The organism is Flavobacterium panacis (assembly GCF_024649945.1).
GTDB lineage: Bacteria > Bacteroidota > Bacteroidia > Flavobacteriales > Flavobacteriaceae > Flavobacterium > Flavobacterium panacis.
On the sequence record NZ_JANKMS010000005.1, the window covers coordinates 345505 to 403175 of the forward strand.

Below are 57671 nucleotides of genomic sequence, written 5' to 3' on the forward strand. Positions count from 1 at the left end.
CTGGAATTCTCTGTTCAATTTTCACGAAGTTTCCAGTTGCATTATCTGGAGGAAGCAACGAAAATCTCGCACCGCTCGCAGGCGATAACGAAGCAATTGTCCCCACAAAAGTTTTATTATCTATAGCATCAGCTTTAATTTCTACTTCTTGCCCAACGGTTAAATATTGTAATTGCGTTTCTTTAAAATTGGCTGTAATCCATTTTTCTTTACTTACAATAGAAAGCAAAGACTGTCCTTCTTTTACCATTTGTCCTGGTTGTAAAGTTCGTTTTCCAACCCAGCCGTCATAAGGCGCTGTAATTACCGTGTACGAAAGAAACAATGCCGCATTGTCTGCAACAGCTTGTTTTGAAGCAATATTGGTCTGTGTTGTCGGAACATTCGCTTCAGCAACAGAAGTACTTAAAGAAGCCGAATGAATTCTGTTTTTCATTTCTGAAAAATGCGCTTGTGCCGATTCGTAGTCTGCTTTTACTTTTTCTAATTGTTGAGAAGTCGCTGCTTCTTCACTAACCAAAGCTTTATATCTTTCGTATTCTAATTTGGTTTTCCAAAGATTTGCTTTTGCAGCCTCTAATTGTGCTTCGTTAATTGCCGTTGCACTTGCTGTGTTAATAGCATTTTTCTGAGCTACAACGTTATTTTGCTCTGCGTTTTGAACATCGGCAAGAGCCACATTCAATTTCGATTTGTATTCTCTGTTATCAATCACCACCAAAGTATCGCCTTTATGCACAAATTGGTTTTCGTCAAAACGAACTTCCTGTACATAACCCGTAATTCTCGACATAATTGGCGTAACGTATTGTTCTACCTGAGCGTCATTGGTTTCTTCGTGATTTCTGTTAAACACATAAAACCAAATTCCCAAAATAACCCCGCTTACAACCAGTGTGCACGCAATAATTGTTATTAGTATATGAAACGTCTTATTTCTTTTAGTTTCATTTTTTATCTTAACCATCTTTTTATCTCTTTATCTTAGTTCTTTAAAATCTTGCTTCTTTCTTCTAACTTTTCATATTTAACTTCCCGCATTAGGCATAATCCCCGCCGTATGCATCATCTCATAATGTTTCAAAACAGCATCCAATCGAGTAGAGATTTTGTTGTATTTCGCTTGAAGCAAAGCATTATCAGCATCGACCATTTCTGTAATCAAAACCAATTGGTTTAAATATTTCAGCTTTACGATTCGGTAGTTTTCTTCGGCTAAATCCAAAGCTTTGTCTACTACGACAAACTTTTCAAGGATTTCCTGATACTGCGTATGCTCTTTGTACAACTGATCCTGAATTTCATCTTTCAAAATTTCATTCTGCATTTTCTGTGCATCGATTTTCGTATTTGCTTTTGCCACTTTCGTTTTGTTTTTATACAAAGCCGAAAGATCAAAACGCGCCTCGATACCCACCTGACCTAAAGTGTACAAATAGGGATTTGGCGGAAAGAATTTGTAGTTTGGATAATAAAAACCATAATTCCCGAAGAAATCTACAGTTGGCAGATAATTCCCTTTTACCAATTTCAATTCAGTTTTACTGATGTCCAATTCCTGACTTGCCATTCTCATTTCTTCATTCTGCATGGCTTTGCTCAAATAGAAATCATACGGATCTACACCGTTCATTTCGTCCAAACTTGACGTTGTGTCGATAGCAATTTCTTCGTTTTCTGGAATCTGAATCAACGTCTTCAGATCGTGAAGTGCGATTTTAATGTTTTTGGAGTTTGTCAACGCATTCAATTCACGATCTGAGAGTTGTAATTCGGCACGTATAACCTCATTTTTGGTCACCGTTCCGTGTTTCTGAAGCGATTGTACTTCTTTTAATCGGTTCTTCTCTTCTTTGATATTTTCTTCAAATATCTTTTGAAGTTCCATCATTTTATAAATCGCCAGATAATTGGCCACAACTTGCAGCTCAATATCATTTTCTGTTTTTTCCGATTTTATTTTTGCAATTTCGTTTTCTTGATTCGCAATTTTAATCGCGTTATTAATCTTGTTTCCAACGTAAATTGGCATTTTAAAAGTTGAATTAACCTCATAGATTTCAGGAATTGCTTTGGTAACTTCTTTTCCGTTTAAGAAACCATCTCCTTTAAATTCTGTAATGTTGGTAATTCTAGAGTACATTCCGTTAAGTTGTACATCTGGTAATCTAAGTTCTTTTCTTTCTTTGATGTTTTGCTCAGCGAGCGTAATCTCCAGTTGAGATTTAAGGACTTTTTTGTTGTTTTCCTTCGCCAGTTTCATCGCTTCTTGTAAAGAAACCGTATGAACTTCCTGAGCATGTAAACTATTGAATACTAAAACCATTAGTAAAATCAATAAGCTTCTGGGAAAACAATCTTCTTTAGAGTTTGTTTTTGTAAGGAACATGAATATTTGAATATTTGATGCTGCAAAGTTCCTTCATTTTTTCGTTGGCGGAAGATTATTAAAAGCCAACAACATATTCATTTCGGACAAATGTTAAAATTTCATTTTTCGAAAACGTTATATTAAAATACTGGAAAACAAACAGTTGAAGATAAAAATTATTTCACGCAGATTTAAAGTGATTTTAGCAGATGAGCGCAGATTTATTTTTTACTCTCGCTCCCGATAGCTATCGGGATTGGCAGATTAAGCAGATAAATTTTTAAAATAATCTGCAAAATCAGCTTAAATCTTTTTAAATCTGCGTGAAATAATTATTTACACACTGCAAAAATCCCCTAAATCTGCGGAATCTGCGAGAGAAAATTTTAAGTTATAGAATAAGAAAATCGGCAAATATGCATGAAATAAAAATCTACTTATTACGCTCCAAAATTTCCTCCCCGTTTAAGTAATCAGAAGGTCTTTGGCCTAAAATCTTAAAAAAAGTATTACTGAAAGTCGGAACACTATTATAACCAACTTCTAGAGCTACCTCTTTTACAGAAAGCTTTCTTTCTAATAAAAGCTCGATCGCTTTGAGGATTCTTCGAATAGTATAATATTGAATAAAAGACATTTTGAGATCTTTTTGAAACAAGCGATACAAAGAGCGTTCGCTATAACCAAATTCATGCGCCACATCGGCAAAGAGAATTGTTTCTCCGAGATTGTTTTCTATGTGTCGAAGAATTTTCCCTAGTCGTTTATCTTTAGGCTGAGGCAGTTCTAAAGGCAGATTATTAGTGCATATTTGAGGAAGAATTGCTTTTATAGCTTTTGCAATCACAAAATTCGGAGTGTTTTTTTTCAAATCTCCATTCCACTGATTGGTAAACATCATCATTTGAAGAAGTAAATTATTCACTGGATAAATACCTTCTTTTTTATAGAAATCATCTTCATCTTTTTCAACTGGAAAATAAAGATTTCGCATCATCACATGTTCCGACTTCGGTTCAATGCTATGTTCCAATCCGGCAGGAATCCAAATAAAATGTCTTGCTGGAAGAAAATAAGACTTTGTTTCAGTAGTCACAAAAACTACATCGCCTTCTGCATAGAGCATCTGCGCTTTATTGTGTTTGTGTGTTGGAACAAGTAATTCGCCCATTATATCATGATGACAATAAATGCTTTTTTTATCAGCATCTACTTTATTGAGATAATATTTGTCCACTTTGAATGTGCCTTGTTCCATGATATAAAGATAGGGAAGAAATAAATTCCAATATTTAAAAATTCCAAAACTGGAATCTAAAAAAATTAACCGCAAAGAACGCAAGGATTTTTTTTCTAGGATGGCGCTTATAAACGCAAAGTTCGCAAAGCTTTATCGTATAGCCTCGCGAACTTTTATAAATCTTGCAAAAAAACCTTTGCGAACTTTGCGTAAATCTTAGCGCCTTTGCAGTTAAACCACGCAAAATGCATAAAAACAAAAAAGCCTCTCATTAAGAGAAGCTTTTTACAAACTTAGGCGGTCTGGACGGGACTCGAACCCGCGACCCCATGCGTGACAGGCATGTATTCTAACCAACTGAACTACCAAACCCTGCGTTATTGTGGGTGCAAAAATACAACAGAATTTCGTTTCTGCAAGCGTTTTTACGAATAAAATTTTCAGAATTTTTTAATTGATTAAATTCCAATATTTTAAAAATTAAAATTTTGATCAAAAAGTAGGAAGTTTCTTTTACCAACCATAAAACATATCAAAATAAAAGCATAATCCCGACAACTATCTGCAACAAAGCTGTATCAAATTATAGCTTTGTGAACTTTGTATTCTTAAAAAAACCTTTGTGAACTTTGCGTATTCTTTGCGCTCTTTGCGGTAAAATCTTTACGGAATTATGTGTGTGATTTCTCCTTTCAGTCGAAATGACAAACTGTGTCGAGATTGGAATTTGGACTCGAGCGATAGCGAACAGGCGAAGCAATTTAATTTTGAGAATTCAAAATCATTGGAATTTACCTTTTCACAAAAGGTCTTAAATCAAAAAAGCCATCCACAAAAGTGGAAAGCTTTTCATTGGTCTAACTACTAAACCAGCTACGAGTTACAAAGTCGTAGCAAAACAACACAACTAATCTTAGATACCGTATTTGGGCAAAAAAGCCTTTCTGTTACGAAAGGCTTTCCCCAATATTGCGGTCTGGACGGGACTCGAACCCGCGACCCCATGCGTGACAGGCATGTATTCTAACCAACTGAACTACCAAACCTCTGCGTTATTGCGGTTGCAAAGATATAACAGAATTTCATATCTGCAAGCCTTTTTATAAAAAAAATTAAAAATTTCTTTAAAACATTATCCAAAGTTTTGTTTTTCAACCAAATATGTGGTCAATATTTTTTCAAAATTATCGCCAACATTTACGGGAACGTACTTAATTTGGTTCTTCGCGCAGGTTAAAGCCAGGTTTTTAAAGTAGGCTTCTACCCTTTTTTCGTATTCCTGTTTTACATTATCAGCAAAAATAGAAACCTCTTCTCCAGATTCTAAGTCAATGAACTTTCTTGGCGTGTTGTCAAAATCAAACTTCATTTCGGTTTGATTGTCAACCACATGAAACAAAACTACTTTGTGTTTGTTGTGTTTTAAATGTTGCAAAGCGTTGAATAATTTCTCGTCATCCTGCGTTTGAAACATATCTGTAAACAAAATAATCATCGATCGGCGGTGCATTTTTTCTGCTATCTGGTGCAGATATGTAATCGTATCAGTGGTTTTCTTTGCTTTTGGCTGTTCTAATAATTGTTCCAGTTTGTTCAAAAGCATTCTGTGATGGCGATCGCTTCCTTTTTCGGGAGCATAATATTCGTAAGAATCAGAGAAAACGCTTAAACCAACCGCATCGCGCTGTTTCTTTAAAATATTCATCAAAACTGCCGAAGCCAAAACTGCAAAACCAATCTTCTTTTCATAAAAAGACTGATTCGATTTCAGTTCAGGATAATGCATTGACGACGAATTATCAACAATCAAATGACAGCGTAAATTGGTTTCTTCCTCAAAACGTTTCGTGTATAAACGATCGGTTTTGGCGAATAATTTCCAGTCGATATGTTTGGTGCTTTCGCCTGCGTTATAGACTTTATGCTCGGCAAATTCGGCCGAAAATCCATGAAACGGACTCTTGTGCATTCCAGATATAAAACCTTCCACAACCTGATTTGCCAGCATTTCGAGATGCTGAAAACTCGAGACTTTCTCTATTTCCGATTCAATTTTCATTCGGTTTCTTTTTTAATATTTTGTGCTTTATAAAGCAAATCTGTCGCCATGAATAACTTACGTTTCAAGATCGGACTAAAATTAGGGTTTTCTTTTAAGAAACGCTGTACTTCATCAAAAGCATATTTCGACGAATACTTCCCAACCGTATTATCCAACCAATCTTTCGGAAAGAAAATATCTCCCGTACGCTGGATTTCGTCTACCAAATCTAGTGAAAATCTAATATACTTTTGAGCACTTTCCTGACGAAGCGGATGATTTACATTGGCCAAACCAACCGAAACCCAAGATTCTTTCTCGCGATTTGAATCGTCTCTTAAAGATTCTACAAAAGCATTTCGAACCGATTCGTCTTTTGATAACGATGGAAGCAAAAATTCAAATCGTTTCTTTTTATCTGGATTTGAAATTGAATTTCTAGTCTTTTCTAAAATCTCATCTGCTTTTTTATGTTTAAAAATTGCCAGATTCATTGCCATATTGGTGTAATCGTCTTCGTTTAATTTCAAACCTGTAATCGAGATTTCTCTATTCCAAACCTTATACAAACTTGCTTTTCCTGACTCAGAATAAGCAACAGAACTAAACAAACCAAACAATGTCTTTTTTATATTCGAAGACAAATTAGCTTGTAAACGCTCATATAAAATCCCTACAAGCTGTTTTTGAACTTTATTTTGCTGTTTTTCAGTAAAAAATCTCCAATAAATAGTATTCAAACTTCCCGTTGCAATTCGCAAAACCAATTCATTGTCTTCTGATTGAATTCCTTTTAAAAAGCATTCATACGCTTTATCTGGAGAAATATTTCCAATCAAAGTATTTTCGTAAAGATTACTATACGCCGAAGCTCTCGCCACCTCATCTTTTAAACTTGCGATATAATTTAAATTATTCCCGTCAAGCGGAAAAACACCGTATCCAAAACCATTATAATTGTATATAATAGCAAGCGGTTTTTCAAGTCCGACAGCTTCTTTTAAAACCAAATTTTTATCTGTAATATTTGCTGTTAGCACTTTTACATCATTGGCGTAAATTAAACCGATTTGAAAAATCTGAGGCCAAACGTTATTCGATTTATCCTCGGCTTGTTGTGTAATTTCAAAGCTTTTGATTTTGTTCTGAGCATCGTATTCGATTTTATCTGAGAAAATGGTTCTTCCTGATTTGTTTACCCAAACCTCGCTCCATTTCTTCATATCCAAAGAAGTTTCGGCATCAAGTAATTCTACCAGATTATTCCAATCCGCATTGTCATTGGCATATTTCTGAATGTATTTTTGAATTCCTTTTTGGAAAGCTGCTGCCCCCATTGAAGCTTCTAACTGACGCATCATAATTGGTGCTTTGTTGTAAATCATAGCACCGTAAAGCGAACCAGCATCTTTCAAATTAGCCAAATGTTGTTTTATAGGATGTGTTCCCAGAGATCGATCTTCCGCGTAAGCGCTGGGATAATGCGCCGTAAAAAACTGCAAATTATGATTGACTTTTGGAAAAATCGGATTCATGATTTTGTCTGCCATAAAGTTGGCAAAAACCTCTTTCATCCAAACATCATCAAACCATTTCATCGTCACCAAATCGCCAAACCACATGTGTGAGGTTTCGTGTGCAATGAGTTTTGCTCGGTTTAAATTTTCGCTGTCGGTTGCGCTGTTATCCAAAAACAAAGTCGATTCTCGGTATTGAATCGCTCCTACATGTTCCATTCCTCCATATTGAAAAACTGGAATCGAAGCGAAATCCAACTTTTGAAAAGGAAATTTATAATTGGTATATTTTTCTAAAAAATCGATAGACTGCTGATGCAAATTGAAAATCGTATCGGTACTGCTTGCTATTTTTCCTTTGTCATTTTCACGGTATAAAAAAGTCATTTCTAAACCTGGCTTTTTCGTCACGCTGTTGAATTTTCCTGCCACAAACGAAAACAAATAGGTACTCATTTTATCAGATTCTCCGAAAATGTAAGACGTAAAATCTCCTTTTTCGACTTTCTCTTTTACATCGGCTCCAGCCAAAACCTTCCACTCTTTTGGAACAGAAAGACTCAATTTGTAAGTTGCTTTTAAATCTGGCTGATCAAAACTCGGAAATAAAGTACTGGCGCGGTCTGGAACTAATAAAGTGTATAGAAAATCATCGTTTCTGTTTAAAGATAAATTTCCTGCAATGAAAGAAATCGAAACTGTATTTTTTCCTAAAACTAAAGCTGAAGGAGCAATTATAACATGTCCGTTTTGATGTACAATGGCAATACTTTTTCCGTTTACTTCAACCGATTTTATGTTTGATGTTTTCTCTTTAAAATCTAAAAGTAAGGGCTGACTTAAATCAGATAAACTCAAATTGACAATCAAATGAGAATTGATGTTTTCTGATTTTTGCTTCGGAATTTCGAATGACAAATTATAGTGAAGATCTGAAATCTGTTTTTTACGAAATTGTGCCAATTGCTCTGAAACACCACTTTCAAATAATACACTTTCTTTTGACTGCGAAAAACCATTGGAAATCAATAGAACAAAACAAAGAAGGCTGTAGAAAATTTTCATTTTTAAGGAATATAAGATTCGATAAAAATAACAAAAGGAATAATTTTTCACAAACAATTACTGCAACAACATTGCATTTGAAAATAAGATTTCTATATTTGCAACTCTATTGCATTAATTCTCGAATGAAAAAGAAACTTAGAATTATAAATCTACTAATGCCACTGATCGTATTGTTTGCAATACTTTTTCCAGTTGTGCACTCGTATGAGCATATTCTAGATACGCATTCGCAGAAAGAAAAAATAGAATTTTCGGTTTCAGAAAAACCACAATTTAAAGCAAAACTGCATTCGTTTCATAAATGTTCGATTTGCAATTTTAAATTCAGCGCAGTTGGCACTTTAGCCTTTACTGTTTTTCAATTTTATAAAAACATTTCTGTTGTAAAACACCTTACTTTTTACAACGAACAGCATTTTGCATTTTTTAGAGGGTCTTTATTCTCACTTCGAGCCCCTCCTGTTTTTACACTTTAATTTTTTTGTGCACTGATTGCTTTGCAATTCGGCTATTGATTTGTTTTTGATGGTTTCTAAATCGTAAACATTTTATAGCAATCTCATTTATTTTCAGCAGTTTAATACATTGTATTGACATTCATTTTTGCATCGAAAATTAAAATTTCTTTGCTAGAATACTGCTTTTTCTGCGCAAAAAATTCCCTTTTCAAATTTATCGATTACGGCATTTGAACTAAGACTTAATTCTGTTTTTAGTTCTGTTTTTACTGTTTTTTCGTGATTTAGAAAATGTTTCGCTCTTCTGGAGCTCTTGTCTAAATGGTAAATCTATATCTATAAATATGTCGCCCCGCTGGGGCTTTCTTTTAAATGATGAATTTATTTCTATAAATATTCCGTCCCGCTGGGACTTTTTCAACGATTCTATAAATGTTTTGTTCCTCTGGAACTTGGAATAATAACACCTTTTTGTAACCCAAATACTCTTTATAAAATGATCAAAATCAAATCAGAAAAAATGAAAACAACAAAACTCATTCTGGCTTCGGTTTTTGCTGCAATTGCTTTTACAGGCTGTAGCAACGACGATTCAGAAAAAGAACAAGCCATTCCTGCGATTGACAAAATCGAATTGGGTCTTGGCAACAACGAAACCGCAACTATTGGCGAAGATTTTCACTTTAATGCGGAAGTAACTGCTGCTGACAAAATCAAAAATGTACAAGTGAAAATTGTACAAAAAAGCACTGAAACCTATTCTAAAGTTTGGTCTCACGAAATTACTTGGACGCAATATGCAGATGCCAAAAACGCAACGGTTCACAAGCATTTTGACATTCCAGAAGATGCTGTTGAAGGTAAATATGATTTCATCATTATTATCAACGATCAAAACGGAAGTAAACTGGAAGTAACCAAAACCATCACGATTTACAAATTGGAAAATATTCCTGTAAATCCTGTGGCCTCTATTTTCACGGTTTTTATAAATGATTCTTTTATGTACCGAAAAGGCAATTTTTCTGATGCCAGTGCAAAGTACAAAAATAATGACATTTTCAGTTCGCAAGTAACATTGGAAGGCATAAAAGGCGATGGAATTATGTATTTGCTTTTGATTAATAAAAACTTAAAACACAATCCTGAAAGCGTTGACCAAATTGATTTTAAAAAAGTAATCGTGTATGATGTTTTAGAACATAAAAACGTGGCCGATGCAAGTCAGTTTTCTAATGTTCCTTGGGATGGCGTAAAGTTTACAAGAGAAAAACCAAACCTAATAATTGGTGCTCCAAAAGACAACAATTCTCCTGTTCAGCAAGATTTAATTGCTAACAAATCTTGGGCAACGGGCAATTATACTTTCTTGGTTTTGTATAAAAACACGACTTATAATATCAATTTCTCTCAGTCAATTGATCTTCCTTTTGCACTTTAATTTCAATCAAAAAAAATGAAAAAGATATCCTTTTTATTAGGCGTTTTGGCTCTTGTTTTTATTTCTTCCTGCTCCAGCGATAAGGCAGAAATCGATACTGAATATCCTGTAATTGATATTACCACCGCTGGCGCTTTTCCTATTCAATGCAGTACAATCGAACGCGGAAAAACCTTCACTTTCAAAGCTACTTTTAATGATAATGTCGAATTGGGTTCTTACAGCTTAGACATTCATCACAATTTCGATCATCACACTCATAGTACAGAAGTTACTACTTGTGAAACCGAAGCCGTGAAAAAGCCAGTAAACCCAATGCTTTTCATCAACAATTACACGATTCCAAAAGGTGTAAAAAATTATGAAGCAACGGCGCAAATTACAATTCCTGCCGATGTTGATCCTGGAGATTATCATTTTATGATCAGATTAACGGACAAAGAAGGCTGGCAAACGCTGAAAGGTTTAAGTATTAAAATTTTATAATCAGGATTTAATGAAGAATGCCCAATTCCTTTATTGGAAATATTGTTTTTTACTCGTCAGTTTATTGATTTCATCTGAAGTTGTTTCTCAAAATAAGTCTTCAGAAAAAAAACCTGAAATTAAAGAACTCAACGAAGTTATTGTCAACGGAAATGCTGCTGAAAAACGCAAAAAAGAAGAATCTCTGAATGTCGAAACTGTAAACAGCAGTTTTATTCAGCGTAATCTTGGCGGGAGTTTAATGCAGTCTTTACAGAAATTGCCTGGTGTTAAAACCATTTCGATTGGTTCTGGAGGTTCAAAACCATTGATTCGAGGCTTGAGTTTTAATCAGGTCATTGTGGTTGAAAACGGTTTGAAGCACGAAGGCCAGCAATGGGGTGCCGATCACGGTTTAGAAATCGATCAATATGCGGTAAACCGAGTAGAAATTATAAAAGGTCCTTCTTCATTTATTTACGGATCCGATGCTGTGGGCGGTGCGGTCAATATTAAACCGCTTCCTCTTCCTTCCAAAAATTCTTTTGGCGGAAGCGTCGACCTTACCGGAAAAAGCAATAATGCCCTGTTTGGAAGCTCTTTCAATTTATATGGCAGAAATGAAAACTGGTTTTTCGATTCTCGTGTAACGACAATGGATTACGGCGACTATCGTGTTCCAACCGATGTGGTTCATGTATATAGTTACTCTGTTCCGTTGTATAAAAATCATTTGCGAAATACTGCTGGACGTGAACTTGATTTTCATTTGAGTACAGGCTATTCTGGAGAAAAATTGAAGTCGATTTTTTATCTCAGTAATGTTCACACCAAAAGTGGCTTTTTCGCGAATGCGCACGGACTCGAACCTCGAAATGTCGATGTCGAATTACACGATAAATCGAGCCGAGATATTTTGATGCCTTATCAGCAAGTCAATCATTTGAAAGTGAGCAATACGACTTCTTTTAATTTTGGAAATCATGCTTTTGAAACGCAGATTGGCTTTCAGAAAAACTTTAGAAGAGAATGGAGTCATTACGTCAATCATGGTTATATGCCTCCAATTTATCCTGAAAACATGTACGCGCCACAAGATTTGGAACGTCAATATGATAAAGATGTTTGGTCGTTTTCTGCGAAAGATGAATTTGCTATTAATCGCCATCAAATTACAATCGGAACTAATGTCATCGCACAAGAAAATGCGATTGGCGGATGGAGTTTTTTGATTCCCGCTTTCACGCAATTTAACGCGGGTTTGTTTGCTTATGATAAAGTTGAACTAAATGAAAAATGGTTTCTACACGGCGCAGTTCGTTACGATTATGGTACCATCAAAATGAAATCGTATTACGATTGGTTTGAAAGTCCGGTTTCAGAAAACAATCAAACGCGATTGGAATATTTACAACGCTCTGACGATTTGACTAAGACTTTCAACAGTTTTACATGGTCGGCTGGGGTAAATTATAATCCTGGAAATCTGACTTTGAAAGCCAATTTAGGTTCGAGTTTTAGAATGCCGATTGCGAAAGAATTGGCTTCAAACGGAGTAAATTATCATTATTTCAGATTCGAAAAAGGAAATCCAAATCTGGATGCAGAACGTTCGTATCAATTGGATTTGGGAATGGAATGGCAACAGCAAAACTGGTCTTTTCAGCTGACGCCGTTTGTAAATTATTTTCCTAATTTCATTTATTTAAATCCAACTTCAGCGCATGATACTTATTATGGAGCAGGAAATCAGGTTTTTGAATACGAGCAGAGTAAAGTATTTCGTTATGGCGCTGAATTACAAACTCGTTATTATTTCCTAAAATCTTTAAGTGCAGAAATCGCGGCAGAATATCTTTATTCAGAACAAAAATCTGGAAGCAAAAAGGGTTATACACTTCCGTTTTCGCCACCGCCTTCTGTTTTGTTTGGACTCAATTACGAACCTCAAACAGGTTTTTTAAAAGATTCTTATTTCTCTTTTGATTATCGTCTTACAGCAGCTCAAAATCATATCGTTCCACCTGAGAAAAAAACAGCCGAAAGTCATGTTTTTAATGTCGCTTTGGGAACCAAAATTAAAACTGGAAAAGAAACTGTCAGCATCAATGTTCAAATCCAAAACTTATTCAATACAAGATATTTAAATCACACAAGCTTTTACCGACTTATCGAACTTCCAGAAGCGGGAAGAAATATTATTGTTTCCATGAAAATTCCGTTTTCGGTTTCGCGATAAGTCCGATCCTTCAAAACTCAATTAATTACAAATTTTAAATCCTTTATTACAATGAAAAACAAGTTTTACAAACTCCTATTTTTATCTGTTTTATCGCTTTTTGCAGTTTCGTGCAGCAACGACGATGATAACCACGACGATCACGATCATGACCATGAATCTGAAGAACATACATTTGTTAGAATTTTACTTTCTGACGAAAAAACCGCTGAATTAACGCTTTTTGATCCGCATGAAGATAAAATCAGTTCTTTTACGGCAAAATTTCCTAAATCATCTTTGTACACAACAGAATCTGGACGTTATGCAGGAATTGTTCACAGAGACAATAATTTCGTAGAAACTTTAGATAGCGGACTAGAATTACACGGTGATCACATTGATGTTGATGATGTTGCTAAATTTGGAGTTTTAGCGACAAGCGCCTCAAAACCAACGCATTTTAAAAGTAAAATTGGAGAAATCCTAACTTTTAATGATGGAGACGGAACGCTTTCTGTTGGTAAAGAAGCTGATGTAAATAAAGCTGGCTCAACCTTCAAAACGATCAATGCAGGTTTATTGGCGCATCACGGTGCAATGGCGACTTTTACAAACGGAACTTACGCAATTACTGAAAAAGACAATTCGGTTACAGGAACACTTCCAGAAAAAGTAAAAATCATTGACAATACAGGAAAAACACTTTTTGATGCTAAACTTCAAACCAAAGGAATTCACGGAAATGCTTCAGACGGAGTTTATGCGGTTTTCGGTTCTTCTAGCGGAATTTTAGTTGTTGAAAGCAACGGAAACCAAAAACTAATCGATCATCCAGCAGATTTTGGAACGGCTTGGTTTGGAACTATTTTAGAAACAGCTTCAGCTGGAAAATTCATCGGATTCACGGCTGCAAAAGGCGCTTATTTAATTGATGTTGTTGCAAATACCGTAAAACCAATTATTGCAAACACTACCATTATGCAATGTAAAGTAAGTTACGATCATAAAAAACTGGCTGTTTTATTGCATTCAGGAGATTTTAAACTTTACGATATCAGCAGTTTGCAAGTTGCAAAAGAAGTTAAAGCAACTTCAGAAACAGCAACAGATGCAACATTAAAACCTCAAATGGCTGTTACAGATCGTTTTGCTTACATCACTTCACCATCAACGGGAGAATTATTACAAGTAAATCTTTCTTCTTCAGAAATCAAAAAGAAAAAGGTTTCAAGTACGCCTTATATGATTACGATTTTAGGTTACGAAAGCAGTGAAACTCACAATCACTAATTCATTAAAAAAATAAAAAAATCGGCACTTTATTAATTTAGAGTGCCGATTTCTATTTAAATCGAAAAAGGCTTGACAATTGCCAAACCTTTTTCCTTCACTAATTCAAAGCTATCCAAAAAAATGAATTATTCTGTTTGTTGAAAATCAAAGCTTAAATCTCCAGCGTTGTAACTATTAGCAACAGTTGTTGGAAAAGTCTGTGCTGTACCGCTTAACCATCTGTATTCACTGAATGTGATATTTCCTGCAACAATTGGATAAACAGCATTAGAATTATCTGCTTTGCTCTTTTTGTACCAATCATTAGAGTTCATAGAAATGAGGTATTTTTTGTCTTTTTCTAAAGCTAATTCGCTAATTTCTTTTTTAACCTCAACATCAGCTGTTGCTATATTTAAAGTTTCAGAACGTAATACCGCTTTCGTTGCAAAGTCCCAGATCGTAACGCGAACCGAAGGATTTGTTGCGGGAAGTTTTAGCGTAATGGCTTTCATTTTTCCTTTTACAGTTGGCGTAAATACCAATCCGAATTCGTAATCTCCAGAGTTAATAAAGTTAGTTACTGTAGTAAACCCTGTTTTTGTGTAATAAGCCGCTAACGGATTTTCGGTTTCAAATTTTGGAGTATTATCTTTATCGTCACTGCTGCAAGAAATCGCTAAAGCAGCAGTTAGTAAAATCGTAAAAATGGTTTTAAAAGCTCTCATAATAGTTATTTATTAGTTTGATTAATTGATTTTGTTTTTTAAGAATTAAGGCTGAATACTAAGAGCGGTACAAACTTCTTCGTAGCTCATTTTAGAGTAATCTACTTTGGCTGTTTTTGATGTTGCAGAAGCCACTCCGCCCGGAATTAAAATATAACGCCAGTTTAAAGAAGCAGGAAGTGCTACAGTCGTACCGTCATTTGCATGTTTAAATCGAAACAATTTGATGTTCCCTATACTTGAAATCGCCGTAATGGTGTTAATTGATCCACCCGCTGTAGAAGTATAAGGAAGTCCAAAAACATTAGTTCCAGATCCGAAAGACATATACACTAAAACAGTTCCTTTTGACATAATATCTGCTGTAAGTTGTGGTGCGGCTATAGAAGTTGATAATCCTGATGTTCCGTCTATTGTTTCTGGCGTTCCTGCAGGAGCATTAATCCAAGCGCTGTAAATCACATTTGCAGTTCCAGCTGGTCCTTGTACTCCATCTGCACCGTCTTTCCCATCGGTCCCATCATCGCTACTGCATGAAATTGCTGAAATAGAAATTAGTAAAATGAAAAAAATCGTCTTAAAAGTTTTCATAACATTTTGGTTTTAAAATTTTAATTAAATAGTTCTTTTTTAATTTAATAGCTTATATTTTTGCAAAAATCAATAAGGACTATTTTTCCCTTATGACTTAATTACAGAACAAATTTGCGGCAATAAGTTTAGGCTCAAAACAGCCAATAGACGAACAACATTTTAAATAGACAGACGACATAAATTAAGTTTGAATGATGAAAAAATACACTTGTATTATTGTTGATGATGACGAAATTGACAGACTTACGGCGGTTTCTTATGCTAAAAAATTCCCTGTTCTGGATATCATAGGGATTTTTGAATCGGCTGAAGATGCCGTTCCTTTTCTGGAAAAAGAAAAAATAGATATCTTGTTTCTCGATATTGATATGCCGGGTTTAAACGGAATTGAATTTAGAAAACAAGCCCTTGAAGTTCCTGTCTGCGTTTTTATAACGGCACATCCCGAACACGCTGTAGAAAGTTTCCAGATCGAAACATTAGACTTTATAGTTAAACCTCTCAAACTGGATCGTTTTACACAAACCATAAATCGGATAGAAGAGTTTATGGAAATCAAACTAAAAGCTTCATTGTTTGAAGCGAGTATTGGCGGTGATACGATCTACATAAAAGAAGGACATGAACAAACCAAAGTAAAACTTCACGAAATTCTATATCTGGAAGCCTTAAAAGATTATACTCTGATTGTTACAGAACGAAAAAGACATTGTGTACTTTCGAGTATCGGAAATCTTTTAAAAGAAGATCATTTCCAGTCTTTTGTCCGTATTCACAGAAGTTATGCTGTCCAAAAACAATATGTTCAGAAAATAAATTCAAATGAAATTGTTCTGAACAATCAAGCCATCATTCCTATTGGAAGAAGTTATAAGGAAAATCTAAATCTGATAGCATGAGAATCCTAAAGTTCTTGCTGTTATTCTTTATTAATTTTAATGCTTTTGCACAGCAGGAACCCAATTTAGCGCGCTATAAAACAACAGACGAAAAACTTAAAATCTGGCTACAGTATACCGAAAAAATTTTAGCCAATGAGGATTTCCCTAAACTTATAAGTGCCGCTGACAAAGGAATTGCCATTTCTAAAAATCAGAATGCTTACTTAAGTCGATTTTATATTCAAAAAGGGCTTGGTTACGAATTTACGAACAATCAGTATCAGAAAGCTCTTCTAAATTTTGAACTTGCCTGGAAATATGCCCGTAAAGCCAGACATTTAAAGAATGAAACAACTGCTTTAATGCGTCTTAATTATGCTTATTATTCGGTTCAGGATACTGCAAAAAGTAAATCTTTAGTAAAATATATCAAACAAGTTCTAGACACTACAAAGAGTACGTATACTAAATCGGTATTAAACGGAAGTTTAGCAGAATACTATCAAAATAATGCTGAATACGAAACTTTCATTAATTATCAGTTAAAGGCGATTTCTTATAAAAAATTACTCAAAAAGAGTATCGCAAACGAGGAAAACATTGGTATATCGTATCTTCAAATTGGGAGCGCTTACACCAAAATGAAACAGTTTCCAAAAGCTATTGAATATTTTAATGAAGTAAAACCATACTTAAAAAACTCTCCTTATGTAATGGCTTATTTATGCAATTATTACCTGCATAGTTATGTCGTATTAAAAGAAAAAGACAGTATTCATAAATATTACGATCTTGTTTATTCGTATCCAACAGCAAAAGATTCCCTCTTTATTAATTTAAGCTTTGCCAACAGAAGTATGTCTGAATATTTTGCAGGCGAAGGCAACATAAATAAAGCGTATGATTTTGCTAAAAAATCTGTTTCGTTTGCAGAAAAATCAAATGATCCGGATATTATAATGGAAGCTAATACCAATTACGGAAAGGTTTTAAACGAAAAAGGAGAACACAAAAAAGCAATAGAAGTATTAAAAAAAGCATCTGAAAAAGCGCTGAAATACGACAAAGAATCTTTTGTCATGATCAATAAAAAACTCTCTCAAAGTTATGCCGCATTGGGACAATGGAAAGAAGCTTATTATTACAACGAAATTTACAGTAAAAACAATGATGAAATGATGGCACAGTCTGCCAAAAAAAACATCGCCAATGCCGAAGCCCGATTTCAAAATAAAACCAAAGCGCAGGAAATTAAAAATCTTTCGACCGAAAATGCCATAAAAAACATTCAGATTGCAGATGCTAAGCAACAGCGTATTTTCCTCATTTCTGGAATTACTCTGGTTTGTATTATTGGATTATTGTTATTAAAACAAAGTCAGAGTAGAAAGAAAACCAATTTAAAACTTCAGGCTTTGAATCAGGAATTGGATGAAGCCAATAAAATAAAAGCTCGCTTTTTTAGTATTTTGAATCATGATCTTCGAAGTCCGATTTCGAATCTGATTCATTTTCTGCATCTCCAAAAAGAAAATCCGGAATTGATTGACGAAGAAACGGCAATCCGAATGCAGCATAAAATTACAACTGGAGCCGAAAATTTATTGTCTTCTATGGAAGATATTCTGCTTTGGAGCAAAGGACAAATGGAGAATTTTAAACCTCAGTTTAGAAAAACGAAAATTGAAGTTCTTTTTGAAGAAACCGAAAAGCATTTTTCAAATGTAGAAAACATCGAAATTCTTTTTGAAAATCCTGAAAACCTCATTTTAGAAACAGACGAAAATTATCTCAAAACCATTATTCGAAATCTGACCGGAAACGCCATCAAAGCATTAGACAAAACTCCAAATGCTAAAGTCGTCTGGAAAGCCTGGCAGGAAAATCAGAAAAATTATCTTTCGATTACTGATAACGGTCCAGGCGGAACACAGGAGAAATTCAAAGCTTTATACGACCAATCAGAAGTAATCGGAATCAAATCTGGTTTAGGATTGCATTTAATTCGTGATCTCGCAACAGCTATAAATTGTAAAATTGAGGTTTGCTCAAAGCCAGATTCTGGAGCGACATTTACTATTATTTTTGAATAAAAGTTTGCCACTAATTGCACGAATTTTCACGAATTGAATTAGAGAAATTAAATAATTCAATTATGCTTTTCTATTGATAAAATTAGTGTCAATTCGTGAAATTAGTGGCAAAAAAACAAACCCAATAAAAAAGGCTTGACTTTCGTCAAACCTCTTTTATATCAATCGTAATCTGAGATTACAATAAAGCGTCTAAACTATCTGCGTAGGCTTGTTTCGGAGCTACTCCTACTTGTTTTCCTACTACTTCACCATTTTGAAACACCAAAACGGTTGGTATGTTACGCACACCATATTTTGCAGCAAATTCTTGGTTAGCATCTACATCTACTTTACCAACAACTACTTTACCAGCGTACTCTTCGCTTAATTGGTCAATGATTGGACCAACCATTCTACAAGGACCACACCATGCTGCCCAAAAGTCTACCATTACTGGTTTATCTGATTTTAAAACTACTTCATCAAAAGTAGCATCTGTTATTGCTAATGCCATAATATATTAAGATTAAAATTAGGTCTGAAATATTTAACTTTCAAACTACAGTACAAATTTAAAAATTTAAAATAAATCAAACACCATTACTAAATTAGTTTTCATTATAAATGTATTGTCATTAATTATCAACTGTATAAAGGTTTTCTTTTGTTTGAAATTACAACTTATTCTACTGAAAACCAACCCAATAATATGTTAATCTTTTTTGTAGTATCTTTAATACTCCAAACGATTTGATTCTTATGCAACAAACTTTACTTCAAATAAAAACCTTTCTTCAATCTCATTCTTTTAAAAAGTATGCCAAACGTGTTGGCTTTTTCATTCTCGGATTAATCGGAATTCTATTAATTGCCTGCGGAGCTTTATCGGTTTATTTCAATCAAAATAAAAAAGAAATTATTGCAAAAGTCAATCATAAAATCAACGAAAACATTAATGGTCAGTTTCATATAACCGATTTTCATTATAAGTTTTTAACGGGTTTTCCGAATTTTACTTTGGCTTTAAAAGAAGTCGAAATCAAAGACAATCAATGGCCAAGTCACAAACATACTTTGTTGAAAGCGAAGGAAATTGAAGCGCGTTTGAATATTTGGAGTTTATTGCAAAAGCAAATCAACATTCATAAAATCTTAATTAACGACGCTGATATTTACATTTATAAAGCCGAAAACGGATATTCAAATGTGAATATTTTTAAACCTAAAAAAAAGAAAGCACAAACCCACAACGAAAAACCCGAAACAACAATTGATTACGTAAACCTCAACAATGTTCATGTCATTATTGACAATCATTTAGGTCATAAATTATTCGATTTTGATGTAGCGAATTTAGAATCGAAAGTTGATTATGAAAATGATAATTGGAGTACTAATTTGTATCTGAAAACCAAAATAAACAGTCTGGCTTTTAATACTGTTCACGGAAGTTTTGCCAAAGAAAAAGTACTCGAAGGAAATTTTGATATTTCGTATGCCGAAGCGCATCAAAAAATAAACATTAAAACACAGAAACTCAAAATCGGATCTGATGTTTTTGATATCATCGCTTTCTTTAATATCGGAAAAACCAATTCGCTTTTCGGAATCAATATTGGAACCGATATTTTGTGGAGAAATGCGTCTAATTTATTGTCTGGAAACATCAGCACCAAACTGAATCAGTTCGATTTAAAGAAACCTATTAAAGTCAATTGCGACATTAAAGGCGATTTGAATGTGGAAGGCGATCCGAAAATTGTAGTTCAGGCTGATATTCGAAATAACGAATTGACGATTCCTGATGGTTTGTTTACCAATTGTTCTTTCAAAGGAATTTTTACGAATAATTTCAAACCCCAAAACGGATTCAACGATCCGAATTCGGCTATTATCTTGACGAATTTTAAAGGCGAATATTTAAATATTCCGTTGAAAATTGCGAGAGCTACCATTAACAATCTCGAAAAACCAATTGCCACCGGAATTGTAAATGCTGATTTTGACATTTCGAAACTGAACGGAATGACGAACGAAAAAATCCTTCATTTTGAAAGCGGTCACGCCAAAGCCAACTTGAAATTTCAGTTTGATATTGTCGATTTGTACATCAACAAACCGCGTATTACGGGCGATGTCGATATTGACAATGCAACGTTTGATTATCTTCCGAAAAACATTCATGCCGAAAAAACGGCTGTACAATTATCGTTTACAGAACAGGCACTTTACATCAAAAAAATTGCTTATAAACACAAAAAGAACATCATCCGCATTGACGGAAAAATCGATAATTTCCTGAATTTGTATTACGACGCGCCCGAAAAAATGGTCGTAAACTGGAATATTTACTGTCCGAATATTGATGTGAAACAGTTTTTAGGTGTTTTAAAAAAATCTCCTGTTCAAAAAACGGCTCAAACCAAACAAGTCAAAAAGAAAAATGTCAATTTCTCTAATCAGTTAAAATCAGTAATTGAGAAATGTACGGCTGTGATTAATCTGAAAGCTGATAAAATCACCTACGGTTCACTTACCGCAACCAATACTCAAGCCACTCTGCAAATGCTGAATTCTAAATTGCTGCTTAAAAACGGAACGTTACAAACTTCTGGCGGAAACATTACGTTTAACGGCGCAATTCAACCCAGCGGAAACCACTATATTTTTAGTTCTACAGCCCACGTAAACCGAGTAGATATCGCAAGCTTTTTAAAGTCTTTCAACAACTTCGGAATCCATTCTTTCAGTCCAAAAAACATTCGCGGACGATTGAGTAGCAACGCTAATGTAACCGGTTTAATGAGCAGCAAAGGCGATTTGATTGTCAATTCGATGAGAGGAAAATTAGATTTTAATGTCAACCAAGGCGCCTTATTAAACTTCGACCCAATTATGAAAATCGGCAAATTTGCTTTTCCGCTTCGTGATGTAGAGAATATTACTTTTAGTGATTTATCAGGTTCACTAAATCTCCGTGGAGAGCAGGTGGACATTAACAAATTAACCATAAGTTCCAGCGTCTTAAACTTCGACGTAGACGGAATCTATTCTTTCGGCCGAGGCACGAATCTCGCGCTTACGGTTCCGCTAAGAAACTCTAAAAACGACGCCCAACTCGCCACCAAAGAAGAACGTAAAGCGGTTCGAGAACGTGGTATTGTACTTCATTTGATTGCTTATGATAATGAGGGAAAGATTAAGATTAAGTGGAGGAAGAGGGATAAATAATTTATTTTAAAATTCCTCTCATTCCGAATACTACAACAGAAATAATATTTTCTATATTGGGCAATAATTTAGAGTTCTATTTTTTAATCAACATCAGAAAATATAAATGTCAGAACTTATACATGTTACTTGTGCCATTATCTTAAAGGATAATAAAATTTTAGTTACTCAACGAAGTGACAAAATGAAATTACCATTAAAATGGGAATTTCCTGGGGGAAAAATTGAAAAAAATGAAAGCGAAATAGATTGTATTATAAGGGAAATTAAAGAAGAAATAAATGTTGAAGTTGAAATTTTAAAAAGACTCACAAATAATAATTACGATTATGGAACTTTTAAAATATGTTTAATTCCTTTTTTAGCAAATTATATTTCAGGCGAAATTATTCTAGCAGAACATAAAGACTATAAATTATTAGATAAATCAGAATTATTAAATTTAGATTGGGCTGAAGCAGACTTGCCAATTGTTGAAGAATTATTAAAGCTTGAATTATGAATCAAGGATTGTACGAAGAATTAGTAACCAAACTAATCAATTATAAAATAAATGAACTTGATAAAGATAAATTTCAAGTAAAGAAAACTACAATAGATAAAGCAGAAGCAGCTCAAATATTATCACAACATATTGGCAAAACTATAAAATATGCTTTTACTCTAATAAAAGGTGAAGGTGCTTTAGAAAGGCAAATTGAAGTTGCAAATAAGATAATCTTACTTTTAAGAGACGAATTAAATAAAGAAGAATTTGAAGATGATTTGATTGAAACAGAAGGCAAAATATTAAACGCTGTTTTTACCAAAATTGATGCTTATTTTTCCGACTTAGACTTACATCTAAGAGAGATTACTCCATATACTAGACTTATTCATAGTGAACTATTTACTGGTGGAAATTCTGGAACAACTTTAGAAAGTGAATTACGTAAAGAAATTCTATCATCAGATAATATTGACTTATTAGTCTCATTTATAAAATGGAAAGGAATTCGAATTCTTGAACGCGAATTAAGAGAATTTACAGAAAGAGGAGGAAAACTTAGAATAATTACTACTACTTATATTGGCGCAACAGATTCAAAAGCTGTTGAATTTTTAGCTTCTTTACAAAACACAGAAGTAAAAGTTTCATATAATACCGGTAATGAAAGATTACACGCAAAAGCTTATTTATTTCAAAGAAATTCAGGATTCCATACGGGTTATATTGGTTCATCTAATTTTTCTCGTTCAGCATTAACTGACGGATTAGAATGGAATTTAAAAATAACAACAAAAGAAGTTGGACATATTATTGATAAATTTAAAAAAACATTTGAGTCATATTGGGAAAATGCAGAATTTGAATTATATAATCCAAACATTCATTCTGCAAAATTAATTGACGCTTTAAAGCAAGGAAAGTTCTCCAAAGAATATACTTTTACTGCATCTTATTTCGATTTAAAACCTTTTCATTATCAAAGTGAAATACTTGAAAAATTGGAAGTAGAAAGATTAGTTCATAATAGATATAAAAATCTATTGGTCGCTGCAACTGGAACAGGTAAAACAGTTATTTCGGCATTTGACTACAAAAACTTTAGAAAAAATAATCAATCTTCTCGACTACTTTTTGTTGCTCATAGAAAAGAAATTTTAGAACAAGCAAGGGCAACTTTTCAGGGTATTTTAAAAGATAATAATTTTGGTAATTTATGGGTTGATGGTATAGAACCTGATTCTAACGAATATATTTTTGCTTCAGTTCAAACATTAAATAATAGACTTAAAAACATTTCACTTTCTCCTGAATATTATGATTTTATTATTATAGATGAAGTTCATCACATTGAAGCCAAAACATACAGACCTATCATAGATTATTTTAAACCTAAAATATTATTAGGACTAACAGCTACACCTGAAAGAATGGACGGAGCTGATATATTAAATGATTTCTGTAATCGAATTGCTGCTGAAATTAGACTTCCAGAAGCTTTAAATAAAAAGCTACTTAGTCCTTTTCAGTATTTTGGGATAACAGATAGCATTGATCTTAGTAATGTCAATTGGGAAAAAGGAAAATATGTAGCAAATGAATTAACAAGTTTATATACCAAAAATAATATTCGAGTTGGACAAATAATCGACAATCTAGTAAAATACACAAACGATTTAAATGATGTTCGAGGAATTGGTTTCTGTGTGAGCGTCGAACATGCCAGTTTTATGGCTGAAAAATTTAATTTAGCAGGCATAAAAGCTGCATGTTTAACTTCAAAAAATTCTTCAGAGCGAAATGTAATCAGAGCAAAATTTAAGAACAAAGAATTTAATTATTTATTTGTTGTAGATATTTTTAATGAAGGGGTAGATATTCCAGAAATTGATACTGTTTTGTTTTTGAGACCAACAGAAAGTCTTACTGTTTTTCTTCAACAATTGGGACGCGGTTTACGTTTATCCGAAGGAAAAGATTGTTTAACCGTTTTAGATTTTGTTGGAAATGCAAGACCGGAATATGATTTTGAAAGTAAGTTTAGAGCCTTAATTGGAAAAACAGCAACTTCCGTTCAGAAAGAAATTGAAGATGATTTTCCACATTTGCCATTAGGTTGTTCAATCGTACTGGAGAAAAAAACAAAAGAAACAATTTTAGAGAATATTAGAAAAGCAACATCATTAAATGTTAATCAACTTAAAGATAAAATTATAAACTTTAAACACCAAACTAATTTACCTTTAACATTAAAAAACTTCATTGAATTATATAATATACCTATTCAAACTATTTATAAAAAATATAGTTGGTCCAGATTATGTCAGCTAGCGGGAGTAATTCATGATTTCGAAAACATAAATGAGAAACAAATATATTCTGCAATAAAAAATAAATGGTTTTCAACCAATTCAACAAGTTATTTCAATTTCATTTTATCAATTGCAAAAAAAGATTTCAAAATTAAAATTGATGACTTCGACGAAAATGAAAAAACTATGTCATTAATGCTTCATTATGATGTTTGGCAAAATGCATCAGGATTTGATTCTTTAGAACAAAGTATAATTCAAATAGGTAAAAACAAGACTTTCGTTAATGAAATTATAGAAGTCTTAGAAATTTTAATTGATAAAATTGGTTTTAAAGAAATTGATATTCAACTACCTTATCAGCAACCATTAAAATTACATGCACGTTACACTAGAGATCAGATATTAGTAGCTTTTCGCTTAAGTACATTTAGCGAAAGATCTTCAAACCGCGAAGGTGCGGCAGAAAACAAAAATTTAAACACAGAAATCCTTTTTATCAATTTGATTAAATCTGAGGAAAATTTTTCACCAACAACCATGTATGATGACTATGCAATAAATGAAACATTATTTCACTGGCAATCACATAATGCATATGGTCCAGAAACAACTAAAGGGCAATCATATATAACGCATTTAGAAAGCAACAAAAAAATATTGCTTTTTGTTAGAGAAAAAAGAAAAGACGAAAATGGAAATACTCTTGGATATGTATTTATTGGTGAGGGATTATTTAAAGAAACTGAAGGTTCAAAACCAATGAGCATAAAATGGGAACTAAATGAACCAATTCCAAATTATCTTTGGAAGGAATCTGCTAAAATGTCTATCGATTAAAAATAAAAAGCCACTTGTAGAAGTGGCTTTTCTCATTTTTTAAATTATTCAACCTCCAAATAAGGATCCAAAATCTCGGACAATTTATTCAGCCAATAAAAGCTTTCATCCAGATTTATATTTTCCTGCTGTAGAAATTCATTTTCGTGCATTGCATTCAAAGCAAGAATATAATTTACTTGTCGAATGCATTTCGCCATACTTTTGGAATCAATTGAATTGTTGAAGAATTCAGTTAATCGCAATTCGGTTTCTTTGGAAAAAGTGTTTGTACTCATAATCTTGAAATTTAGGAATAAAAAACCCGTATAGCTTAGCTGTCCTGCGCCTTCAAGAACGCGCTACGGTTGTTTCCAATACCGCCAGCATACCACACGGGCAAAAATCTTTTTGTGTACATAATCTTGAAGTTTAGGACTTCAAATATATGAAAAACAAAAACATATTGTAGGTTTTTTCTTTAAATAAATTATGATAACCTAAGTATAAATCGAAATTACAAAATTGAAAAATAATTCGTTTAAAATTTCATAATATTTCCTTAACCTGCTTGTCTTTTTCCTTTAAAATAAATAAGTTTGAGAATGAATCATTAAAATATTATCCGTTATGAAAGTACAAATCAACACCGACAAAAACATTGAAGGAAGCGCAAGATTAGAAAGTTATTTTTCTGGAGAAATAGAAAAAAGCTTGAATCGATTTGAAGATAAAATTACCCGTGTAGAAATCCACTTTGGAGATGAAAATGGGGAAAAATTCAGCTTGCATGACAAAAAATGTGTGATTGAAGTCCGTCCTGTAAAATTACAAGCGATAACTGTTACAGAACACGCCGAAACGCTTGAAAAAGCTTTTAGTGGGGCATTGGCTAAAGTCAAAAAATCGTTGACTACCACTTTCGAAAAAATAAAAGAATATTAAATTTAAAAATATTTAAAAAGTAACAAAGGCACAAAGGTGCAAAGTAACAAAGGGAAAACTTAGAACCTTTGTTACTTTGCACCTTTGTTACTTTTTCTAAGATTTCGGTAACGGAGCACCAACGGCAATATCGCAACGGTGTCCTGGTTTTCCGTGTGGCGGATTCATTCCGTCTGCAACTGTAGCTTCAGTTCCTTCGGTACTCAACAATGCCGGAACTGGATTTGATGCCGCTGGAGGCGTAACGGTAAAATTCTGCGTAACTGTTCCGCTCTGCGCTGTATTTGGTGTTGTTGTTGTCTTTGCAGGAGCAGAATTTAACGGAGCTCCAACCGGAATATCGCAACGGTGACCTGGTTGCCCGTGTGGTGGATTCATTCCTTTTGCTGTTTTAACTGGCGTTGTAGTCGTCGTAACCACTTGTTGTTGCTGATTCTGATTTACCTGAACAGTTTGTCCTTGTGCTGGCTGTCCTTGCGGCATTGGTGCAGAATTCAAAGGTGCGCCAACTGCAATATCACAACGATGCCCTGGTTGTCCGTGTGCAGGATTAATTCCTTTAGTATCGCTTAAAACCGTATTTGGATTTGCTGCTGAAGCTTGTGTAACTGGTGCAGCCGTTTTAGTGGTATCTTTTGCAAGTCCTAATCTTACTAATTCAGAAGTCGATGTGCTTTCTTGCGGTTCTAATTCCTTTTTGCAGGAAACAAATACTAAAGAAGTTATAGCGAGCGAAGTGATAAGTAATTTTGCATTCATTGGGGTGGTATTTTTAAAATCTCTCAAATATACTTGTTTTTTCGTGATTTCACCATATAAGTAATGTAAGATAATTATTTGATAAGGTGCAAAGAGACAAAGCTACAAAGGAACAGAGTGGCTAAGAATCTTAAAATAAAACTTGGCGTCCTCGTGCCTTTGTGGCAATAGTGCGCCTTCTTTAATTTCCTTTAATTGTCTTATATTACTTATATGGTTTAAAAAATGAATACCTTTAAACTCAAATAATACTACTCATGAAAAAAACACTTTTACTTCTTTTATTCGTTGCTTCTTTTGCAAATGCTCAAACTGACAAAAACAAAATCAATCAAACTTTAGATGCTTGGCACAAAGCCGCTGGTGAAGTAAAATTTGACGCTTATTTCAACACTTTGGCAGATGATGCGATCTACATAGGAACAGATGCAACTGAAAACTGGACCAAAAAAGAATTTAAAGTTTGGGCAAAACCGTATTTCGACAAAGGAACAACATGGAATTTTAAAGCATTGGAACGTCATATCTTTTTTGATAAAACAGGAAAAATTGCTTGGTTCGACGAATTGCTTGACACACAAATGAAAATCTGTCGCGGTTCTGGAGTTTTGATAAAAGTAGGCAACGAATGGAAAATTAAACATTATGTTTTATCGATGACCGTTCCAAATGACGAAGTTGATGCTGTAACCAAAATAAAAGCACCAATTGAAGATGCTTTGATCGCAAAGCTTCAAAAGAAATAAAACATTTCACCTATTTCTTTTTATAAACATAACTTTTTAAGCACCTTACAAGCCGAATTGATAAATTAATTTTAATAAATTCGGCAAAAACGGTGCTTTTTTGTAACTTTAAAATAAGATACTATCAAAAAAACATAGTGTAATTTAAAATATCAATCAAAATTACACACCAACCTCTATTTTATCAGCCTTTAAAACGAGAATATTTATTTTTTTTTAACTTTGACCCCAAAAAAAATAGGGTTAAACAAAGTATTTTAAAAATGAAAATAGAAAAACGCTGGATTATTTCCTTTATTATGATCAGTGTCGTGTGCACAATCGGTGCATTTTGGCCAACAGTAACCGAAAATAACTATGTTTTATCAGAATTCGGAACTACAGATCATATTGTTCCTGCCGATGTTGCCTGGATGCTTACTTCAAGTTGTTTAGTTTTAATCATGACTCCTGGACTATCTTTCTTTTATGGTGGAATGGTAGGAAAGAAAAATGTTATCTCGACTATGCTTCAGAGTTTTATCTGTTTAGGAGTGGTAACACTTTTATGGGTTGTTGTAGCATTTAGTTTAGCTTTTGGAGAGCCAGTTGGTTTTGGTTCTGGTGATCATTTTTACAGCTTTTTCGGAAATCCGACTACTTTTGCTTTTATGGATTATGTAGGCGTTTTGCCTCATAAACAATTGGCAAATACGATTCCGTTTATGCTTTTTGCTTTGTTTCAGATGAAATTTGCGATTATCTGTCCAGCGATTATTACAGGTTCGTTTGCAGAACGCGTTCGTTTTATCTCTTATTTAGTATTTATTAGTTTATTCACTATTTTCATTTATGCCCCTTTATGTCATGCAGTTTGGTATCCGACTGGTGTTTTAGGAAGTTATTTTGGAGTAAAAGATTTTGCTGGAGGAACTGTAGTTCACATGAGCTCTGGTTTCGCCGCTTTGGCGGGAGTTATTGTTTTAGGAAAAAGAAAAAACAGCCAGCACATTCCAACCAATATTCCGTTTGTATTATTAGGAACTGGTATGCTTTGGTTTGGATGGTTCGGATTTAATGCAGGATCTGCTCTTGCTGCCAACGGAACTGCCGCAATGGCTTTTGCAACCACTACAACTTCATCTGCCGCTGCAATGTTAACTTGGATTTTCTTTGATAGAATGAACGGAAGAAAAGTTTCTGCTTTAGGAGCTTGTATCGGTGCTGTTGTTGGTTTAGTTGCCATTACGCCTGCTGCCGGATTTATTTCTGTTCCAGAAAGTATGTTCTTCGGATTCATAACGGCTTTGGTCTCTAATACAGCTGTAAACTGCAAATATTCTAAAAAATTCGACGACACGCTTGACGTTTTTGCTTGTCACGGTGTGGGTGGAATTATGGGAATGATTTTAACTGCAATTTTTGCTCACGGAGAAGATGCAAGTTTACTTCACGGAGGCTGGAATGTTTTCGGGCATCACATGATGGCGTTGGTTCTGGTTTCTATCTTTACTTTCTTCGGAGCTTATTTCTTATTTAAGGTAACCAACTTTATAATTCCGTTGAGAGTTTCTGAAGAATCAGAACATATTGGATTGGATTTATCACAACACGATGAATCTCTTGATCCGAAAGCACAACCAATCACAGAACCTCATTACGGTTAAAAAATATTTTTTTTCGCCACGAATTCACGAATTTTAGTTTAAAAATAATTCGTGAATTCGTGGCGAAAAACTTTTAAAAGCAATTCACTTCTTTCATTCGCTTAAAATCAAAACTCATAGGAATCGATTAGAAATTTCGGTTTAGTGAAAAAAAAAAAATCGTGAATTCGTGGCGGAAAAACTTTTAAACGCAATTCCACTACTTTCATTCGTTTATATTCCTTAATTTTGCCGAAAATTTTTGTACAAGTGGGAAGTAAAAATAAACTTAAAAGATTCAGAGAAAACGAAACATTTCAAAACGTTTTTCAACCAACTAGAGAAGAAGTTGTAGGCGATTTAATGCCTTTAAAAGGAAAATGGAATTCTGATTTCTTTAAAAATGACAATCCTTTAGTTTTAGAATTAGGGTGTGGAAAAGGAGAATATTCTGTTGGATTGGCTGAAAAATACCCAGACAAAAATTTTATCGGAATCGATATTAAAGGTGCACGTTTCTGGCGTGGTGCTAAAACCGCTGTAGAAGACGGTCTTCATAACGTTGCTTTTGTTCGTACTCAAATCGAATTGATCAATCATATTTTTGCTGAAGGAGAAGTTGACGAAATCTGGATTACTTTCCCAGATCCGCAGATCAAATACAAAAGAACGAAACACAGAATGACGAATTCTGAATTCTTGAAATTATACAAAAAAATCCTTAAAAAAGACGGTGTCGTAAACCTAAAAACCGACAGCGAATTTATGCACGGATACACGCTTGGATTACTTCATGGTGAAGGTCACGAAGTGTTATATGCCAATCATAATGTGTACAAAAATGAAGGAAGTCCAGAAGTGGTAACTTCGATTCAAACATTTTATGAGAAACAATATTTAGAAATTAACAAGGCAATTACGTATATTCGTTTCAAAATTAAAGACTAATTTAATTTTCCGAACGCAAATTTTTAATCACATAAACTACTGAATGGGATATCTTACTCCTTTACTTTCAGGTTTTATTGCCGCAGCTATTGGGATTATTCCGCCAGGATTAATCAACATGACGGCAGCTAAAATAAATTTGAAAGAAGGAAAAAAGAATGCTTTATGGTTTGCTATCGGCGCTGTTCTGGTTATCTTTTTTCAGGTTTATGTTGCGGTTTTATTTGCACGTGTAATTGACAATCGTCCCGATGTTGTTACACTTTTACGTGAAGTTGGTTTTGGAATCTTTTCTGTCTTAACGATATATTTTTTGTTTCTTGCTAAAGAACCCAAAACCAAGAAAAAATCGAAGATTAAAAAGAGTAGTAAAAAAAGCCGTTTCTTTCTCGGAATGTTACTTTCTGGATTAAATTTCTTCCCTATTCCGTATTATGTTGTGGTAAGTGTTACTTTGGCTTCTTATCATCTTTTTGTTTTTGAAAACAATATCATCTTTACGTTTGTTCTGGGTTCTGTTTTAGGATCTTTTGCTGCTTTGTACGGCTATATTGCTTTCTTCGGAAAAATAGAAAAGAAAACAGATTATTTAATGCGCAACATGAATACCATTATCGGAACAATTACAGGCGTAATCGCTCTTGTAACTCTTTTTAATATCCTGAATTACTACTTTGGATAAATAAAACCAACCATTAAGTAATTAAGAAAATTTAAGTTTTTATCTTTATTAACTTCATATCTTAATGGTAAAAATATTTTAAAATGGCTGAAGAAAATTTTTTCGAAAGAGTTTACGCAATTGCAAGACAGATTCCGTACGGAAAAGTAACTTCTTATGGTGCCATTGCAAAAGCTTTAGGCGCGGCTCGTTCTGCGAGAATGGTAGGCTGGGCAATGAACGCTTGTCATAATATGGATGATGTTCCCGCACATCGAGTTGTAAACCAAAAAGGGCTTTTGACAGGAAAACACCATTTTGATGGAACTAATTTAATGCAGCAACTTTTAGAAAACGAAGGCATTAAAGTAGTCGATAATCAAATTGTAGATTTAGAAAAACATTTCTGGAAACCTGAAATTCAAGGTTGAAAAATATTTAACCATATAAGTCATATAAGTTCATTTAAAAAGTGTTTTTATATCTCTCGCAAAGACGCGAAGTCGCAAAGTTACTTTTAAATTTTCTTTGCGACTTCGCGTCTTTGCGAGATTAAATGACAAAGTAAAACTTTAAATGAACTTATATGACTTATATGGTTCAAAAAATCAAATCAAACAAATCACAAAACTCGTTTGATCTTCATCGGTTTGGTAGCTTAAATAGCCTCCGTGTGCTTCTATGATGTTTTTAGAAAGTGTTAATCCAATTCCGGCGCCGTCTTTTCTGGTGGTGAAAAATGGCAAGAAAACTTTATCTCTAATTTCAGCATCAACTCCTTTTCCGTTGTCTGAAATCGCAATAAAAAAGCGATTATTTTCGGTATAACTTGAAATCCTTAATTTCTTTTCTTCTTTTTCTTTTAAGGCATGAATACTATTCGTAATCAAATTGATAATGACCTGTTCCATCTGATTTTTATCAATCAAAATAGAACGGGAACTATGAATCTCATTGATTAATTCAATTCCCTCTTCTTTCAGAATCGGACTCATAATTCGTAAACAATCTTCAAACAAAGAATTAATTGGCGTCATTTGTTTGTTTGGCGTTGGAAGCATCGCCAGTTTACGATAATTCTCCACAAAAAACTGCAAATGATCGCTTCTGTTGATAATAGTCGAAATGCTGCTTTTGATGTCTTCGAAATCATCTTCTTGCAATTCTTCCTGATCCACAATATGAAGTAAATTCTGCGAAAGCGCACGAATTGGCGTTAAAGAATTCATCAATTCATGCGAAATGATTTTCATTAAATTAATCCAAGCTTCTTTCTCCTTTTTCTCAATTACACGTTGAATACTGTCTAGTAAAATAATGAAATACTCTTTATTATAGATTTGCGTTCGTGAAGTCTGAAGCATAAATGTCTGTAAATCCTGCCCTTCTATTTTAATAGAAATCGCAGTCTTAACTTCTGTAAAACCCAAATTTTCAATCTCTTCACAAAGTCCTGGGAGATAATTTTTAAGATATTTCCAATGATTTACTTTAGGCACTTTAAACAGATTTGAAAAGCAGTCATTCAGTATAAAAATGGACCAATTTTCGTTTTCTTTTTCTAAAATTAAGGCAGCAGTATCGATACTATTTAAGATCGATTGATAAATTAGTTCTTTCGAAATCTGTTCTTGTCTTTGATCTTTCAGCTTATCATACAAAACATACAAACTATTGAAGTTCTCCTTTTTATGTTCTTCTGGAAAATAGGTAGAGAAATCATCATGTAAAATTGAATTGATCGTTTTATCATAAAACAACAGTTGATTTTTGACGAAAAAATACATTTCAAAAAGAAAAACCACTACAAAAAAACCGACCAAAAGAGCATTGAATCGAAATCCTTTATAAAATAATAAAGCACTGCAGAGAAAAAGCGCCATTACAAATAGCACTCTCACAAATAAAGCATTATAAAATTTCCAATTCTTCATTATTTAGTTTGAATTGCCTCCAGCTTTAGCTGGAGAGATAATTTTTTCTGTAGAAACAAGGCTTTAGCCAAAATTCTTATATTTGGCTAAAGCCTCTCATCTTTCCTTATTACATTCATCCAGCTAAAGCTGGACGCTATTCATTTTCTTTAATTTTTTAAATCGTATTTTTCAATTCTTCGATATAAAGCGGCACGAGATAATCCTAATTCTTCGGCAGTTTTACTAATGTTGCCATTATGTTTAAACAAAGCTTTTTCGATTGCTCCTTTTTCCATTTCAGACAGCGGATTTTCATCATTTATCTGAATTTCTTCAAAATCTAAAATATCTAAATCTAGTACAGAAATCGTATTGTTTTCTGCTAAAATTAGGGCACGTTCTATTTTATTTTCCATTTCTCGGACATTTCCTTTCCATGGATATTTTTCCAAATAAGACGCAGCATTCTCCTCAAAATGCCAATTTTCCTGATTGTATTTTTCTGCAATTCGTTCCAAAATAAAGTTGGCCATCGGAACGATATCATCTTTTCTTTCTCGTAAAGAAGGCAGATTAATTTCCATCGTATTAATTCTATACAGCAAATCTTCACGGAACGTTTTATTTTTCACTTCGGTTTTAATATCGCTGTTGGTAGCAGCAATCACGCGTACATTCAATGGTCTTGGTTTACTTTCTCCTAAACGTGTCACAGTTTTGGTTTGTAAAACATGAAGTAATTTAGCCTGAAGATGCAGCGGAATATTTCCGATTTCATCTAAAAAAATCGTTCCGTTTGCAGCATTTTCAAAACGACCAGCAGTATCAATTTTAGCATCTGTAAAAGCGCCTTTGGCATAACCAAAAAGTTCGCTTTCAAATAAATTATCACTCAAAGATCCCAAATCTACATGCACAAAAGGCTGATTTTTTCTTTCTGAGTTTTGATGAATAAACTCCGCAAAAACATATTTCCCAGTTCCATTTTCCCCCAGAATCAAAACATTGGCGTCGGTTCTGGCTACTTTTTCGGCAATAGAATAAGCTTGTTTTATTTTGGCTGAAGTACCAACAAAATATTTCTTTTCGACTTTTTCTTCTTTTTCAGCCGTTGTCTTTTTATTGTTTTTTCTACTTTCTAAAAGCGCTTTATCAATCGTTTCCAGCAATTTTTCATTGTTCCAAGGTTTTAAAACATAATCAAAAGCACCAATTTTTATACCTTCAACAGCCGTTTCGATTTTACCAAAAGCGGTCATTAAAATCACAACTGTATTGGGCGAAAGTGTTTTGATTTCTTTCAGCCAGTGAATTCCTTCTCTCCCATCTTCAAAACCAATTCTGTAATTCATGTCCAACAAAACCACATTTATCTCATTTTCGGCCAAAATTGAAATGATTTTTTTTGGACTATTGGTCGTAAAAATCGTTTCGAAATGCTTTTTGAGAATCATTTTTGCCGAAAAAAGAATTTCTTCCTGATCGTCAACTATTAATATTTGGGCTTGCTTTTTTCTCATGTGATACTTTTCTGTCCGCTTCCGAACGGTCAACTGTTCATTATCGAACACTAGATTTTTTTATTGATTTCCAAAGTCTCTTTAAAATCAATGGTTTATAAATAATAAATTTTATGGCACAGAATTTACTTATTGATTATCAGTAAATTATTAAAGAAATGGACAAGATAATTCCTCGTAAAAATAAAAAATTTAGATATCTCACAATAGCAATTGCTGTTTTTTTAGTTTTGGCTGTAATCGTCTTTTTTGCTTTTAATACTAAACGAACTTTAAATGTAAAAGCGGATGAATTGGTTATTCAGAAAGCGGAAAAAGAATTTTTTGAAGATTTTGTTGTTTTTCAGGCAAAAGTCGAACCTTTGAATGTCATGTTGGTAAACGTTACTGAAGGTGGTTCTGTAAAAGAGATCTTTGTAGAAAATGGTGCAATGGTTACTAAAGGACAATCTTTGGCAAGATTATACAATCCGAATACAGAATTGAATTATCTAACTCAGGAAACTGCTATTATTGAGCAAATCAACAATTTGAATACAGGAAAATTGAACATTAGAAATCAGGAATTAAACTTAACCAAAGATTTGGTTTTAATTGAACACGATTACAATGACGCCAAGAGATTATATGATATGAATGCGAAGCTTTATGAGAAAGAAGTAATTTCCAGAAATGACTGGAATACTTTTAAAGAAAGTCTTCGTTTTCAAGAAGAACGTAAAAGAACTATTCAACAGAGTGTTCAAAAAGAAAAACAAAGCAATCAGGTTCAGATTGCTCAAATCAACCGTTCTATTCAGACGATGGAAAAGAGTTTGGAAATTCTTAGAAACAACAAAAAAAACTTCTTGATTACAGCTCCAGAAACAGGAAGATTAACTTCTTTTGAAACAGTTTTAGGAAAATCTTTTCAAGCTGGAGCAAGCATCGGAAAAATTGATTCCAACAAAGGATACAAACTTGCCGCTGAAGTTGACGAATTTTACTTAGAAAAAATCAGAGAAGGCTTAAAAGGCCAAGTGGAATTTAAAGGAAAAAATCTTGAAGTTTTGGTTACTAAAGTAATTCCAGAAGTAAAAGGCGGCCGTTTTACAGTTGAACTGGCTTTTGTTTCAAAAGAAAATATTGTACTGCAAGATGGACTTAGTTTTGGCGTAAAACTAATTTTATCTGAAAAGAATAAAACACTAGTAATTCCGAAGGGAACTTTTAATCAGGAAGCAGCAGGAAAATGGATTTTTGTTGTAAAAGGAAATAAAGCCGAAAGACGCAATATAAAACTCGGACGCGAAAATCCTTCTTATTATGAAGTTTTAGAAGGATTAAAAGAAGGCGAATCTGTAATTACTTCTTCTTATTCTGACTATAAAGATATTGAAGAGCTTTCACTTGAGAAACAGTAATTAGTTTTCAGTTGCAGTCACGGTAGCAGTCACAGTCACGGTCGCAGTCGCGGTGTTCAGTTTACAAATTACAATTCACAATTATAAAAATCATCGTTTCAATCATCAATCAAAAAACGTATTTAATAACATTTCAAAACCTTAAAAATTATGATCGCAATTCAGAATTTAACCAAAGTTTTTAGAACAGAAGAAATAGAAACTGCTGCCTTAAGCGGTATCAACTTAGAAATTAAAAAAGGAGATTTTTTAACTATAATGGGACCTTCGGGCTGTGGAAAATCGACTTTATTAAATATAATCGGACTTTTAGATAGCGCAAACGACGGAAGCTATAAATTGCTAGACAAAGAAATGATTGGCTTAAAAGAAAAAGGAAGAGCACAGGTGAGAAAAGAAAATATCGGTTTCATTTTTCAAAACTTCAACTTAATCGACGAGCTTTCTGTTTATGATAATATCGAGCTTCCATTGCTTTATAACAACGTAAAAGCTTCGGAAAGAAAACAAAAAATTGAAGCCATTGCAGAAAAATTAAATATCTCTCATCGCTTGAAACATTTTCCGCAACAGCTTTCCGGAGGACAACAACAAAGAGTTGCCGTGGCAAGAGCTTTAGTAAATGATCCAAAAATTATTTTAGCCGATGAGCCAACAGGAAACTTAGACAGTAAAAACGGTAATGAAGTAATGGAACTTTTAACCGATTTACATGCTAAAGGCGCCACCATTTTGATGGTTACCCACTCTAATTATGACGCTTCTTTTTCTCAAAGAACGATTCATATGAAAGATGGAGTTATATTTTCTGAGAAATTAAATCAGCGTAATGTTGATGTTTTTATGGATGCTAAATAAATGAAATCATGATTAAAATTATTGTTACTGCACTCGTAGTTCTGGTAGAATTGGTTTGCAAAATTTTTACAACGCTTTAAAAGCTTTTTTAAAAAATTCATTTAACTAAAAACATACACCATGATTTTTAACTGGTTTAAAATATTTTTATATCATTTAAAGCAAAACAAATTGTTTTCGTTTTTAAATGTCTTAGGATTAAGCATCGGGATTGCTTCGGTTATTTTCGCCATTCTTTATTGGAACAACGAGCATTCTTACGATCAATGGAATCCAAATAAGGAAAGTGCCTATATGGTGTTGAATAAAATTGGCGCAACTGGCGACACTTGGGGTTCTAACTCCATTCCGTTTGGTCAAACCTGTAAATCAACCATTCCTGAGATTGAAAACATCTGTTTCTTCAATACTTGGTATAACGAAGAAATCATCAAATATCAGGATCAAAAATTGATGGCCAAAAAGATCACTGTAAGTGATGAAAGTTTCTTCGATTTTTTTCCATTTGAAATTATAAAGGGAGCAAAAACTAACATTTTAAAAGAGAAAAACAGCGTTGCCATTTCTGAAGAACAGGCAAAATTAATCTTTAAAGACGAGGATCCAATTGGAAAAGCAATAACCTACAACACGGCAACTTATACCGTAAAATCGGTTTATCGTATCATTAAACCTTCATCAATCGAACCTAATTATGTTTTTAGCGGCGTAAAACGTGAAGGCGACGAAAATAGTTGGGGAAACTTCAATTATGGCTTGCTTGTTAAGATCAAAAAAGGCGCCGATCCAGTTGCAGTTTTAAAGAAAATGCAAAATGTCAATTTTGTTAACAGAACTTTGAAAGATGCTAAAGAAAGCGGACAAACCGTAGAACAATATGTAAAAGAAAATGGAGAAATCACCGTGATTCTGGACCAATTGCAAATGTCTCGCTTGCATGGAACAAAAAGTTCAGCAGGACAAAATTTCCCAGAAGGTGTAGGCAATTTAAAATTACTCTATATCATGAGTGGTTTATCTGTTTTAATTCTGGTTTTATCATTAGTTAACTACATCAATTTAGCTACTGCATCGGCAATAAAACGCGCAAAAGAAGTTGGAGTTCGTAAAATTGTAGGAGCTTCAAAGAAACAAATTATAACACAGTTCATTTTTGAAACGGCAATAATTGTTATACTGGCTATTTTGTTTGCTTTGGCGATTGTAGAGCTTTCATTACCTTATTACAATACCTTTTTGAAGAAAAATTTGACTATGAATGGCAGTGAATTTTACCTGCAGCTCATTTTTATATTTGGATTAGTAATCATTCTTGCGGGTATTTTCCCTGCCATTTATATCTCAAATTTTGAGACGTTAAAAGTTCTAAAAGGTAATTTCTCCAGAAGCAAAAGCGGTATTTGGATTCGAAATTCAATGCTTATTTTTCAATTCGGAATTGCAGCATTTTTTATCATTGGTGCTTTGATTGTCAATTCTCAGGTTAATTATATGATGAATAAAGATCTCGGATTCAGTGGTGATCAGGTAATCTCAATTACATACAACAAACCAGACAGACAAAAAAGAGTACAACAATATGGTGTTGATAAATTTGAAATTAAAAAAATACCTGGCGTCGTAGATGTTACTACGTTTGCAGGAAGTTTTGGAGGCAGCACCAACTCAAGTTCTGGATTTACACATAATGGTATTTTTGTTCAACCACGAAATGTTGAAATGGATTTTGGTTTCCTTGAAATGATGAAAATAAAAATCGTTGAAGGCCGCGATTTATCCCCTCAATTCGCTTCAGATACCGTAAGCAGTATGCTGATTAATGAAACATTAGCTAAAACGCTGAATTTGAAAAAACCAATTAATACGATTATAACTTCGGGGTGGAGTATCGGAGATGGCAATAGTTTGAAGTTCAAAATTGTGGGTGTTGTGAAAGATTTTCATATTACAGGACTTCAAAATAAAGTTCCACCAATGGTTTTTATAAACATTAAAACTTTAAAATGGAATAATTTCAACAACATCTTTGTAAAGGTTTCACCAAATAATTTAACAGAAACGTTAGAAAAATTGAAATATTTTTGGGAGAAAAACGTAAACCCAGACTACCCTTTTGACTATCAATTTGTTAACAAAGGATTTGCAAAGACTTATGAAGAACAAGTTAAGCAAAAAAACCTCTTTTTCATCTTAAATTTGGTTGTAATTGTAATTGCCATTTTCGGATTGTTCGCTTTGGCATCATTTTCGATGGAGAGAAGACTGAAAGAAATTGCCATTAGAAAAACATTAGGAGCAGAAACTGATATTTTAGTAAAAGAATTATCAAAACAATATATAATTTTCTGTCTAATAGGATTTGGAATCGGAATTATTCCAGCTTACATCTTATTACAAAAATGGCTTGAAGATTTTGCTTTTAGAATTGGAATATCACCCGTTCCTTTTGGTATTGCATTGATCTCGCTTCTGTTTTTAACATTGCTAATTGTTTTAACAAAAGCTTTTCAGGTAACCAAAATAGACGTTTTAAAATATTTAAAATACGAATAAGCTTGTAGACCATTTTTTTTAGAACCCGACAGATTCCCTGTAAATCTGCCGGGTTTTTTATTTTAATTCATCGTTACAGCATCAGAATAAAGTAGTTTATCTAAACTTTCATCACGACTATACACATCTGGGAAAAAGTTTATTTCACCATTATCCTGAACCCAGGCAGTGAAATAACCTATATAAACCGGGATTTTTTGTTTAAGCATACAGGTTGTTTCTTTTTCGCCGCTCATAGCTTTATCAATTTTATCTGCAGGCCAGTCTGGATTATCTTTTAAAATAGCCAGAGCCAAATTTTTTGCTTCTTTTACATTAATACAACCATGACTGAATGTACGATTTTCAAAATCGAATAAACTTTTTGCCGGTGTATCGTGCATGTAAATATCATTTGGATTTGGAAACATGAATTTTACCAATCCCAATGAGTTTTTAGGTCCTGGTTTTTGTCTTACACGACCTCCATTCCATTCCATATTATTTTCGGCCAGATAATTTTTATCTCTTGCAATCTGCGATTTCAATTCATTTTGAATAATACTCTGCGGAACATACCAATACGGACTGAAAACAATTCGGTCCATCATACCACTGAATATTACGGTTTCACTCAACCTATTACCAACAAAAATATCCGAAACAAGAGCATATTTCCCATCCTTTACATAAAACATCCTAAAAGAAGGAATATTGACCATTACATACTCATTTGCTTTAGACAAGTTGGTCGGAATCCATCTACATCTTTCCATGTTCAACATTATAGTCTTAATACTTTTGCTGATGGGCTCATTCATCTGATTGATATGCTCTCTAGTTATGGCATAATTTATTTTCAGATTGTATCGTTTTTTGTAATTCCAAACTGCAGCCATTAATTCTTCATCATAAACATTACTTTTAGAATCACGTTTCAAATCTCCAATAATAAACAAACGCTCTCTAATTTGTTTAATAGCAACTGCAGTATCATCTGGTCTTAAATCTTTGAAATTCGCACTGTCAATTGTAATTTTCTTCCAAAGGCCATCAGTTTCAATTTTTCGATATTTTTTTAATGCGTCTTTCAATTTGTAGTATTGACTAAACAAAAGATTATCATCTTCATTTAAGCGATTGGTGTCTACAATTAAAGAATCTAAAATTTTAGAATAAGAAATACTTTTAGCAGGCAAAAACCAGCCAATTTTCTTTAATGTCGCAGGATCTACCCCAGAATAGACATTACTGGCATAGAAAATATACATATTAGTTAGAAGCAATTCGGTATCTAACTTTGGAGGATCAATATTATCACTTTCATTAAATGCTTGATCGATTACCTCTTTATAAGGCATTTTATTATCGATTCCCTGATCTTTCAGCACATTTACTTTTTGATACAATAAGGCCGCAAATTCAGTAATCTTATCATCATCATACCAAATCGATTTATACTGCTTGTTTTTGTAAAGATCCTCAACATCTTTCTGATACTTTTTTAGTTTAGGATATTTTTTAAAGAAAGCATTTAAAGATGCCGCATCTATGTTGAGCGCTGAGACATATTTATTATTCATAAAAGCCTTTCTGCTTTCTGTTTTATCTGAGTAAGGATGAAATGAAAATGCAAAAAAGCTAATCGCAATAATAATTGTAGAAAAAGTAAAATTTCGCATATTTTTAAAGTTTAGAATGATAAAAAATAACTTCTCAAAAAAAATACGGAAAACCCAATAAAGAATTCTAAAAGATAAGTTTTCACATACTTTTTTTAACTGGAAATCATAGATTTGGGTACTCAAATATAGCGAAGTTTTATGAGAATCAACTTCAAAAAAGAAGAATATTTATACAAAAAAGCAGTCTTGACTAGACCAAAATATTTCTATTTTTAGATTTAAAAGTTCAAAAAAAATAAACTTCATAATTTTGAATAATCTCTATATCAATAATTACAATTCAAAATCGCTTAATTCCGAACTTAATGCGTTATCTTTGCACCCTGAATTCAGTTTAAATAAGTACAATCTTTAAAACTGACTTTTTAGTATAGAAAAATAGCCCATTACAATGAAATTAGATAGAAAAGAAATTCTTAAAGCATTAGAAACAATTACTATTGCTGGCGAAGGAAAAAATATGGTTGAAAGCGGCGCTGTAACCAATGTTATTACTTTTGGCGATGAAGCTGTTGTAGACCTTGTATTGCACACACCGGCAATGCACATTAAAAAGAGAGCAGAAGACGATATTAGAAAAACAATTCACGAATTGATCTCTCCTGATGCTAAAGTTAAAGTAAATATTAAAGTAGAGTCTCCTGAAAAGCCTGAAATTAAAGGTCGTGCTATTCCAGGAATCAAAAATATTATTGCAGTTGCCTCTGGAAAAGGAGGAGTAGGAAAATCTACTGTAACGGCAAACTTAGCGGTAACGCTTGCAAAAATGGGCTTTAAAGTTGGTGTTTTAGATGCTGATATCTATGGTCCTTCAATGCCGATTATGTTCGACGTTGAAAACGAAAAACCGGTTTCTATAACGGTTGACGGAAAATCAAAAATGAAACCTATCGAAAGCTACGAAATCAAAATGCTTTCTATCGGATTTTTTACTGCTCCAAGTCAGGCTGTAATCTGGAGAGGTCCAATGGCTGCAAAAGCATTAAATCAAATGATTTTTGATGCAGATTGGGGCGAATTAGATTTCATGCTTTTGGATTTACCTCCTGGAACCGGAGATATTCACTTGTCTATCATGCAGTCTCTTCCTATTACTGGAGCTGTTGTAGTAAGTACACCACAAGCTGTAGCTTTAGCAGATGCTAAAAAAGGAGTAGCGATGTTTATGCAGGATAATATCAATGTTCCGGTTTTAGGAATTATTGAAAACATGGCTTATTTCACGCCTGAAGAATTACCTGACAATAAATATTATATCTTTGGACAAGAAGGTGCTAAAAATCTTGCTCAAGATCTTGAAGTTCCATTTTTAGGAGAAGTTCCAATTGTACAATCTATTCGTGAAGCAGGAGATTACGGTCGTCCAGCAGCATTGCAAACCGCTTCTGCAATAGAAAAAGTATTTGAAGAAATTACTAGAAATGTAGTTCAGGAAACAGTAAACAGAAACGAAAGCTTACCTGCAACTGAAGCTATTAAAATTACAACAATGGCAGGTTGCTCTGCAGTAAAGAAAAATTAATTAGAAAATGAGATAATTTGTCAATTAGATAATTTTTTAAAATCTTCTAATTGGCACATTATCACAATTGACACATTATAATTATGACAACAGAAGAATTAACAAATAATGTTTTATTGGCCTTAGATGAGATAAGACCATTTTTAAAATCTGACGGTGGAGATATTTCATTAATTTCTATTGAAGATGACAAACATGTAAAAGTTCGTTTGGAAGGAGCTTGTATTAGCTGCAGCGTTAATCAAATGACACTGAAAGCAGGAGTTGAAACAACTATAAAAAAATATGCACCACAAATTGAAACAGTGGTAAACATAATGTAACAAAAGAATACATTTTGTAAAGAATCGTTTTTTTGATTTTTAACAAGAATAATAAGCCTTATTGTTGTTTGTGTGAAAAATTCACAAAAAAACCTTTATAAAATGCAGTTTTTTGAGACATTCATAAAAAACTACTCAAAGATTTAAGAGTTTCGGTTACAGAATTGTTACATTTTTAATTTAAATTTGTAAACTAACCCTAAATCTTAAACTATGAGAAACTATTACGCTCTTTTTTTATTATTGTTTGTAAGTGTCGTAAATGCACAACAGGGTCAAACGCTTCTTGCTTATAAAGCTTGGGTAAATGAATCTGAAGAATGGTCAGATTTTCAATATTCGGGACAAATTATATTTTCTACGAATGGAAAAACTGAAGAAGGCGCTTTAAGAATTGGCAATTATGATTTTTTATATGACCTTTGCGACGGAAAAGCAAAGTTTTCAAATAAAGCAACTTACAGTTCTGCCGAGTTCTCTCATCCGAGAAAACTTGCCGCACTGACAGACAAGCAAGGAGTATTAAACTCTACCTACGAAGGAACATTAATTTTCCAAGCTGATAAAGATTATTACTCTGTCATCTCCGTTGTCACTATATTAGAAAAGGGAGGCAATATAATTGGTGTAAAAATGCGCCTGAAAGACGGCAATCGAAAAGAATATGCTTTTAGCTTAAAAGACAAAAGTTAAAATTAATAAAGAGTTTGAACACGTTTTCAAATTCTATAATAAAATTCCAATAATTTAAAATGGATGTATTAATAAAGATTAAAGATCGAGAAGGAGTTATACACGAATTACAGGCTCCAACTGATATGGCAATGAACATAATGGAGTTATGCAAAGCATACGAACTTCCTGTTGAAGGAACTTGTGGCGGAATGGCCATGTGTGCTTCTTGTCAGTGTTATGTTCTAAATGATGTTGCATTACCAGAAATGGGAGACGATGAAGAAGCCATGCTTTCGGAAGCTTTTTACGTTAAATCAAATAGCCGTTTAGGATGCCAGATTCCAATTACTGAAGATTTAGAAGGTTTAGAATTAGAATTAGCACCTGAATACTAAAAATATAAAAAAAGCGAGAATTAAATAATTCTCGCTTTTTTTATACCTAGTGATTTTTTTCAAGACTTAACCACTTATTTCCATTTCCAATCAAACTCCGAAATAAAGCTTATTCCTTTTTTTTCAGTTATCATTTTTAACTCATCTCTAAGGGCCTCAATATTTTTAACTTCAGATTTTGGAATCATAATACTCAAACCTGTCTTTAAAGCGATAAAAAAATAATCCTTTATTTCACTGATATTCTCAAATCCAGAAAAATTCAATTCTGAACTACCAATATCTTTACTAAAAGCCTCCAATACATCTTCTTTAAAAAGCAATTTGGAAGCAACTCCAATTCTATTTTTAAAATTCTCTTTCACATATTTCCTAAAAACTCTTTTGTAGTATATTTTCAAATAAATAGGGAAAAAACAAAAACAAAAAATACTTGCTCCTGCAAAGTAATAGGCCAACGGGAGATTATTAGTTACATAAAACAAAAAGCCAATTAATAGCAGTATCATCAAAACTAATACTCGACCCGTTTTTCTTTGTTTCTTTATTAATTTACTTTTTGAAGCCAAGTATAATTGCTGCTGTAAATAATCGTTTTCTGTTAAGCTATAATTCAGTTCCATTTCACACAAATGTATTTATTGAGCTATAAAAGTATTTTTAATAGTTTCTTTTTAACACCATAAAAAGTTTTATTACTACTATCATAGGATGTATTAATGAATCAAAAAAGCCGTAATTACTTTCGCAATTACGGCTTTCTCTTTATAACAATTTTCTTTAATCTCTAAGACTATACCAAACCAGCTTGAATTAAATATTCAGCAATTTGAATCGTGTTTGTTGCAGCACCTTTTCTTAAGTTATCAGCAACAATCCACATGTTTAATGTGTTTGGCTGACTTTCGTCACGACGAATTCTTCCAACAAAAACATCATTTTTACCTTCTGCATATAATGGCATTGGGTAGGTAAAAGTATCTAAATTATCCTGCACCACTACTCCATCAGTGTTGTGTAAGATTTCGCGAACTTCATTCACTTCAAAATCATTTGTGAACTCCACATTCACAGCTTCACTATGTCCACCTACAACTGGGACACGAACTGCAGTAGCTGTAACTCTAATCGTGTTATCACCTAAGATTTTTTGAGTTTCACGAACTAATTTCATTTCTTCTTTAGTGTATCCGTTATCCTCAAAACTATCGCAATGTGGAATTGCATTTCTGTGAATTGGATATTTATAAGCCATATCACCTTGAATTCCTGCGTATTCGTTTTCTAATTGTTTTACTGCTTTTACTCCAGTTCCCGTGATCGACTGGTAAGTAGAAACAATAATTCTTTCGATATTATATTTTCTGTGCAAAGGAGCCAAAGCTAATACCATCTGAATTGTAGAACAGTTTGGGTTTGCAATGATTTTATCTTCTTTAGTCAAAACAGAAGCGTTGATTTCTGGAACTACTAATTTTTTAGTAGGATCCATTCTCCATGCAGAAGAGTTGTCAATAACGGTTGTTCCAGCAGCAGCAAATTTTGGCGCCCATTCTAATGAAGTATCTCCACCAGCTGAGAAAACAGCAATATCAGCTTTCATATCAACTGCCGTTTGTAAACCAACTACTTTATATTTAGTTCCTTTGTATTCAATTTCTTTTCCTACTGATCTTTCAGATGCAACAGGAATTAATTCTGTAACTGGAAAATTTCTTTCCGCTAAAACTTTAAGCATTACTTCGCCAACCATTCCGGTAGCACCTACAACTGCAATTCTCATTTTTATATTTTTAAATAATCAATTAATCTAATTTGTAAAGCAAAAATAAGTATAATAAAAGTCTTGACAAGGTGATTCACAAAAAATAACAAAATGTTACAAAATAAACATTTTGTAAAAAAACCGCCTCTTTAGAAGGCGGTTAAGTTAGACTTAGTGTAGCGGTATTATATTTTTATTTATTTTTTAATAAATCTCTAATTTCTGTAAGCAATTCTTCCTGAGTTGGTGCTGCAGGCTGATTTGGTGCTGGTTCTTCTTTCTTTTTAAGACTGTTTAATGCTTTAATGATCAAGAACAAAACAAAAGCTACAATAATAAAATTAATTACTGCCGAAAGAAACATACCATATTTAACTCCACCAAAAGCGGTCAAATCTTCTATCCTTGATAAATGAGCTGCGTCTAAAGCAGGTTTTAGCACTAAAGGTGTAATTACATCTTCTATAAATGAACTTACAATTTTACCAAAAGCAGCTCCAATAATTACTGCAACAGCAAGGTCAACTACGTTGCCTTTCATTGCAAATGCCTTAAATTCTGAAAAAAATCCCATATCTGATTTGTTTAGTTTTACATTAAATGAATATCGAAAATACGTAATTTTATTGAAAGTTCTTAACGCTATCGGAAAAATACGCGTTTTACTCGCTGCGAAATACTGGTCATTATCTCATACGGAATTGTTTTTAAAGCTACTGCCATCTCAATTACCGTTGGGCTTTCGCCGAAAATAATTACAGGATCGCCCTCTTTACAATCAATTTCTGAAACATTTACCATTAGCATGTCCATACAAACACTGCCAACAATTGGTGCTTTCTGATTTTTGATCGTGACAAATCCCACTTCATTTCCCCATAATCTCGAAATTCCGTCGGCGTAACCAATCGGGATTGTGGCAATTTTAGTTTGTTTTTCTGCCATAAAACGGCGTCCGTAACCTACGCTGTCACCAGCAGGAATCACACGAACCTGAGAAATAATGGATTTTAAAGTCCCAACATTTTCTAAATATTTCTGTTCTGCAGAATCATTTGAAACGCCGTATAAACCAATTCCTAAACGAACCATATTATATTGGGCATTCGGGAAATTACTGATTCCAGAAGTATTCAAAATATGTCGAATCGGATTGATGTTCAATTCTGAAATTAATCGCGAAGATAATTTCTCAAACAATGCAATCTGTTTATTTACAAAGTCATAATGTTTCGGATCATCGCTTGTCGCTAAATGCGATAAAATACTTTGAACACGAACAGTTGAATTTCCTTTCAAGGTATCTATTAATTCCTGAAGCGTATTTTCTTCAAAACCTAAACGATGCATTCCTGTATCAATTTTGATATGAATCGGGAAATCTTTTAAGTTCTTTTCACGTGCGATTTTCAAAAAGGCATTTAATCCTTTTATGCTATAAATTTCGGGTTCTAACTGATATTGAATGATGGATGGAAAACTGGTAGATTCCGGATTTAAAACCATAATTGGCAATTTAATTCCACCATTTTTCAACGAAATCCCTTCATCGGCGAAAGCCACTCCTAAATAATCAACTTTATGATGTTCTAGCAATTTTGCAATTTCTAAACCGCCGTTTCCATACCCAAAAGCCTTTACCATTACCATCATCTTGACATTTGGTGCCAATTTAGATTTAAAGTAATTGAAATTATGACTAATAGCATCGAGATTGATTTCCAGAACTGTTTCGTGTGTTTTTTCTTCAAGAAGCGAAACAATTTCTTCAAATTTAAAAGACCTTGCTCCCTTTATTAAAATGGTTTCATTTTGAAAATTCAAACTTTCAACTGCTTCGATAAAATCAGCCGTACTTGGAAACATTATACTGTTTGGAAATTTAGCAACAAAAGATGAAATAGTTTCTCCAATACCAATTAAGCGATTTATTTTATTGTCTGAAATTAATTGTGCTACTTTAGAATACAATTCTTCATTTGTAAATCCGCTTTGAAAAATATCTGATAGAATTACTGTTTTTGAAGCGCTTTTTTTCTTTTGGCTTTCTAAGAAATCCAAAGCAATTTTTAATGATTGAAAATCAGAGCTGTAACTATCATCTATAATACTGCAGTTATTGATTCCGTTTTTAACTTCGAGACGCATTCGAACAGGATACAGCATCTCAATTCTGCTTTGAATAACTTTCTGGTCGTATTTAAAATACAGCAAAACCAATAAACAGGAAATAGCATTTTGTACAGAAGCCGAGTCGTTAAACGGAATTTCTAAACTGAATTTTTCATTGTTATATTGATATTCAATATTAATGTGATCGTTTTTACTTTCTTTTTTTGAAATAAAAACATTTGCATTTTGATCTGAAAAACTCCATGAAAATAACGTTTGATTCGCGTGATTCAATTCATTCAAGCAAAGATCAACTTTTTCATTTTTTTGATAAATCACTACTGAAGCATCTTTGAACAGCAATAATTTTTCTTTGATTTTTTGTTCTAAATTTTCGAATCCTTCGTCGTGAGCAGAACCAATACTCGTTAAAACTCCAATAGATGGTTTTATGATTTTCTCCAACTTAGCCATTTCATTGACTGTAGAAATTCCTGCTTCAAAAATCCCTAAATTGTGTTTTTCGTTGATTGAAATCACCGAAAGTGGAACTCCGACTTGAGAGTTATAACTTTTTGGACTTCTAACAATATTATAATCAGGACTCAATAAGAAATTAAGCCATTCTTTTACGATTGTTTTGCCGTTACTTCCTGTTAGTCCGATAACTGGAAAATGGAATAAATTTCGGTAATAGGCAGCAAATTCCTGAAGAGCCTGAAGCGTATTTTCGACAACTAAGAAATTAGCTTTATCTGCATAACCTTCCGGAATATACTGAACCACAAAATTCTGTACTCCGTTTTCTATTAAATCGGAAATAAATAAATGAGCATCATTATTTACACCTGCCAAGGCGAAGAATAAAGTTTGAGATCCGTTTTGCAGTGAACGGCTGTCTATTGAAATATGGTCAATAAAAACATCAGTTTCTGAACCAATCCATTTGGCGTTTAGAACTGAAATCAGGCTTTTTAAATTTAGGCTCATTTAGAAATATCTTTTTTTCAAAATTAAGATATTAAAGATAGAAAAGAGTTGTGATTTTCTTAAAAAAAAACAAACTTAGAGATTAGAAAAGTCTGCCACGAATTTCACTAATTACACTAATTTTTCTACTTTCTAGAAATATAGATTAGAATAACCCAATAAAAGAAATTCGAGAAAATTTGTGCAATTCGTGGCAAAGAATAATATTTGAGTATATTTGTTTATTACCCGAAAAATTGCCTGTTTTGAAAAAAATACTTCCGCTTTTCTCCTATATACTCCATCCGATTTTTATAGCGCTTTATGCTACAATGTTTTATTTATTCTGTAAAGGAGATATCTTTGGTACACAGGAAAAATATTATGTCCTGCTTCAGATATTGGTGATCAATGTGATTGTACCTATTTTATTTTATTTACTTCTTAAGTCTACAGGACACGTAAAATCTGTTATGCTGAGTCAGACCTCCGAGCGTACAATTCCACTAATCTTACAGTGTTTTTTATATATTTTGCTGGTAAAACGAAGTATCGTTATTGTGCGTTATCCTGAACTTCACTTCTTTTTTCTAGGCGCATTATTCAGTGCTATTCTGGCTTTGGTATTTGCACTTTTCAAAATAAAAGCGAGTTTACATATGGTTGCCATTTGCGGTTTTGCCATTTTTGTAATTGGGTTAAACATTCATCTTCAAATGCATAATCCGTATTGGCCGGCATTATTAATTTTGTTGTCGGGAATTGTCGCTTCATCTCGTTTAGAAATGAATGCTCATACTTCAAGAGAAATATTAATTGGTTTGTTTATTGGAATAATGCCTCAGTTATTGTTTTTATACCTGTGGTTATAAAATGTAAAAAATCAATCCGGCATTTAAGCTTTTCATGTTGATTTTTTCTCCTGATAAAGTCGTCGCTGAATTAAACAAAGGACTTAGGCCATAATACAAATATACATTCCAAGTGTTGTATCCTGCTGCCAAATAAGGCCCGTATTGAAATTTATTAATATCCTTGTTATTATTAATTCTATAGGTATTTTCACCGTCATCTAAAAGAGAAGTACTCGAGAAAATGTAACTCAGTTTTACTCCACCATAGATACGCCAAAATTTAGTGCTTTCGTAAGTAGAATTTCTCCATCTGAATTCTATTGGAAGATCTACAGAATACTGTCTGTAACGATTAGAGGCAAATTCGCTGGAATTATTTACTCCATATATAATTGCACCTGCAGCATCTTTAGAAATATTTAAATTCTGATTGTAATTTTGATAGCTCAACCCTAATCCTGTCGCAATCGCTACTGTTCTGGATTTGTTAACCGGCATATCGCGTAAGAATCCTGCAGAAAGTCCAAGTGAAAATTTATTCTGTTTAAAATTAATTGGAATATCTGTAAACATGTTATAGGTCATAGAAAAGAAAAACTGATCTTCTCTATATAAAGAGTCTATTTTAACTACCGGTTTTATCTCAGGTTTAACCGCTTCTTGTGCAAAAGAGCTAAAAAAAGTGAGTAAAAATAGGCAGCTAAAAATAATTCGCATATCGTAAGTTTGTTTTTAAAAGGTTGTTTTAAACAAACGTTCTTGTACATCTGTTTATTTCATATACAAATATAATATAATGCTTTTTCAGGCAGCGCTAAGAACTACAAATATTCTTATTTTGCTTACGAATAAAATTAATTGTTGCATTTTTTTCAATGAATTGACCGACAGAAGCAAAAAATTGATGAATTTTCTTTTTATGTTTTATACCTTTGCAGGATAATGAAGAAAAAGCAGCTCATATTAAGTTTATCCTTTGCTGTAACAATATTGTTCTCGATATTGTTTCAGTCGATACACAGTTATGAGCACATCGTAAAACAACTTTCTGAAAAGCAGTGTCATCATAATTACAATGATCCAAATGGTGAAATAACGCATCAGCATCATGATTATGACGTTTGTTTTGTTTGTCATTTTGTCTTTGAATCCTTTATTATTCCAAAGGATTTCTCTTTTCAGTTTCATTCTTTTGATCGCGAAACTCCTTATTTCTTCCCTTTTTCAGAAAAGATTTTTTCAATTTCAAGTACCTCGTATTTCTTGCGGGGACCTCCCACAGCTTTAGTTTCTTAAATTTTCGATTTCGAAAAAAATCACATTTCTTTTAATTAAAAATTCAAAAACCGTTGAGTTTCCTAATCCTAATGACTTAAAGTTGGGATCAGAATGCTTTGCTGTTTGTTTTGTTTTTTTATTAAAAGAAAAATCAAATTAACTATAGCATCATTTTCAAATGAAAAAATTCATATTAGCCCTTATTTTAGGGTTCTCGGGCATTTTATCTGCTCAAAATTCGGTTTCAGGTACTGTGACTGATAATCAAAATAATCCATTGCCTGGCGTTTCTGTTTATGCACCTGAGATTCATAAAGGAACCACTACAGACGCAAATGGAAAATACGAACTAAACAATCTTCCAAACGGAAGTCTTAGACTTGCTTTTACCTATGTTGGATATGCTAATCAAAACAAAACGATAGCAAAATTATTAAAGCAAAATACTTTAGACATTACACTAGAGGAATCTATTTTAGAAATGGATGAAGTGGTGGTTTCTACTCCGTTCAACAAATTACAATCGCAAAACGTAATGAAAATTGAGCACGAAAGCATCAAAACATTACAGCAAAAAGGAACCTCAACTTTGATTGAAGGTTTGGCTACAATCCCTGGAGTTTCTCAAATTTCAACTGGAACTTCTATCGGAAAACCTGTAATTCGTGGACTTAGTGGAAATCGTGTTTTGGTATATTCTCAAGGTGTTCGTATCGAAAATCAACAGTTTGGAGACGAACATGGTTTAGGTTTAAATGATGCCGGAATTGAAAGCGTAGAAGTAATTAAAGGTCCAGCATCTTTATTATACGGTTCTGATGCTTTGGGAGGAGTTTTATATTTTAATCCAGAAAAATTTGCTGATGCTGGCGATTTTAAAGCTAACTTCAGTCAAAAATATTTCACCAATACACAAGGAAGTAATTCTTCTATCGGATTAAAAACATCTACAGAAAATTGGAAATTCTTAGCTCGTGGAAGTTACAACACGCATTCAGATTATAAAATTGCAGATGGTGACCGCGTAACGAATTCACGTTACAATGAAACTGATTTTAAAACAGGAATTGGATACAGTAATTCAACTTTCTCAAGTGTTTTAAGATATAACTACAACAAATTGGATATCGGAATTCCAGAAGACGGAATTGCAGAACAATCTTCTAGCAAAGACACACAATTTCCAAGACAGGGAATTTTCAATCATTTATTGAGTTTGAATAATACTGTATTTTTTGAAAACTCAAAATTAGACATTGATTTAGGCTATATTTCTAATGATCGAAGCGAGTTTGAAGACAGCAACGAAGCTTCTTTACACATGAAATTGAATACTTTCAATTATAATGCAAAATATCATTTCCCTAAATTCGGAAAAATCGAAACTATTGTAGGTGTTCAGGGAATGCACCAAACGAATAAAAATTCTGGTGAAGAATATTTAATTCCAGATGCAACAACTAACGATTTTGGTGTTTTTGGAACAGCAAATTACGAATGGAACAACAGCGTTCTTCAGGCTGGATTGCGTTTTGATAATAGAAATATTACTTCAATTGCACACGGAACAGAAGGCGAAGAAGGTTATTTTCTGCCTCTTGACAAATCTTTTGACAGTTTTAATGCTTCTTTAGGTTACAAAACCAAATTGGCTGATCCGTTAACAATTCGTTTGAATGTAGCAACAGGATTTAGAGCTCCAAACTTAGCTGAATTAACTTCAAACGGTGTTCACGAAGGAACAAATCGTTACGAAATTGGAAATGCTAATCTGAAAACAGAACAAAACGTTCAGACTGATTTGAATTTAGAATACAAAAGCACTCATTTCGAGTTTTTCGTAAACGGATTCTACAATCACGTAAACAACTACATTTATACTTCGCCAACTGGAGAAGTTAGAGACGACAATGATGTTTTTGCTTATATTCAGGATAATGCACAATTGTATGGCGGTGAAGTTGGTCTGCATTTTCACCCTCATCCTTTAGATTGGTTACATTTTGAAACTAGTTTTGAAACGGTTACAGGTAAAAAAGAAAACAAAGATTATCTGCCTTTAATTCCAGCAAACAACTGGAATAATACATTAAGAACTGAATTCAACATTAAAGACTGGTTAAGCGAAGGTTTTGCCTCTTTGAATGTTTCTTCCACTTTTGCTCAAGATAATGTGAGTGGTTTTGAAACCGCTTCTAAAGGTTATACTTTAGTAAATTTAGGTTTTGGAGGAACAGTTAAACTAGGAAAAACTGCTTTCGATATTAACCTAAACGGAAACAACCTTTTTGATAAAAAATATATTGCACATCTTTCGAGATTAAAAACAGACGGTATTCCTAATATTGGAAGAAACATCGTTTTGGGAGTTAATTTTAATCTCTAATTTTTAAACCATATAAGTCATATAAGAGTAGTTTCAAATTAAATGAATTTATGTAACTTATATGGTTATTTTTTTTAACAATTAGAAAGTTTTTCTTACTTTATTTTTTTAAACAAAAAAGACTATTTTTGTTACAACAGATAAAAACTAACTATGAAAAAAACATTTTTATTAATGGCTATTACAACTGCAGGAATCTCATTTGGACAAGGCAAAATTCAATATCCGCAAACTAAAAAAGGCGAAACTGTTGATGTTTATTTTGATACCAAAGTAAGTGATCCTTACCGTTGGTTAGAAGATGATAAATCTGCTGAAACCGGTGCATGGGTAAAAGCTGAGAATGAAGTAACTTACGGTTACTTAGATAAAATTCCGTTTCGTGAAGAATTAAAAAAACGAATGGAAAAATTGTGGAACTACGAGAAAATCGGTGCTCCATTTAAAGAAGGAAAATTTACGTATTATTCTAAAAACAACGGACTTCAAAATCAATCTGTTGTTTACAGAAAAGATTTAAACGGAAAAGAAGAAGTTTTCTTAGATCCAAATACTTTTTCAAAAGACGGAACAACTTCACTTGGAGGATTGAATTTCTCTAAAGATGGAAACAAAGCCGCTTATTCAATTTCTGAAGGTGGAAGCGACTGGAGAAAAGTAATTATTATTGATGCTGTTTCTAAAAAAGTTTTAGAAGACACATTGGTTGATGTAAAGTTCAGTGGCGTTTCTTGGTATGGAAATGAAGGTTTCTATTATTCAAGTTACGACAAACCAAAAGGAAGTGAATTGTCTGCTCTAACCGATCAGCACAAACTCTATTTCCATAAACTAGGAACTTCCCAAAAAGAGGATAAAGTAATTTTTGGTGCCGATAAAAAAAGAAGATACGTTGGAGGTTATGTAACAGAAGACAATCGTTACTTGGTAATTACAGCTGCTAATTCTACTTATGGAAACGAATTGTACATTAAAGACTTAACGAAACCTAACAGTCCAATTGTAACGATTGTAGACAATTTCAATAGCGACAACAGTATTATTGAAAACGAAGGAAGCAAATTATTCATCGAAACCGATTTTAATGCGCCAAACAAACGCGTTGTTACGGTCGATGCTGCAAATCCGAAACCAGAAAACTGGAAAGATTTCATTAAAGAAACCAACAATATTTTATCACCTTCAACAGGTGCAGGATATTTCTTTGCTAATTATACTAAAGACGCTGTTTCATTTGTACAACAGTATGATTACAACGGAAAATTAATTCGTGAAATCAAACTTCCAGCAGTTGGAACTGCAGGCGGATTTGGAGGTAAAAAAGAAGAAAAGATTCTATACTATAGCTTTGCAAATTACACAACTCCGGGTAGTATTTATTCTTTTGAACCAAAATCTGGAAAATCTGAGATTTATCAGAAACCTAAAGTAGATTTCAAAAGCGAAGATTACGAGTCAAAACAAGTTTTCTACACTTCAAAAGATGGTACAAAAGTTCCGATGATTATTACGTATAAAAAAGGAACAAAATTAGACGGTAAAAACCCAACAATCCTTTACGGTTATGGCGGATTTAATGTTAGTTTGACACCAAGTTTCAGTATTGCAAATGCTGTTTGGATGGAAAATGGCGGAGTTTATGCAGTTGCCAACTTAAGAGGTGGTGGTGAATATGGAAAAAAATGGCATGATGCAGGAACGAAATTGCAGAAACAAAATGTATTTGACGATTTTATCGCTGCTGCAGAATATCTAATTGCTCAAAAATATACCTCACCTGATTATTTAGCGATTCGCGGAGGATCGAACGGAGGTTTATTAGTTGGTGCTACAATGACACAACGTCCAGACTTAATGAAAGTCGCTTTACCAGCAGTTGGAGTTATGGATATGCTTCGTTACAATGCTTTTACAGCTGGTGCAGGTTGGGCTTTTGATTACGGAACCGCTCAGGACAACAAAGAAATGTTCGAATATTTAAAAGGATATTCTCCAGTTCACAACGTTAAAAAAGGAACACATTATCCTGCTACAATGGTAACAACAGGAGACCATGATGATCGTGTTGTTCCGGCACACAGTTTCAAATTTGCTTCTGAATTACAGGAAAAACAAACGGGTGAAAATCCAGTTTTAATTCGAATTGATGTTAAAGCAGGGCACGGAGCAGGAAAATCTGTTGCGGCTACCATTCAAGAGAATGTAGACATTCAAGCTTTTACACTTTATAATATGGGCTTTAAAGCTTTGCCTAAAAAGTAAGACTTTAAGCTTAATTTTTTTTTTAGCCACGAATTCACGAATTATTTTCTGAATCGTGGCTAATTTTTTTGCCACGAATTACACTAATTCCCACTAATTTAAATTTTTGAAAATTTTATATTGTGCTTATGTTTTGCCACAGATTAAAAGGATTAAAATGATTTTAATGTTTATTTTTTTCTTTAACAATCTGTGAAAATCCTTTAATCTGTGGCAAATAAAAAAAAGAATTCAAGGAAATTAGTGTAATTCGTGGCAAACCTTTTTTAAATTTGAGAAACTAAAAACTTAAACAATGGAAATTATAAAATGGGGAATTATTGGCTGTGGAAATGTAACCGAAGTCAAAAGCGGCCCAGCTTTTCAGAAAGCTCCAAACTCAGCTTTAGTTGCCGTTATGCGAAGAGATGCAGCACTAGCTGAAGATTACGCCAAACGACACAACGTTCCGAAATGGTATTCAAAAGCTGAAGATTTAATAAATGATCCAGAAGTTGATGCTGTTTATATTGCTACTCCTCCATCTTCTCATAAAGAATATACTATTTTATGTGCCAAAGCTGGAAAACCAGTTTATGTTGAAAAACCAATGGCTTTGACTTTTGAAGAATGCAACGAAATGATCAGCGTTTGTAAAGAACACAACGTTCCTTTATTTGTTGCCTATTACAGAAGAGCTTTACCGCGATTCTTAAAAATAAAAGAAATTATAGATCAAGGAAAATTAGGAACCATTAGACATGTAAATTGTGTTTTATATCACCCTTTTGAGCAACGTTATGATGACGAAATCAACCTTCCTTGGACTGTTTTGCCTCATATTTCTGGAGGTGGAATTTTTGTCGATTTAGCTTGTCACACTCTAGATTTTCTGGATTTTGTTTTAGGTCCGATAAAATCTGTTCGCGGGCATGCGACTTCGCAATTAATGGCTTATCCTGCAGAAGATGCCGTTTCGATGTCTTTCTTATTTGAAAACGGAGTCCACGGTTCTGGAGTCTGGAATTTTGCAAGTTACGAACGTTATGATAATACTGAAATCGTTGGAGATAAAGGAAAAATTTCTTTTTCGACTTTTGGAAATGATCCGCTGCAGATTCAATATGCAAATGGAGAAAAGGAAAGTATTGCAATAGAAAACCCGCTTCATATCCAGCAGCCATTTATTGAAACTGTTATGGCTGATCTTTTGGGTAATGGAACTTCCCCATCTAAAGGAACTTCTGGCGCCAGAACAACTTGGGTTATTGATCAGGTTTTGAAGGAATTTAGAGAGGCTTCGAAATAAGTGCCATTTTTTGCCATTTCGAGAAACGAGAAATCACAAAAACTACTCATAAAAAAGAGGATATTCTTTCGAATATCCTCTTTTTATAAAACTATAATAACGGAATAAAATTATAGGCTGTATTTGATTCCTAAAGTTAATCCTAAACCAGAGATTCCAACGTATGAACTTAATTCGTCCATTTTTTCATTAGGTCTCGTAGTATCTGTTAGATCTGTAGGAGTAGCTGTATTTGGATTAAATAATGCATTGTTAGAATTTGCATCTAATTTTTTATGATAGTTTGTATATCTCTGTGATGTATTTCTAGTTGCTAAAGCATCTTGTCCGTTTACCGTATATTCTGTTGTTTCTTTAGATTTTCCGTGAACAGTAAAGTTGCGGTATTCTAACTCTGCAAAAGCGGAAATGTGTTTTCCTAATTTATAAGATGTTCCTAATGCTGCCATAAATCCAATTGTTGGGTTTGGTTTTACTACATCTTTAGAATAAATATTATTTGTTTGCACTACATTATTACCAACATAAGATGTAAGTTCTCTATCTGTTTTAATATCTAATGTTCCGTGAACTGGAACAATAACTCCAACTTTAGTATATGGCTCAAAACCATGAGCTTCTCCTAAAAACATTACAATAGAAGGCGCTAAATCAAATGCTTTAATCTGTCCATCAGCAGTAAAACTAATATATGTAGCGACATTATTAGCAGCATCATATCCATAAAGTCTATCTACTGTTTGAGCCATTGTCTTACTATTACTTATGTAATAATTTGCAGACATTTCAACCCCTAAACGTGTAGAAAAACGGTAACCTGCTGTAATACCACTTCTAAAACCTTGTCCAAATGATCCCGTTATACTTTCTCTTGAAACCAATTTATTGTTAGTTAAAGTACCTGAATAAATATCTCTATTAGGAGCTTGTCCTCCTACTTCAGGAAATTCTGTTGAAGCTGTTTGGTTGAAATACGACCCTCCTAATTTAAAATACCAGCTTTCTGGCTTGTCTGCTTTCTCT

General features: G+C 33.3%; 47 protein-coding genes and 2 tRNA genes (2 of these 49 only partly in view). 27 read left to right on the forward strand and 22 right to left on the reverse strand.

What is annotated here, in order from left to right:
- The 7 genes from NQQ59_RS13365 to NQQ59_RS13395 all read right to left on the reverse strand — a co-directional run.
- On the reverse strand, window positions 1-967 hold the 5' portion of the coding sequence (locus tag NQQ59_RS13365) for an HlyD family secretion protein (RefSeq protein WP_144215796.1). Its footprint begins 86 nt before the window's first position; the window shows 967 of its 1053 coding nt (coding positions 1-967); it begins with the start codon at window positions 965-967; the stop codon falls past the left edge of the window.
- A 60-nt stretch (window positions 968-1027) separates the two neighbouring features.
- Window positions 1028-2389, reverse strand: coding sequence for a TolC family protein (locus NQQ59_RS13370; protein ID WP_144215798.1), 1362 nt, complete (start codon window positions 2387-2389; stop codon window positions 1028-1030).
- 415 nt (window positions 2390-2804) lie between these two features.
- Window positions 2805-3629: a helix-turn-helix transcriptional regulator gene (locus tag NQQ59_RS13375; RefSeq protein ID WP_144215800.1), complete on the reverse strand. Its 825-nt coding sequence runs from the start codon at window positions 3627-3629 to the stop codon at window positions 2805-2807.
- Between the two features lie 280 nt (window positions 3630-3909).
- Window positions 3910-3983 (reverse strand) — tRNA-Asp (locus NQQ59_RS13380).
- Window positions 3984-4583: 600 nt separating this feature from the next.
- Window positions 4584-4657, reverse strand: a tRNA-Asp gene (locus NQQ59_RS13385).
- A gap of 86 nt (window positions 4658-4743) precedes the next feature.
- Window positions 4744-5670: a DUF58 domain-containing protein gene (locus NQQ59_RS13390; RefSeq protein ID WP_144215802.1), complete on the reverse strand. Its 927-nt coding sequence runs from the start codon at window positions 5668-5670 to the stop codon at window positions 4744-4746.
- A complete protein-coding gene (locus tag NQQ59_RS13395; RefSeq protein ID WP_257698286.1) occupies window positions 5667-8234 on the reverse strand; it encodes a M1 family metallopeptidase in 2568 nt (855 codons plus the stop codon). Before NQQ59_RS13395 ends, NQQ59_RS13390 begins: the two co-directional genes overlap by 4 nt.
- A 125-nt stretch (window positions 8235-8359) precedes the next feature.
- Between NQQ59_RS13395 and NQQ59_RS13400 the strand changes: the two genes are divergently transcribed.
- From NQQ59_RS13400 to NQQ59_RS13420, 5 genes are all read left to right on the forward strand, one after another.
- Window positions 8360-8713 (forward strand): hypothetical protein, encoded by a 354-nt coding sequence (locus tag NQQ59_RS13400; RefSeq protein WP_144215806.1) that lies wholly within the window; start codon window positions 8360-8362, stop codon window positions 8711-8713.
- 502 nt (window positions 8714-9215) lie between these two features.
- The gene (locus NQQ59_RS13405) at window positions 9216-10136 is read left to right on the forward strand and encodes a DUF4625 domain-containing protein (protein WP_186296595.1); all 921 of its coding nucleotides are present in this window, start codon (window positions 9216-9218) and stop codon (window positions 10134-10136) included.
- A 15-nt stretch (window positions 10137-10151) separates the two neighbouring features.
- Window positions 10152-10622 (forward strand): DUF4625 domain-containing protein, encoded by a 471-nt coding sequence (locus tag NQQ59_RS13410; RefSeq protein WP_144215810.1) that lies wholly within the window; start codon window positions 10152-10154, stop codon window positions 10620-10622.
- A gap of 10 nt (window positions 10623-10632) precedes the next feature.
- Entirely contained in the window at window positions 10633-12840 is a 2208-nt protein-coding gene (locus NQQ59_RS13415) for a TonB-dependent receptor (protein ID WP_144215812.1), read from the forward strand.
- Between the two features lie 51 nt (window positions 12841-12891).
- Complete coding sequence (locus tag NQQ59_RS13420) at window positions 12892-14112, forward strand: hypothetical protein (protein ID WP_144221537.1); 1221 nt, start codon at window positions 12892-12894, stop codon at window positions 14110-14112.
- Window positions 14113-14240: 128 nt separating this feature from the next.
- Here NQQ59_RS13420 and NQQ59_RS13425 read toward each other — a convergent pair whose 3' ends face one another.
- Entirely contained in the window at window positions 14241-14822 is a 582-nt protein-coding gene (locus NQQ59_RS13425) for a DUF4082 domain-containing protein (protein ID WP_144215814.1), read from the reverse strand.
- A gap of 45 nt (window positions 14823-14867) precedes the next feature.
- Window positions 14868-15413, reverse strand: coding sequence for a hypothetical protein (locus tag NQQ59_RS13430; protein ID WP_144215816.1), 546 nt, complete (start codon window positions 15411-15413; stop codon window positions 14868-14870).
- A gap of 194 nt (window positions 15414-15607) precedes the next feature.
- Here NQQ59_RS13430 and NQQ59_RS13435 point away from each other — a divergent pair, with 194 nt between their 5' ends.
- Entirely contained in the window at window positions 15608-16315 is a 708-nt protein-coding gene (locus NQQ59_RS13435) for a LytR/AlgR family response regulator transcription factor (RefSeq protein ID WP_144215818.1), read from the forward strand.
- Complete coding sequence (locus tag NQQ59_RS13440; RefSeq protein ID WP_144215820.1) at window positions 16312-18390, forward strand: tetratricopeptide repeat-containing sensor histidine kinase; 2079 nt, start codon at window positions 16312-16314, stop codon at window positions 18388-18390. Before NQQ59_RS13435 ends, NQQ59_RS13440 begins: the two co-directional genes overlap by 4 nt.
- Before the next feature lie 178 nt (window positions 18391-18568).
- On the opposite strand, the gene trxA is transcribed toward NQQ59_RS13440, so the two are convergent.
- A complete protein-coding gene (gene trxA, locus NQQ59_RS13445; RefSeq protein ID WP_008466289.1) occupies window positions 18569-18886 on the reverse strand; it encodes a thioredoxin in 318 nt (105 codons plus the stop codon).
- A 245-nt stretch (window positions 18887-19131) separates the two neighbouring features.
- Between trxA and NQQ59_RS13450 the strand changes: the two genes are divergently transcribed.
- From NQQ59_RS13450 to NQQ59_RS13460, 3 genes are all read left to right on the forward strand, one after another.
- A complete protein-coding gene (locus tag NQQ59_RS13450) occupies window positions 19132-21603 on the forward strand; it encodes an AsmA family protein (RefSeq protein WP_144215822.1) in 2472 nt (823 codons plus the stop codon).
- A gap of 106 nt (window positions 21604-21709) precedes the next feature.
- Window positions 21710-22105: a (deoxy)nucleoside triphosphate pyrophosphohydrolase gene (locus NQQ59_RS13455; RefSeq protein WP_144215824.1), complete on the forward strand. Its 396-nt coding sequence runs from the start codon at window positions 21710-21712 to the stop codon at window positions 22103-22105.
- A complete protein-coding gene (locus NQQ59_RS13460; protein WP_144215826.1) occupies window positions 22102-25242 on the forward strand; it encodes a DEAD/DEAH box helicase in 3141 nt (1046 codons plus the stop codon). Before NQQ59_RS13455 ends, NQQ59_RS13460 begins: the two co-directional genes overlap by 4 nt.
- A 44-nt stretch (window positions 25243-25286) precedes the next feature.
- On the opposite strand, the gene NQQ59_RS13465 is transcribed toward NQQ59_RS13460, so the two are convergent.
- The gene (locus NQQ59_RS13465; protein ID WP_144215828.1) at window positions 25287-25520 is read right to left on the reverse strand and encodes a hypothetical protein; all 234 of its coding nucleotides are present in this window, start codon (window positions 25518-25520) and stop codon (window positions 25287-25289) included.
- Between the two features lie 331 nt (window positions 25521-25851).
- Here NQQ59_RS13465 and NQQ59_RS13470 point away from each other — a divergent pair, with 331 nt between their 5' ends.
- Complete coding sequence (locus tag NQQ59_RS13470; RefSeq protein WP_144215830.1) at window positions 25852-26166, forward strand: HPF/RaiA family ribosome-associated protein; 315 nt, start codon at window positions 25852-25854, stop codon at window positions 26164-26166.
- Window positions 26167-26262: 96 nt separating this feature from the next.
- On the opposite strand, the gene NQQ59_RS13475 is transcribed toward NQQ59_RS13470, so the two are convergent.
- Entirely contained in the window at window positions 26263-26925 is a 663-nt protein-coding gene (locus NQQ59_RS13475; RefSeq protein WP_144215832.1) for a hypothetical protein, read from the reverse strand.
- A 257-nt stretch (window positions 26926-27182) separates the two neighbouring features.
- Here NQQ59_RS13475 and NQQ59_RS13480 point away from each other — a divergent pair, with 257 nt between their 5' ends.
- From NQQ59_RS13480 to NQQ59_RS13500, 5 genes are all read left to right on the forward strand, one after another.
- A complete protein-coding gene (locus NQQ59_RS13480; protein ID WP_144215834.1) occupies window positions 27183-27671 on the forward strand; it encodes a nuclear transport factor 2 family protein in 489 nt (162 codons plus the stop codon).
- A 263-nt stretch (window positions 27672-27934) separates the two neighbouring features.
- Window positions 27935-29317, forward strand: a complete 1383-nt coding sequence (locus tag NQQ59_RS13485; RefSeq protein WP_144215836.1) for an ammonium transporter — start codon at window positions 27935-27937, stop codon at window positions 29315-29317.
- Between the two features lie 249 nt (window positions 29318-29566).
- Window positions 29567-30244 carry a tRNA (guanosine(46)-N7)-methyltransferase TrmB gene (gene trmB / locus NQQ59_RS13490; protein WP_144215838.1) on the forward strand — a complete coding sequence of 226 codons (678 nt, stop codon included), beginning with the start codon at window positions 29567-29569 and terminating at the stop codon, window positions 30242-30244.
- A 43-nt stretch (window positions 30245-30287) separates the two neighbouring features.
- Window positions 30288-30926 carry a LysE family transporter gene (locus tag NQQ59_RS13495; RefSeq protein ID WP_144215840.1) on the forward strand — a complete coding sequence of 213 codons (639 nt, stop codon included), beginning with the start codon at window positions 30288-30290 and terminating at the stop codon, window positions 30924-30926.
- Window positions 30927-31009: 83 nt separating this feature from the next.
- Entirely contained in the window at window positions 31010-31336 is a 327-nt protein-coding gene (locus tag NQQ59_RS13500; protein ID WP_144215842.1) for an MGMT family protein, read from the forward strand.
- A gap of 177 nt (window positions 31337-31513) precedes the next feature.
- Here NQQ59_RS13500 and NQQ59_RS13505 read toward each other — a convergent pair whose 3' ends face one another.
- Window positions 31514-32839 carry a sensor histidine kinase gene (locus NQQ59_RS13505; protein WP_144215844.1) on the reverse strand — a complete coding sequence of 442 codons (1326 nt, stop codon included), beginning with the start codon at window positions 32837-32839 and terminating at the stop codon, window positions 31514-31516.
- A gap of 149 nt (window positions 32840-32988) precedes the next feature.
- Window positions 32989-34341, reverse strand: coding sequence for a sigma-54-dependent transcriptional regulator (locus NQQ59_RS13510; RefSeq protein ID WP_144215846.1), 1353 nt, complete (start codon window positions 34339-34341; stop codon window positions 32989-32991).
- A 158-nt stretch (window positions 34342-34499) separates the two neighbouring features.
- On the opposite strand from NQQ59_RS13510, the gene NQQ59_RS13515 reads away from it, so the two are divergent.
- The 3 genes from NQQ59_RS13515 to NQQ59_RS13525 all read left to right on the forward strand — a co-directional run bounded on the left by NQQ59_RS13515 (window position 34500) and on the right by NQQ59_RS13525 (window position 39155).
- A complete protein-coding gene (locus tag NQQ59_RS13515) occupies window positions 34500-35744 on the forward strand; it encodes an efflux RND transporter periplasmic adaptor subunit (protein ID WP_144215848.1) in 1245 nt (414 codons plus the stop codon).
- 150 nt (window positions 35745-35894) lie between these two features.
- Window positions 35895-36602, forward strand: a complete 708-nt coding sequence (locus NQQ59_RS13520) for an ABC transporter ATP-binding protein (RefSeq protein WP_144215850.1) — start codon at window positions 35895-35897, stop codon at window positions 36600-36602.
- A gap of 120 nt (window positions 36603-36722) precedes the next feature.
- Complete coding sequence (locus tag NQQ59_RS13525) at window positions 36723-39155, forward strand: ABC transporter permease (RefSeq protein WP_144215852.1); 2433 nt, start codon at window positions 36723-36725, stop codon at window positions 39153-39155.
- A gap of 62 nt (window positions 39156-39217) precedes the next feature.
- Here the strand turns inward: NQQ59_RS13525 and NQQ59_RS13530 are convergent, their stop codons facing one another.
- On the reverse strand, window positions 39218-40816 hold the full coding sequence (locus NQQ59_RS13530) for a L,D-transpeptidase family protein (protein WP_144215854.1): 1599 nt from the start codon (window positions 40814-40816) through the stop codon (window positions 39218-39220).
- Window positions 40817-41210: 394 nt separating this feature from the next.
- Here NQQ59_RS13530 and NQQ59_RS13535 point away from each other — a divergent pair, with 394 nt between their 5' ends.
- The 4 genes from NQQ59_RS13535 to NQQ59_RS13550 all read left to right on the forward strand — a co-directional run bounded on the left by NQQ59_RS13535 (window position 41211) and on the right by NQQ59_RS13550 (window position 43734).
- The gene (locus NQQ59_RS13535) at window positions 41211-42341 is read left to right on the forward strand and encodes an Mrp/NBP35 family ATP-binding protein (RefSeq protein ID WP_144215856.1); all 1131 of its coding nucleotides are present in this window, start codon (window positions 41211-41213) and stop codon (window positions 42339-42341) included.
- Window positions 42342-42424: 83 nt separating this feature from the next.
- Window positions 42425-42664 (forward strand): NifU family protein, encoded by a 240-nt coding sequence (locus NQQ59_RS13540; RefSeq protein ID WP_057116000.1) that lies wholly within the window; start codon window positions 42425-42427, stop codon window positions 42662-42664.
- Between the two features lie 213 nt (window positions 42665-42877).
- Window positions 42878-43357 (forward strand): hypothetical protein, encoded by a 480-nt coding sequence (locus NQQ59_RS13545; RefSeq protein WP_144215858.1) that lies wholly within the window; start codon window positions 42878-42880, stop codon window positions 43355-43357.
- Window positions 43358-43416: 59 nt separating this feature from the next.
- On the forward strand, window positions 43417-43734 hold the full coding sequence (locus NQQ59_RS13550) for a 2Fe-2S iron-sulfur cluster-binding family protein (protein WP_091490641.1): 318 nt from the start codon (window positions 43417-43419) through the stop codon (window positions 43732-43734).
- A gap of 74 nt (window positions 43735-43808) precedes the next feature.
- On the opposite strand, the gene NQQ59_RS13555 is transcribed toward NQQ59_RS13550, so the two are convergent.
- From NQQ59_RS13555 to NQQ59_RS13570, 4 genes are all read right to left on the reverse strand, one after another.
- Window positions 43809-44303, reverse strand: coding sequence for a YcxB family protein (locus NQQ59_RS13555; RefSeq protein ID WP_144215860.1), 495 nt, complete (start codon window positions 44301-44303; stop codon window positions 43809-43811).
- 224 nt (window positions 44304-44527) lie between these two features.
- Entirely contained in the window at window positions 44528-45517 is a 990-nt protein-coding gene (locus tag NQQ59_RS13560; protein WP_144215862.1) for an aspartate-semialdehyde dehydrogenase, read from the reverse strand.
- 175 nt (window positions 45518-45692) lie between these two features.
- Window positions 45693-46073 (reverse strand): large conductance mechanosensitive channel protein MscL, encoded by a 381-nt coding sequence (gene mscL / locus NQQ59_RS13565; RefSeq protein ID WP_091490638.1) that lies wholly within the window; start codon window positions 46071-46073, stop codon window positions 45693-45695.
- 68 nt (window positions 46074-46141) lie between these two features.
- Entirely contained in the window at window positions 46142-48601 is a 2460-nt protein-coding gene (locus tag NQQ59_RS13570; RefSeq protein ID WP_257698301.1) for a bifunctional UDP-N-acetylmuramoyl-tripeptide:D-alanyl-D-alanine ligase/alanine racemase, read from the reverse strand.
- Window positions 48602-48846: 245 nt separating this feature from the next.
- Here NQQ59_RS13570 and NQQ59_RS13575 point away from each other — a divergent pair, with 245 nt between their 5' ends.
- Window positions 48847-49452, forward strand: coding sequence for a hypothetical protein (locus NQQ59_RS13575; protein WP_257698306.1), 606 nt, complete (start codon window positions 48847-48849; stop codon window positions 49450-49452).
- Here the strand turns inward: NQQ59_RS13575 and NQQ59_RS13580 are convergent.
- Together NQQ59_RS13580 and NQQ59_RS13585 are read right to left on the reverse strand one after the other, a co-directional pair.
- Window positions 49447-50151 carry a porin family protein gene (locus NQQ59_RS13580; protein ID WP_144215866.1) on the reverse strand — a complete coding sequence of 235 codons (705 nt, stop codon included), beginning with the start codon at window positions 50149-50151 and terminating at the stop codon, window positions 49447-49449. The two genes, NQQ59_RS13575 and NQQ59_RS13580, sit on opposite strands and share 6 nt — an antisense overlap.
- 252 nt (window positions 50152-50403) lie before the next feature.
- Window positions 50404-50622 carry a hypothetical protein gene (locus tag NQQ59_RS13585; protein ID WP_186296596.1) on the reverse strand — a complete coding sequence of 73 codons (219 nt, stop codon included), beginning with the start codon at window positions 50620-50622 and terminating at the stop codon, window positions 50404-50406.
- Between the two features lie 268 nt (window positions 50623-50890).
- Between NQQ59_RS13585 and NQQ59_RS13590 the strand changes: the two genes are divergently transcribed.
- From NQQ59_RS13590 to NQQ59_RS13600, 3 genes are all read left to right on the forward strand, one after another.
- Window positions 50891-53098 (forward strand): TonB-dependent receptor, encoded by a 2208-nt coding sequence (locus NQQ59_RS13590; protein WP_144215870.1) that lies wholly within the window; start codon window positions 50891-50893, stop codon window positions 53096-53098.
- A 153-nt stretch (window positions 53099-53251) separates the two neighbouring features.
- Window positions 53252-55360: a prolyl oligopeptidase family serine peptidase gene (locus NQQ59_RS13595; protein WP_144215872.1), complete on the forward strand. Its 2109-nt coding sequence runs from the start codon at window positions 53252-53254 to the stop codon at window positions 55358-55360.
- 295 nt (window positions 55361-55655) lie between these two features.
- A complete protein-coding gene (locus NQQ59_RS13600) occupies window positions 55656-56648 on the forward strand; it encodes a Gfo/Idh/MocA family protein (protein WP_144215874.1) in 993 nt (330 codons plus the stop codon).
- 110 nt (window positions 56649-56758) lie between these two features.
- Here NQQ59_RS13600 and NQQ59_RS13605 read toward each other — a convergent pair whose 3' ends face one another.
- Window positions 56759-57671, reverse strand: partial view of an outer membrane beta-barrel protein gene (locus NQQ59_RS13605; protein WP_144215876.1) — the 3' portion only. It continues 62 nt past the right edge of the window; only the last 913 of its 975 coding nucleotides appear in the window; its start codon lies off the right edge, out of view — the gene reads right to left on this strand; it ends in the stop codon at window positions 56759-56761.

Excerpts from the sequence above, each read along its gene's own strand:
- NQQ59_RS13440 (WP_144215820.1), top strand. The coding sequence starts at position 16,312 with ATGAGAATCCTAAAGTTCTTGCTGTTATTCTTTATTAATTTTAATGCT.
- NQQ59_RS13410 (WP_144215810.1), top strand. The coding sequence starts at position 10,152 with ATGAAAAAGATATCCTTTTTATTAGGCGTTTTGGCTCTTGTTTTTATT.
- NQQ59_RS13390 (WP_144215802.1), bottom strand. The coding sequence starts at position 5,670 with ATGAAAATTGAATCGGAAATAGAGAAAGTCTCGAGTTTTCAGCATCTC.
- NQQ59_RS13395 (WP_257698286.1), bottom strand. The coding sequence starts at position 8,234 with ATGAAAATTTTCTACAGCCTTCTTTGTTTTGTTCTATTGATTTCCAAT.
- NQQ59_RS13580 (WP_144215866.1), bottom strand. The coding sequence starts at position 50,151 with ATGCGAATTATTTTTAGCTGCCTATTTTTACTCACTTTTTTTAGCTCT.
- NQQ59_RS13525 (WP_144215852.1), top strand. The coding sequence starts at position 36,723 with ATGATTTTTAACTGGTTTAAAATATTTTTATATCATTTAAAGCAAAAC.
- NQQ59_RS13535 (WP_144215856.1), top strand. The coding sequence starts at position 41,211 with ATGAAATTAGATAGAAAAGAAATTCTTAAAGCATTAGAAACAATTACT.
- NQQ59_RS13505 (WP_144215844.1), bottom strand. The coding sequence starts at position 32,839 with ATGAAGAATTGGAAATTTTATAATGCTTTATTTGTGAGAGTGCTATTT.
- NQQ59_RS13595 (WP_144215872.1), top strand. The coding sequence starts at position 53,252 with ATGAAAAAAACATTTTTATTAATGGCTATTACAACTGCAGGAATCTCA.
- NQQ59_RS13550 (WP_091490641.1), top strand. The coding sequence starts at position 43,417 with ATGGATGTATTAATAAAGATTAAAGATCGAGAAGGAGTTATACACGAA.
- NQQ59_RS13545 (WP_144215858.1), top strand. The coding sequence starts at position 42,878 with ATGAGAAACTATTACGCTCTTTTTTTATTATTGTTTGTAAGTGTCGTA.
- NQQ59_RS13460 (WP_144215826.1), top strand. The coding sequence starts at position 22,102 with ATGAATCAAGGATTGTACGAAGAATTAGTAACCAAACTAATCAATTAT.
- trxA (WP_008466289.1), bottom strand. The coding sequence starts at position 18,886 with ATGGCATTAGCAATAACAGATGCTACTTTTGATGAAGTAGTTTTAAAA.
- NQQ59_RS13435 (WP_144215818.1), top strand. The coding sequence starts at position 15,608 with ATGATGAAAAAATACACTTGTATTATTGTTGATGATGACGAAATTGAC.
- NQQ59_RS13430 (WP_144215816.1), bottom strand. The coding sequence starts at position 15,413 with ATGAAAACTTTTAAGACGATTTTTTTCATTTTACTAATTTCTATTTCA.
- NQQ59_RS13405 (WP_186296595.1), top strand. The coding sequence starts at position 9,216 with ATGAAAACAACAAAACTCATTCTGGCTTCGGTTTTTGCTGCAATTGCT.
- NQQ59_RS13455 (WP_144215824.1), top strand. The coding sequence starts at position 21,710 with ATGTCAGAACTTATACATGTTACTTGTGCCATTATCTTAAAGGATAAT.
- NQQ59_RS13375 (WP_144215800.1), bottom strand. The coding sequence starts at position 3,629 with ATGGAACAAGGCACATTCAAAGTGGACAAATATTATCTCAATAAAGTA.
- NQQ59_RS13590 (WP_144215870.1), top strand. The coding sequence starts at position 50,891 with ATGAAAAAATTCATATTAGCCCTTATTTTAGGGTTCTCGGGCATTTTA.
- NQQ59_RS13540 (WP_057116000.1), top strand. The coding sequence starts at position 42,425 with ATGACAACAGAAGAATTAACAAATAATGTTTTATTGGCCTTAGATGAG.
- NQQ59_RS13515 (WP_144215848.1), top strand. The coding sequence starts at position 34,500 with ATGGACAAGATAATTCCTCGTAAAAATAAAAAATTTAGATATCTCACA.
- NQQ59_RS13480 (WP_144215834.1), top strand. The coding sequence starts at position 27,183 with ATGAAAAAAACACTTTTACTTCTTTTATTCGTTGCTTCTTTTGCAAAT.
- NQQ59_RS13530 (WP_144215854.1), bottom strand. The coding sequence starts at position 40,816 with ATGCGAAATTTTACTTTTTCTACAATTATTATTGCGATTAGCTTTTTT.
- NQQ59_RS13475 (WP_144215832.1), bottom strand. The coding sequence starts at position 26,925 with ATGAATGCAAAATTACTTATCACTTCGCTCGCTATAACTTCTTTAGTA.
- NQQ59_RS13470 (WP_144215830.1), top strand. The coding sequence starts at position 25,852 with ATGAAAGTACAAATCAACACCGACAAAAACATTGAAGGAAGCGCAAGA.
- NQQ59_RS13420 (WP_144221537.1), top strand. The coding sequence starts at position 12,892 with ATGAAAAACAAGTTTTACAAACTCCTATTTTTATCTGTTTTATCGCTT.
- NQQ59_RS13465 (WP_144215828.1), bottom strand. The coding sequence starts at position 25,520 with ATGAGTACAAACACTTTTTCCAAAGAAACCGAATTGCGATTAACTGAA.
- NQQ59_RS13520 (WP_144215850.1), top strand. The coding sequence starts at position 35,895 with ATGATCGCAATTCAGAATTTAACCAAAGTTTTTAGAACAGAAGAAATA.
- NQQ59_RS13370 (WP_144215798.1), bottom strand. The coding sequence starts at position 2,389 with ATGTTCCTTACAAAAACAAACTCTAAAGAAGATTGTTTTCCCAGAAGC.
- mscL (WP_091490638.1), bottom strand. The coding sequence starts at position 46,073 with ATGGGATTTTTTTCAGAATTTAAGGCATTTGCAATGAAAGGCAACGTA.
- NQQ59_RS13600 (WP_144215874.1), top strand. The coding sequence starts at position 55,656 with ATGGAAATTATAAAATGGGGAATTATTGGCTGTGGAAATGTAACCGAA.
- NQQ59_RS13415 (WP_144215812.1), top strand. The coding sequence starts at position 10,633 with ATGAAGAATGCCCAATTCCTTTATTGGAAATATTGTTTTTTACTCGTC.
- NQQ59_RS13570 (WP_257698301.1), bottom strand. The coding sequence starts at position 48,601 with ATGAGCCTAAATTTAAAAAGCCTGATTTCAGTTCTAAACGCCAAATGG.
- NQQ59_RS13560 (WP_144215862.1), bottom strand. The coding sequence starts at position 45,517 with ATGAGAATTGCAGTTGTAGGTGCTACCGGAATGGTTGGCGAAGTAATG.
- NQQ59_RS13485 (WP_144215836.1), top strand. The coding sequence starts at position 27,935 with ATGAAAATAGAAAAACGCTGGATTATTTCCTTTATTATGATCAGTGTC.
- NQQ59_RS13510 (WP_144215846.1), bottom strand. The coding sequence starts at position 34,341 with ATGAGAAAAAAGCAAGCCCAAATATTAATAGTTGACGATCAGGAAGAA.
- NQQ59_RS13400 (WP_144215806.1), top strand. The coding sequence starts at position 8,360 with ATGAAAAAGAAACTTAGAATTATAAATCTACTAATGCCACTGATCGTA.
- NQQ59_RS13500 (WP_144215842.1), top strand. The coding sequence starts at position 31,010 with ATGGCTGAAGAAAATTTTTTCGAAAGAGTTTACGCAATTGCAAGACAG.
- NQQ59_RS13450 (WP_144215822.1), top strand. The coding sequence starts at position 19,132 with ATGCAACAAACTTTACTTCAAATAAAAACCTTTCTTCAATCTCATTCT.
- NQQ59_RS13495 (WP_144215840.1), top strand. The coding sequence starts at position 30,288 with ATGGGATATCTTACTCCTTTACTTTCAGGTTTTATTGCCGCAGCTATT.
- NQQ59_RS13585 (WP_186296596.1), bottom strand. The coding sequence starts at position 50,622 with ATGAAACTGAAAAGAGAAATCCTTTGGAATAATAAAGGATTCAAAGAC.
- NQQ59_RS13425 (WP_144215814.1), bottom strand. The coding sequence starts at position 14,822 with ATGAGAGCTTTTAAAACCATTTTTACGATTTTACTAACTGCTGCTTTA.